We start from the raw sequence: 44,970 nt of genomic DNA, 5'->3' as shown, positions 1-44,970 counted from the left end.
CTGCCCGTGCTGCCGGCCCGTCCCAGCCCGCCCGGACGCCCACCCCGCACCGGAGCCGGCTGCCGACCGGCTGACGGCTCGCACCGGAGTCGGCTGCGGGCGGCCAACGGTCGCGCTGGAGTCGGTCAAGTGAAGGCCCGCAGTCGTACCGAAATCGGAAGGTGGACGATGGCAAGTGCCGGAGGCCATCCGTACCGGCGAAATCCAGCCGCCCTTCCGGCGGGAACCGATCGTCCCTCGGGTGCTGGTCGAGTGGTCGAAGCCCTGCCCAATCGGGGCGAAAGCCACGGTGAACCGGAGTCCTGCTCTGATTCACCACCCCTGGGTCATCACATGGCGCGATCCGCATTCCTATGATGGGCCCACGACACCGCGGGCCGCTGCGACCAGGCAGTCCGACGCGGTGCAGACGCGGCGTGATGGTGGAGGGGTCGATGACTCAGGGGGCCGGTCAGGGACCCGAGGTGGAGCGGGCGGCGACGTTGCGCGACTTCCGGGTACCGGCATACGTCCACGAGACCGGTCCGTACGCCGACAGCGCGCAGCCCGGCGGCACCGTACGACCTGATGAGGAGGCCTTCGACGAGGCCTTCGACGAGGCCTATCCGGAGGGCTACACGCCCACTCAGCGCGATCTGCCGGTCATCAATCGGGGTGACACGGTTCAGGTCGCCGTGGACCCGGCGTCAGTGGGCATCCCGCGGCAGACGGAGGGCCCCGGTCCGCTCTTCGTCGTAGGGGATGTGCACGGCTACCTCGACGAACTGGTGGCCGCACTGCGGGAGAAGGGCCTGATCGACGCCGCCGGCAGCTGGTGCGCGGGCACGGCCCGGCTCTGGTTCCTCGGCGACTTCACCGACCGCGGGCCCGACGGCATCGGCGTCATCGACCTGGTGATGCGCCTGTCCGCCGAGGCCGCCGCGGCCGGCGGCTACTGCAAGGCGCTCATGGGCAACCACGAGCTGCTCCTGCTCGGCGCCAAGCGGTTCGGCGACACCCCCGTCAACTCCGGCGCGGGTACCGCCACCTTCCAGGCGGCCTGGCTGCTCAACGGCGGCCAGAAGACCGACATGGACCGCCTCCAGGACGTCCACCTGCAGTGGATGTCCCGCCTGGACGCCATGGAGCAGGTCGACGGCCACCTCCTCGTCCACTCCGACACCACCGCCTACCTCGACTACGGCGACTCGATCGAGGCGGTCAACGACAACGTCCGCGAGACCCTCACGCGCAACGACGCGGACGAGGTGTGGGACGTGTTCCGCAAGTTCACCAAGCGCTTCTCCTTCCGCGACGAGGGTGGCGCCGAACATGTCCGCTCATTGCTCGACATGTACGGCGGAAGCCGGATCGTGCACGGCCACAGCCCGATTCCCTATCTCCTGGGCGACGTCGGCTCCGAGGACGGCGAGGACACCCCCACGCCCGTGGTCGAGGGACCGCACGTCTACGCCGAGGGACTCGCCATCGCGATGGACGGCGGAGTGACCATGGCCGGAAAACTGCTGGTCCAGCAACTGCCGCTGGATATCTGAGCGTTTAACGGGCAGACGTCCCCCTCGGAGGACCGGCGGACGACTGCGCTGGCCAGGGCCAATTTCTGGAAACCCCCTGTCACCGTGTGCCGTCGCCGCTCTACCATCGGCTTATCCGTAGCAGGCTCCCCTCCGTTTCTGCCCGACGGCTCGTTGGCATGCGAGCCCCAAGCCCTACGGAGCATCGGGGGATGCACATGAACAGCGTTCCGCAGCACCTGCACAGCGAGGACCGCCAGGAGTACGAGCGGATCCTCGACGAGGCGCTGCGCTCCGCCCCTACCCGCCCGGAACTGGCCGCTGTCGGTAAGCGGCTCAACCCCGAACAGCTGCGCACCATGGCGCTGAACGCCACCGCACTCATCACGGCGGCCGCGGCGACCGAGTACCAGCACTACGTGAAGGTCCGCGAGGAACTGCGCCAGCCGGCGTCGTCCACCCCGTCGTCCGTCCGCGAGACCGGCTCCGCTGAGCCGGACGGCGTGGGCGCGATGGGGCTCGCCACCACCCTGGGGGAGGCTGCCGAGGGTGCCGGTGCCGTCGCCGTCGCCGCCGTCCTCACCCCCGTCCTCGCCGGCACTGCCGCGGCGATATTCCTGCTCGTGGGCTACATCCTCAAGATGCTCACCCCCGAGCCCACGTTCGCGCAGACCATGCTCACCGCCGGCTGGGTGTTCGGCGCGATGACCGCCGCGGCGATCCTCGTCGCCGCCATCGGCCTGCTGCTCACGGCCCTGCGCAACAGGCCGACGTTCGACACCGGCCCCTACGGCGAGTCGGGCGGTGAAGTGGCCCGGGCCAGGGAAGCCTGGCACGACGCCCTTCTGGAACGCGGCATCCTGCCGTTCCTCCAGGAGGCGCTCGCGGCTCCGGGCACGACGGCACGACGCCGTACGACGCCCCCGGCACCGAGTCGCATGCCGCACCTCGGCTACGACCGCCCGGGCTTCTCCAGCCCCGACGACGGCCCGGAACCGGGTCACCGCCCGAGCTTCAGCAGCCCGGACTTCAGCAGCCCGGACTTCGGGGGGCCCGAGCACGCGCCGGAGTAGCCCCTCGGCTTGCGCCCCCACCCAGGGGAGCGCAAGCCGAATTCCTACTGTCGAATTCACTGCATTCGGCGAATTATCTGCGCCGCAGCCCTTTCCACCGGGGTGCGGCTGTGGACGTGTACCAGTGCGAGATGGAAGAGCGCCGGTGCGACAGGTGCCCACCGGTGAATGCGATCGGCGCGCAGCATGTATTTGATCACCGCCGAAGGGCGGAAGGGAACGAAATCGATGGTCTGGTGTTCCCATCTGTCCGCCACCCCTCTGCTCATACGCACCTGGAGATCGGCGCAACTCACGTCCTTGAGCCGGGCGTAGAAGTGAGCACTCCATTGTCGCTTCTCGATGTCCAGCACGAAGGCGAGCATTTCGAGTGCGTACTCGTGCGGTTCTATGGCCAGTTCCTCCCGCATGCCGCGCCGCGCGACCGCGTACAGATCCGGGGCGCTCCTGCCGGACGAGTCGATGTGCCGTGACATGCCCTCGTTGACGGACGAGTTCCACACACCTGGGGCCATGCGGACCCGGTCACTGCGCTGGCTGACGACCAGCATGTCGTCGGCCGTCACCACCGCGATATTCACGGCGAAACTGCATTGCAGAAAAGCAGGTGCCGACAGCGGGTCCTCGGGATCGAGATAGCGCGAACGAGGGGTGGTCCCGTCGGACAGCCGACGGTCCAACTGCTGGGTCGCGAGAAAAGTGTAATAGTCCGTCGGACGTAAACGCAGGTGGATTTCCGGCTGTTCTTCGAGCGCGGTCCGGGAGATACCGACCGTCTCGACCGCGTATCGAGGTCCGTTCCACAACGGTGTTCGGCCCTCTGCCTGCAGGCGCGCGCTTTCTTCCTCGATCTCGGCCCGCCATTCGACCATGTCCGGGGGCAGCTCGATTTCCTGGTCCAATACCTGGATGTAGACCGCTTGCGCCGGTATGGATGCCTCCCCGTCGCCTTCGACGATCAGGGCGGAGGTATGAAGCGGACCGAGGGAGAACGTTCTCCACGCCGGGCTGGACTCCTCCCGCCGGCGCAGACCGCGGACCGCGCTCTTCGAGCGGGCGCGCAGCCTGTACCAGCTGTTCTGTATCGGATCCTGGAACAGCACCGCGACCAGCATGCCCAGCACGGCGCCGACAACCCCGTTGGCCAGATCGATCCCACCCATGTCAGGCAGGGTAGAGACCTTGATCGCGGCACGCGTGATCTTGTCTCTTCCGTTACGACGTCCGACGGGGTTCGCCACGATGTGCTCGTACGGGGGCTACCTCGACCTCTCATTCGGAGGCCAGTCCCATCCTCCGCAGCGCCCTCATCCGGTTGGCTGGTGATCGTCACCGATCAGGACCAGGCACAACGGGGGATTCGGACAGGCAGATGCCGTCGTCGAGGAAGACCTGCGCCACCGTGCTGGCAGCAGCGTTGCTCGCACTGGCCTCACCCGTGGCCGCGACCGCCACCACCGGACACCCGGCCCCGAACCACCCCTCCCACGTGTACGACGAGGCCATGCTGCAGCGCGACCTGGCAGCCGTCCGGAAAGCCGGGGGCGACGATGTGAACGTGCTGGCCAGGGTCGACGGACCGAACGGCGCGCCACTCATGGCCCGCATCGGCACCCGCACGGCCGACTCCACGGCCCCGATCCCCTGGAACGCCCACTTCCGCGTGGCGAGCACGACGAAGACGTTCGTGGCGACCGTCGTCCTCCAACTCGTGGCGGAGAAGCGGCTGTCGCTCGACGACACCGTGGAGCACTGGCTGCCGGGAGTCGTCACGGGCAGCGGCAACGACGGCACCCGCATCACCGTCCGCGACCTGCTCCGCCAGACCAGCGGCCTCTACGACTACATCGACGACCCGGAGATCCAGGACCGCCTGATCAACCACTTCGACGAGAACCGCTATGACACCACCCCGGCGGCCGACCTGGTCGCGGTCGCGATGAAGCACCACCCGCTCTTCGTGCCGCAGCCGGGCGGGGCCACCCGATGGGCGTACTCCAACACCAACTACCTGCTGGCCGGGATGATCGCCGAGAAGGCCGGCGGGGCGAGCTGGCAGGACCTGGTCGCCCACCGGATCATCGCGAAGCTCGGACTGCGCAACACCTCCGTCCCCGGGCTCGACCCGTTCCTTCCCGACCCGCACGTGAACGCGTACCTGACGACCGCCGACGGCAAGCGTCTCGACGTCACCGATCACAGCTTTCAGCACACCGCGGACTCCGGCGTGGTGAGCACCACCGCCGACCTGAACACCTTCTTCCGGGCCCTGGCCGGCGGCAGACTGCTCCCCGCCGCACAGTGGCGCGAGATGCGGCAGACCGTCGTGCGGACCGACGACCCGGAGGACGTGGCCGAGATGCCCGAGGGCACCTACGGCCTCGGCCTGCGCAAGATCCCGCTCTCCTGCGGCGGTTTCTACTACACCCACGAGGGCGACGGAGCAGGCGTCAACACCCGCCCCGCGGTGAGCGCCGACGGCAGGCGCGCGGTGACCGTCTCCATCACGACCACCACCGCACCCCCGGACCTCACCGCCCTCAACCGCGCAACCGGCACCCTCGTCGACCACGCCCTGTGCGACAAGCCGACCAAGGGCCAACCGAGGAACTAACCGGTCGCCGTCAGTCGGCGATCGGCAGGTACACCCGGTTCCCCGCCGCCGCGAACTCCTTCGACTTCCGCGCCATGCCCTCTTCGACCTCCGCCTTGGTACCGCCGTGTTCGCGGCGGATGTCCTGGGAGATCTTCATCGAGCAGAACTTCGGCCCGCACATCGAGCAGAAGTGCGCCGTCTTGGCCGGCTCGGCCGGCAGTGTCTCGTCGTGGAACTCCCGTGCCGTGTCCGGGTCGAGGGCCAGGTTGAACTGGTCCTCCCAGCGGAACTCGAAGCGGGCGTCGGACAGCGCGTCATCCCACTCCTGTGCACCTGGGTGCCCCTTGGCGAGGTCGGCTGCGTGGGCGGCGATCTTGTAGGTGATGACGCCGGTCTTGACGTCGTCACGGTTGGGCAGGCCCAAGTGCTCCTTGGGCGTGACATAGCAGAGCATGGCCGTGCCCCACCAGGCGATCATCGCGGCACCGATGCCGGAGGTGATGTGGTCGTACGCCGGCGCGACGTCCGTCGTCAACGGGCCGAGCGTATAGAACGGAGCTTCATCACAGATCTCCTGCTGAAGGTCGATGTTCTCCTTGATCTTGTGCATCGGGACATGTCCCGGGCCCTCGATCATGGTCTGTACGTTGAAACGCTTCGCGATCGTGTTGAGTTCCCCGAGCGTGCGCAACTCCGCGAACTGCGCCTCGTCGTTGGCGTCCGCGATCGACCCCGGCCGCAGACCGTCGCCCAGCGAGTACGTGACGTCGTAGGCGGCGAGGATCTCGCACAGCTCCTCGAAGTTCTCGTAGAGGAACGATTCCTTGTGGTGGGCCAGGCACCAGGCCGCCATGATCGAGCCGCCGCGCGAGACGATGCCCGTCTTGCGGTTCGCCGTCAGCGGTACGAACGGCAGCCGCACGCCCGCGTGGACCGTCATGTAGTCCACGCCCTGTTCGGCCTGTTCGACGACCGTGTCCTTGTAGATCTCCCAGGTCAGCTCCTCGGCACGGCCGTCGACCTTTTCGAGCGCCTGGTAGAGCGGCACCGTGCCGATGGGGACGGGGGAGTTGCGCAGCACCCACTCACGGGTGGTGTGGATGTTGCGTCCGGTGGACAGGTCCATGACCGTGTCGGCACCCCAGCGGGTCGCCCAGGTCATCTTCTCGACCTCCTCCTCGATGGAGGAAGTGACCGCGGAATTACCGATGTTGGCGTTGACCTTCACCAGGAACCGCTTGCCGATGATCATCGGCTCGATCTCGGGGTGGTTGACGTTGGCCGGCAGCACCGCACGCCCCGCCGCGATCTCCTCCCTGACCACCTCGGGCGAAACCTTCTCCCGTACGGCCACGAACTCCATCTCTGGCGTGATCTCGCCCCGTCGCGCGTAGGCGAGTTGAGTCACCGCCGTACCCGCACGCCCTCGGCGCGGCTGCCGCGGGCGGCCCGGGAACACCGCGTCGAGGTTGCGCAGGCCACCGCGCGGTGACGTGTGCTTGATTCCGTCGTCCTCGGGGCGGACGGGACGGCCCGCGTACTCCTCGGTGTCGCCCCGGGCGATGATCCAGTTCTCCCGCAGCGGCGCCAGCCCCCTGCGGACGTCGGTGTCGACGAGCGGATCGGTGTACGGGCCGGAGGTGTCGTACAGCGTCACGGACTGCCCGTTGGTGAGGTGAACCTGACGGACCGGCACCCGCAGATCGGGGCGCGAGCCCTCGACATACCCCTTGTGCCAGCCGATGGACTTCCCGGCCTCCGTGGACTTCCCGGCCTCCACGGGCTGCTCGGCCCGCGTGAACTCCTCGCCCGGAATGGGCTGTTCGTCCTGGCTGAAGGCAGGCGTGCGTGCGTCCTTGTTGGTCATGAGACCTACTCCCTACGCCGGCATTACCCGGTAACAGGTTCGGCGGTCGACGCAGCGGCTTCCGTCAGCCGATGTTTCATGTGAAACATCACTCGATACAGGTGACGTTTCCCGTGAAACATCGCAGAGACGAAGGTCAGCGCCCTCTCAGCCCGGTGCTCCGAGCTCCCGCGTGTGCAAAGGTGCCTCCACGCTAGCGTCATATGTGGCGCGGTGAACAGTGGGCCTCCGGCGTTCTTGCGATGATCGGGCGGTGACCACGACGCACCAGCCCCCGTACCCGCCGACCGGGCCGCCCCATGGCCACGACCATGGATCGGGCGAGGGCCACGGACCCGGTTCGGGCTCGGGTTCCGGCGACGACCACGGCTCCGGTGGGGACGGCGGGCACGATTCCGGTGCGGGTGGTGGGCACGGTCACTCGCACAGTCACGGTCCGGCCGCCCCCGTCTCCCGTCACCTGCGGAAGGTGATCGCGGCGATCCTGATCCCGTTCACAGTGGCGGTCGTGGTCGGGATGGTGGTGCTGTGGCCCGGCGGCGCTCCGTCGCACAAGCGCACCGGGGTCGGCTTCGACCGGCAGACACAGCAGGCGACAGTCACCAAGGTCATCAGCGTGAGCTGCGCCTCGGTGAACGCCTCGGGCGGAGGCTCGACCGGGGACACCTCCACCGCCGAGGGCTCCTCGGCGGCGCAGGAGGCCGGCGGCACCTGCAAGAAGGCCACGGTCACGGTCGGCACCGGCAAGGACAAGGGCCGTACGTTCACGGAGATCGTGCAGCCGGACCAGTCACGGCAGTTGCACCAGGGCGAGAAGGTCGTGGTCGCCTACGAGCCCTCCGCGCCCAGGGATCTGCAGTACTCGGTCACCGACGTGAACCGTAAGTTCCCGATGACGCTGCTCGCCGGCATCTTCGCGCTGGCCGTCGTGGTGGTGGGCCGGCTGCGCGGCGTCATGGCACTGATCGCGCTGGCCATCAGCTTCATGATCCTCAACTTCTTCATCCTGCCCGCGATCCTGCACGGCTCGAACCCGCTGATCGTGGCGGTGGTCGGATCGAGCGCCATCATGCTGATCGCCCTCTACATGTGCCACGGTCTGTCGGCCCGTACGTCCGTGGCAGTGCTCGGCACTCTGATGTCGCTGGTGCTGATCGGCGTCCTGGGTTCGGTGTTCATCGGCTGGGCCGCGCTGACCGGCAACACGGACGACAACACGGGCCTGATCCACGGGCTGTACCCGTCGATCGACATGAGCGGTCTGCTGCTCGCCGGCGTCATCATCGGTTCGCTCGGTGTGCTCGACGATGTGACGGTCACACAGACATCGGCGGTCTGGGAGCTGCACGAGGCCAACCCGTCGATGGGTTGGCGCGGGCTGTACCGCGCCGGAATCCGGATCGGCCGCGACCACATCGCGTCCGTCGTCAACACGCTCGTCCTCGCCTACGCGGGCGCCGCCCTGCCGTTGCTGCTGCTCTTCTCCATCGCGCAGAGCAGCGTGGGGTCGGTCGCCAACAGCGAGTTGGTCGCCGAGGAGATCGTGCGCACGCTGGTGGGCTCGATCGGCCTGGTCGCTTCGGTACCGGTCACCACGGCGCTGGCGGCCCTGGTGGTCTCGGCGGACCGCCCCAGCACCGACCCGGCTCCGGCGATGGCTGCGGCGGCCACGGCGGGTGCCAAGCCCGCAGCGGCGCCCGGTGCCAAGCCTGCGCCGGCGCGCGGCGGCAAGGGCCGACGCCGCAAGCACTGAGGACTCCGAGAACCGCCGCACAAGGCCGCGCAGAAGCGTTACTGCGACCCAGGGCTCCTTCCGGGCCGCTCCCCGACCCTCTCGGCCCCGCAGACCTTTCAGGGCTCCACAGGTGCCTCCAGGGGCTTCAGGACCCTTGGTGAAGCGTTACGCCAACTCCCCCCGCCGCCATGACAACGCCTCAGCCGGCGCTCTGCTCCTCGGCCAGGATGCGGTCCAGTGCCTCGTCGAGGTGGGCGTCGAAATCCGCGAGCGCACCCTCCTGACCGAGCGGAACCAGCCGGTCGGTACGGTCGAGGAACGCCACCAGCGGAGCCGCGCCGGTGCGGAACAGCGCCTGGTCGCTGCCCACCTGAAGCCTGATCAGCACTCCGCCCAGCGTCTCGGGATCGACGGGCTCGATCCGGACATCACCGTCCCCGGACGCCCGGCCCACCCCGTCGATCAGCAGCTCCCGGCCGAAAGCCCAGGTCACCGGGGCATCCCCCGGCAAGTGGAAGGTCAGCCGTACGGCGTACGGATCGCACGTCTCGTAGCCCAGTTCGACCGGGATACGGAAGGAGAGCTCCTCGGAGACGAGGAAGCTCATCATGACCTCTGCCTGTACGGACTCGCGCATCGCCTATCCCGTCAATTGCCGCCGACTGGCTGGGAATGATCCCCGTGACACTGAAGGAATATTGCTGAACGTACACAACAGATCACAAGGAGTAAGTTTTCAGATACTGATAGAGAGCGCGAGCGACCCCAGCAGCCTGCCGGCCTCGGTCTGCAACTGCCGGGCAGCGGCCAGCAGACGGTCGGACTGATGCGAGGGGAGAGAAATGGCGATCGTGGCGGCAGTACTGCCGAACGTGATCGGAATCGCCGCGCAGACCGTGCCCAGCGCGTACTCCTGACGCTCCACCACCAGTTCCATCCGCCGCATCCGGTCCAGGCGCCGCAGCAGGGAGTGACCGTCCCGAACGGTGTACGGCGTGAGGGACCTCGCCGGGTAGCGGTCGAGGTGGTCGCGCCGGGCGTCCTCGTCCAACTGGGCCAGCAGACACTGGCCGATCGCGTGCGCGTGCCCCGTCTCACGGAAGTCGGCCCACTCCTCGACCGCCGGGTTGCCCGGGGTGTCGGCGACGCACATGACCTCGATCTCACCGTCGCGGTACATCGCGTAGTAGACCGGAACACCGATCGAATCCCGCCAGGCCGCCAGCGCGTCCACGAGCGTACTGCGACGTTTCTCCTGCGCTCCGCTGCTGCTCAGCCTCTCGGCCGCTTCGCCGAGGAAGAACAGCCCCTTGTCACGGCGGAGATAGCCCTCGTACACAAGGGTGCGCAGCAGGTGGTACGCCGTGGGCAGCGCGAGGCCGGTCTCGCGGGCCAACTGCTTTGCGGGGGCTCCGTGTTCGTGCGCGGCAACGGACTCCAGCAGCCGCATCGCCCGCTGGACGGAGCCGATGAGGGTGGCCGCGGGCTGGGGCTGCTGCTCGGGGGCTGTCGCGGAGCGCTGCCGCGGCGGGGCCGCCACGGGGCGCAGCTGTGCGGGGATCGCCACTGAGCTCGGCCATGTCGGCGGTACGAGCTGGGTGGGAGGTGCGTGCGGTTCTACGGATGCGGTGTCAACCGTGGCCAAGGGTCACTTCCGGAGCGCGAGGGGGCAGCCCGTGCGGGGAACACGGGGAGGGGGGTGCGCCGCCCGCGGGGTTCGTCCCCGCGTCGAATTCCGGACTGTAACCGCCCACCACCGCCCGCAGACGGCCCGTCCGGGAAACTTCCCTCGCCCGAGGGAACCGGTGATTCCTGTTACCGATCACCGGTTTCCCAGCAGGGCCTCACCAGTCGCTGCGTGAGGAGGAACCCGCCGTGAACTTCCGCACGACGTAGATCACTCCGCCGACCAGCGCCACGAAGACCAGCACCTTGAAGAGCAGGCTGACAATGATGCTCACGACGGTCGCTATCAGCCCGCCGAACACGACCAGGGCGATGACCGGCACCGCGACCCACTTCACCCACCACGGCAGTCCGCCGAAGATCTCTCGCATCGCCCTCGTCCTTTACCTCTCCGCCCGTCGCTCGTACCGGGTTCTGTCGGTGTCCGGTACTGCTGTACCGGATCTCTGATGTCCTGCACTCGATGCTAGGGCGACCGAAGGCAGAACGGGGGCCCCGCATCCCTTGTCCTCCCCTGACCGTTCCCCTAGGGAACCCTGAGACACGGGTCAGGCTTCGGGTGGAGAGCCGGGCTTGCGGAGGGTTCAGGCCTCCGGCGGCGAGAACACCACCAGCACCCGCAGGTCCTCGCTGATGTGGTGGAACTTGTGGGCCACCCCGGCCGGCACATAGACCACACTGCCCCGCGCCACCTGCGTGGTCTCCATGCCGACGGTGATCGCGGCGCGCCCGCTCACGACGAAGTACACCTCGTCCTGGTTGTGCGGCTGCTGGCGGTCGTGCTCGCCCGCGTCGAGCGCGTAGAGGCCGACCGACATGTTCTTCTCACGCAGGAACTGCAGGTATGCGCCGTCGTTGGCGGCACGCTCCGCCTCCAGTTCATCCAACCGGAATGCCTTCATCGCCCTCGTCCACGCTCGGAGTCGATCTCTTCTGTCACGATCAGACACATGAAGAATTTTCTAGTCAAGACGATCGCCAACGCGGGCGCCCTGGCGGTCGCCGTATGGCTGCTCGACAAGATCACCCTGACCGGTGACAGCACCTTCAAGAAGGTCTGGACCCTGATCCTCGTCGCCGTGGTCTTCGGCCTGGTGAACTTCCTCGTGAAGCCGATCGTCAAGGTGCTGACCTTCCCGCTGTTCATCCTGACGCTCGGTCTGATCACCCTGGTGGTCAACGCGCTGATGCTGATGCTGACCTCGTGGCTGGCCGACAAGTTCGACCTGAGTTTCCACGTGGACGGCTTCTGGACCGCCGTCCTGGGCGGCCTGATCATCTCGGTCGTCTCCTGGGCGCTCAACCTCGCCCTCCCCGACGGGGACTGAGCGCGCGATGACCTACCGCGTCAGCTTCGTCTGCACCGGCAACATCTGCCGCTCCCCGATCGCCGAATCGGTCTTCCGCGCGCGGGTGGAGGAGGCCGGGCTCGGCGATCGGGTCGAGGTCGAGAGCGCGGGCACCGGCGGCTGGCACGAGGGCGACGGCGCGGACCCGCGCGCCGTCGCCGTCCTGGAGGAGCACGGCTACGGGACCGATCATGTCGCACGCCAGTTCCAGGCCTCCCGGTTCGCCCGCCTGGACCTCGTCATCGCCCTCGACTCCGGCCACCGCAAGACCCTGCGCCACCTCGCCCCGACCGAGCAGGACGCCCAGAAGGTCCACCTGCTCCGCTCCTACGACCCTGCCGCCGGCGACGACCGAGATGTACCGGACCCGTACTACGGGGGTCTGGACGGCTTCGAGGAGTGTCTTGAGATGGTGGAGGCGGCGAGCGAGGGCCTGCTCGCCGCGGTACGCGAGGAAGTGGAAGGACGAGCGATATGAGTGATTCCGCCGCAGACGGGGGCGTCCGACGCGGCGCCGGGGACGGCACGCGCGCGGTGCGGGCCGGTCTGCCCGAGCCGGTCAGGCACGAACCGACCCTGCCCGGACCGGTGTTCGCCGCGCACTTCCATCTCCCGGGCGAGGTGACGGGCCCGTACAGCTACGGCCGTGACCACAACCCGACCTGGACCCACCTGGAGCGCGCCATCGGCGAGCTGGAGGCACCCGGGCGGGACGGCGTCGAGACGCTCGTGTTCGCCTCCGGCATGGCCGCCATCTCGTCGGTGCTCTTCTCCCAGCTGCGCGCCGGCGACACGGTCGTACTGCCGAACGACGGCTACCAGGTACTGCCCCTGGTGCGCGCCCAATTGGAGGCGTACGGCATCGTGGTGCGCACCGGGCCGACCGGCGGGGACGCCCAGCTCGACCTTCTCGACGGCGCGAAACTGCTGTGGATCGAGACCCCCTCGAATCCCGGACTCGACGTGTGCGACATCCGTCGGCTCGTCGAGGCGGCACACGCGCGTGGCGCCCTCGTGGCCGTCGACAACACCCTCGCCACGCCTCTGGGACAGCGCCCGCTGGAACTCGGCGCCGACTTCACCGTGGCGAGCGGCACCAAGCAGCTCAGCGGGCACGGGGACCTCCTTCTCGGATACGTCGCCGGAACCGACGCCTCCGCGATGACCGCCGTACGCCGTTGGCGCAAGATCGTCGGCGCGATCCCCGGGCCCATGGAGGCCTGGCTCGCGCACCGCTCGATCGCCACGCTCCAGCTGCGCGTGGACCGGCAGGACGCCACCGCGCTGATCCTCGCCGAGGCCCTGCGGGGGCGGGACGAGGTGACGGAGCTGCGTTATCCGGGACTGCCCGACGATCCCTCCCACAAGATCGCCTCACGGCAGATGCAGCGCTACGGGTGTGTGGTTTCGTTCACGTTGCCCACGCGCGCGCGTGCCGAGCGTTTTCTCGACGCGCTGCGGCTCGTGGACGACGCGACGAGTTTCGGCGGCGTGCGGTCCACCGCCGAGCGCCGGGGACGCTGGGGAGGGGACGCGGTACCGGAGGGCTTCGTTCGCTTCTCGGTGGGTGTCGAGGACCCCGAAGACCTGGTGGCCGATGTGCTGCGTGCGCTGGACGAGTCGGCGCGGTGACCGCTTTACGTACCACCGGTCGGTGTCCGGCTACGCACAACGGACGGTCCGAGCCTCCCCCCTCGTGGCTCGGACCGCCCTCGGTTCTGCGCGCGAAGAACCGCGCGCACAAGGCTAGTTGACTCTGTGTCAGTGTCCAATCACAGTAGCGACAGAGACCTATCGACTTATTTATAGTTGGGCCCTGCCCGGGGCCGGAAGAAGGGCGGGGAAAGGAGAGTGTGTGCCATGGATCTGGCCTTGTTGCGCACCTTCGTGACCGTGCACCGGGCCGGCTCCTTCACCCGCGCCGCAGCCCTGCTCGGTCTCTCCCAGCCCGCGGTGACGTCCCAGATCCGCACCCTGGAACGGCAGTTGGGCCGCCCCTTGTTCCTGCGCCAGGCCCGTGGAGTCACCCCCACGACCATGGGCGACGAACTCGCGCACAAGGCCGCGCCGCATCTCGACGCCCTCGTGGAGATAGCCGAGACCGGTCCCGACAACGACTCGTCCTTGCGCACGCTGCATCTCGCCGGGCCCCCCGAGTTCACCGCCGAGCGGGCGCTGCCCGCGCTCACAGAGCTGACCGGCGACGACGGCCAGTCCTTCGCACTGCGCGCGTCCTTCGGGAACGCCGAGGAAACCCTGGAGGGACTGGCCGCGGGACATCACGATCTGGCCATCAGCACGGCCCGTCCGCGAGGTGCTCTGCTCACGGCGACAACGCTCTGCGACGAGGAGCATGTCCTCGTCGCCGCTCCGCACCAGGCCGAGCAGATCCGCTCCGGCTCCGGCGTCGGCTCCGCGGAGCTCGATCGCATGGACGCGCCTGCCCTGGACGACCTTCCCGTGGTCGAGGTCCACGAGTCGCTGCCCTTCGTCTCCCGGTACTGGGCGTCCGTCTTCGACTCCCGCCCGGCCGCCTCGGGCTCCGTCATCGTGCCGGACCTGCGTGCGGTGCTCGCCTGCGCGACCGCGGGCGCCGGACTCGCGGTGCTGCCCCGCTATCTGTGTGCCGCCGCGCTGGAGCGCGGTGACGTCGTCCCGCTCCACGAACCGGCGGTACCACCACTGCGGACGTATTTCCTGGTCGTGCGGACCGGAACTCTCGCGATGCCGCACATCGCCCGGGCCCACGAGTGGCTGCACCGCGCGGCCACCGGATGGAGCTGACCAGGCACTTTGCCGTCGCTCCACATCGACGCCGCCAAATGTCACGCTCTGAACCGTCAAGGTGACGTTTCGCGATGTTTCACGTGGAACCAGCCGGGCCACATTTCTCCCATGACCGTCCGACCCGTGGTCAAGCGCACCGCACGTGCCGTTCTCCTCGACGGCGACGACCTGATCCTGATCAAGCGCACCAAGCCCGGTGTGGATCCCTACTGGGTCACGCCCGGTGGCGGGGTCGAGCCCGAGGACACAACCGTCGTCGATGCTCTGCACCGCGAGGTGCACGAGGAGCTCGGCGCCAAGATCACTGACGTGGTTCCCTGCTTCGTGGACACCGTCGAGCACATCGGCGCGGATGCCACGGCGACCGGCGTGAAGGTCCAGCACTTCTTCGTCTGCCACCTGGAGTCCATGGACCCGGCGCTGCGCCACGGCCCCGAAGTGGACGATCCCCTCGGCGAGTACGAGATCGTCAGAGTCCCGTTCACCCGGGTCGGCATCGCGTCCGTCCACCTCGTGCCCCTGTCCCTGCGGCACTATCTGGACGGCAACATCGAAGGGGTCCGCGCGATGCACGCTCACGACCTCGGCTGACCTCTCCGGCGCCGGATCAGTCCCCGGCGGCCACCAGTTCCTCGACCGAGTCGTGCCGTATGCGCTCCGCCGGGATGCCGACGTCCTTCAGAGCATCGACACCGCTGCGGATCATTCCGGGCGGGCCCGAGACATAGGCGTCGAACCCACCCCACGGCCCGTACGTCCGTATCGCGTCCGGGAGTTGGAGACGCGCCTCCTGGTCGACGACCGTCCGGACCGTGAGCCACGGATACGACTGCTGGAGCCGGAGCATCGTGTCGATGTCATAGAGGTCGTGGTCGGTACGGGCCCCGTAGAACACCTCCACCGGCCGCCGCTCGCCGTGCTCGGCGACATCCTCGACCAGTGCCCTGATCGGCGCTATGCCGGTGCCACCGCCCAGGCAGAGCAGTCCGCTGTCGGTGGTGTGGTCCACGGTCATCGAGCCGGCCGGCGGACCGAGCCGGATGATGTCGCCGGGCCGGGCCCGGTGCACCAGCGCGTTCGAGACCCAGCCCGCCGGGACGGCCTTCACGTGGAAGGTCAGCAGCCCGTCCGAGCGGGGCGCGGAGGCGAAGGAGTAGTGCCGCCAGATCCGCGGCCACCAGGGCGTCTCCAGGCTCGTGTACTGCCCGGCGAGGAAGGGGTAGGGCTGGTCGGGGCGGACGGTGACGACCGCGATGTCACGGGTCCTGAGATCGTGGGTGACGACCTCCGCGTGCCACCAGGCAGGGGCGCGCAGTTCGTCCGCGGCTGCCGCGTCGATCATGACCTGCGAGATCGTCGTGTACGTCCGGACCCAGGCCGCCTCCGTCTCGGCGTCCCAGACGCCGGTGGCGTACTTGTTCAGCGCACCGATGAGGCATTCGCCCACGGCCGGGTAGTGCTCGGGCCGGGTGCCGTACTTGCGGTGCCCACGGCCGAGGTTCTGCAGATACGCGACGAGGACCTCGGTGTTGTCGATGTGCTCGGCCGCGGTGAGCAGCGCCTTGAGCAACCGGTCTCGTTGGGTGTTCATCGCCGCCGGGAACAACGACCGCAGCTCGGGATGGCGTACGAAGAGCAGCGCATAGAAGTACGAGGTGACCTTGTCGGCCACCGGAGCGACTTCGGCCATGGTCCGGCGGATGAGTACGGCGTCCGGGGAGGCGTTCTCGGTGACAGTGCCGGAAGACCGCTGGGCGGGCACCCGCACGACGGCCGAATCCGTCGCGGCGACGAACGGCACGGGTGCGGCCGACGACTGCGCGGGAGGCAGGGCCTGAGCGGACGTGGCGGGTGCCGGGGGCGCAAGAGACGGCGCCTGGGCAGACATGGCCGGTGCCGGGGGTGTGGAGGGTGTGGCCTGGGCAGGCATCGCCGGTGCCGAGGGTGTGGGAGGCGGGCCTTGAGCGGAGGCAAAGCGCTGCGGAGGTGTCGAAGGCGGGCCTTGAGCGGGAACAAAAGGCTGCGGAGGTGCGGGAGACAGAGGCTGGGCCGGGGTGAAGGGCTGTGGGGCGGTCGCGGTCGGCGGTATTCGCTCCTGGCCGGGCGGGACGCCCTGCTGCGCACCGTGGCCGTCCGGCTCCGGCGTGGCGCCGCCAGAGCTCGGAGCGGACCGCTCCGAACTCGCTGCGGGCGGACGCTCGTTGGCACCCGACGCGGACCTGCGGACCGGTCGCATCACGGCCGGACGCCGTCCCCCGGTCGTCTCCCGCTCTTCACCCGGAGGCACCTCCGGGTGCTTGCGTGGCGTGAACCAGCCGCCTCCGCCTCCGCCGCTTCCGCCGCCGGACGTGCCGTTGTCGGCCGACGTGGTGGTCGGAGCGTCCATGGTGTGCCTCGCCTCGAACATCTTTCGGTCGGTCGGCATGCTTCCCCCATCGGAAGCTGCCTGCTTTCCGCGCGGACTGCTTGCTTTTCCCCGTTCGCTCAAGCGGCCGATACAGCCATATCCAACCCACATTCCCACTGCGTACGGACAAGTAAGGCGAGAGTGTGATATTGCCCGCAGTACTCTCCTGCGGCACCCTGCTGCGGCCAAGAACCGGAGTCGACCATACCGGCCCGCGATGCGCGCACAAGTGCGGCCTTGCTCCCCCACGAACAGGGGGAGGTACGAAACATCGATTCCCTCAACTACCGGGCGCCGCGCACCAATTCGTAGGCATCCCACAGATCCCGCCCCGCATAGGAGTGGGTGGCAAGACCGGCCAGATGTCGATCAGCGTTCACCGCGACCGAGACGGGCACGGCGCCGAACAGATCCTTGTCCGACATCGAGTCGCCATAGGCGACACAGTCCGCCCTCGTCACCCCGAACTCCTCACACAGCCGATCCGCGATCACCACCTTGGCGGCGGCACTGAGGACTCCGGCCAGGTCCATCGAAGGCTCGGTGAAGGGCACGGCGGGGAAAAGCGATCCGTGTGCCGCGTGCGCGCCCCAGCCCGTGAGCCGCTCCACAAAGAAGGACGGCGAGAGCGATACGACGGCGCAGTATTCACCGGCGCTCCTGATCTCGGCCCAGACCTCACGGATCCGCGCCAACCAAGGGGCCCCTTCAAAGGCAGCCGCCACATGCGCCTCAGTGAGATCCGCCCATAGCGCGTACACACGGGTCGCATACTCCGGCGGACCGATCAGCCCGGCCGAGATCTCCTGTTCAAGCTCCACCGTCTCGGTTTCCAGGCCGAGTTGACGTGAGATCTCCAGGGGCGCGCTGGTCCCGTGCAGCAAAGTACCGTCGAGGTCGAAGAGATGAAGTCTCGCCATGGGCCACGAGGTTAGTGGGCGGGACTGTGGCACCATCCGCGAGCCTGCCGGATGCTCGCCGTTCGCCGGTGTTTCACGTGAAACATCCGGCTTCGGCCGAGGTGTCGTGCAGTCGGCCATGACATGGCCAAAAGCAAGTACGTCTCCCCGGAAACGGGTGGACGCCGACAACGCAGTCAGAGAGCCTGACCTGCGTGCCGACTCATTCCCTCGCCGCTCTGCCCATCCGCCGGCTGACGCTCCGCGATCGCATCGCCTGCGCCGATCTGTCCGAGGACCGGGGGTGGCCACGCGAGGAACACAAGTGGGGCCTTCTCCTCAGCGCGGGCACGGGGTACGGCATCGACAGCCCGGAGGGCGGCCTCGTCGCCGCGTGTGTCGTCACGGAGTACGGCCCGCAGGACCGCCCGGATCTGGGCGCCATCGGCATGGTCCTGGTCGCCGAACGCCATGCCCGCCAGGGCGTGGGACGCCGACTGATGCGCCACCTGCTGTCTGTACTGGCCCCCACGCCACTGACCCTGCACGCGACCCCGAACGGCCGCCCGCTCTACGAAGAACTCGGCTTCAAGGTGACCGGCCGAGCCGAGATGCTGCGCGGCCGTTTCACGCCTGATGGACCTGGCGGACCCGAGTCCCGGATCGCCACCCGTGCGGCCACGGCAGACGACCTCACCGGCATCCTCCGGCTCGACGAGGAGGTGTTCGGCACCGATCGCACGCCCCTCATCGCACGCCTGCCCGCTTTCGCCGACCAGTTGCGGGTGGCGCAGGACAACGGCCGGATCATCGGGTACGCGGCGGCCTGGCCCAACATGGACACACATGTCGTGGGCCCTCTGATCGCACAGGACTCGGAGACGGCGAAGGCTCTCCTCGCCTCACTCGCCGCCCGCACCGACCGTCCCCTGCGCACCGACATCGACGTACGCCACGAAGACCTGCTGTCCTGGGCGAAGGAACGTGGCCTGGTGTATGTCGCCTCCAACTCCGTCATGACGTACGGGATCGCGGAGCTGCCCGGCGACTGGGCACGGCGGTTCGCGCCTCTGACGGTCGCGGCCGGCTGACGCCTTCGGGGCATGGAAAACGCCGGCTCCCGACATGGTCGAGAACCGGCGTATCAGCCGCCTTGAGACGTCAGACGAGTGACTCCACGGCCGCCTGGGCGAAACCGTGGTCCTGCGACGGCGCGCCGCCACCGACCCCGATCGCTCCGATCAGTCGACCGTCGCGGTGCACCGGGATACCGCCGGCGATGAACAGCAGCGGTCGGTCGAGCGCGGTCGGCAGGGTGTGGAAAAGGCCTCCGGGCTGGACGGCCTCGACGAGATCGGCGGTGGCCGCGTTCAGCTGAAGGGCGGTGTACGCCTTGCGGGTGCTGGTCTCCCCGGAGATCAGCACGGCCCGGTCGTCGCGCCGGAAGGCGAGCAGATGACCGCCGGCGTCCAGCACGGTGACGCTGACCGTGACCCCGGCGGCCTCTGCGGCACGGCGGGCCTGGTCGACGAGCGCTTCGGCGTCCTGGATGGTCAGCGGGGCTACGGCGGTGGTGGTGCTCATCAGGGTTTCTCCTTGCGGGTGTTGCTGTCGGTGGTGTCGGTCGGACGGACAGGTGCGGTCGGGAGCCACAGGGACGGCCCTGGCCCCGTGTCTCCCTGCCGCTGCCCGGCGGGGTCAGTGGTGGAGGACGGTCCGCTGCTCGCTCGGCATACCGCCCACCACGACCGTGCCGTGGGCGGCGGTACGGCGCTCCAGGGCGGCCGAGAGAATCGCGAGGACCAGGGCGGCTGCGGCGAGGACGGCGCCGACCCAGTTGGGGGCGGTGTAGCCGAGGCCGGCCGCGATGACGATGCCGCCCAGCCAGGCGGACAGCGCGTTGCCGAGGTTGAAGGCGCCGATGTTCACCGCGGAGGCCAGCGTCGGGGCGCCGTGCGCCTGGTCGAGGACCCGCTTCTGCAGCGGCGGCACGGTGGCGAAGCCCAGGGCGCCGATGAGGGCGATGGTGACGGCTGCCGCGATCTTGTTGTGCGCGGTGACCGTGAAGAGCCCGAGCACTACGGCCAGGGCGCCGAGCGAGACGTACAGCATGGGCATCAGGGCGCGGTCGGCGTACTTGCCGCCGATGAGGTTGCCGCCGACCATGCCGAGGCCGAAGAGGACGAGCAGCCAGGTGACGGAGCCGTCGGCGAAGCCTGCGACGTGGGTCATCATCGGCGCGATGTAGGTGATGGCCGCGAAGACACCGCCGAAGCCGAGGACAGTCATCGCCATGGCGAGCAGGACCTGGGTGTTCTTGAAGGCTGCGAGTTCGTGGCGCAGTTGCACGCCCTCGGGCTTGGGCAGGTCGGGCACGAGCTTGGCGATGCCGGCCAGACCGATCACACCGAGGCCCGCGACGATGGCGAAGGTGACGCGCCAGCCGACGGACTGCCCGACGAGGGTGCCCAGCGGGACGCCGACGACATTGGCGACGGTCAGCCCGGTGAACATCATCGCGATGGCTCCGGCCTTCTTGTCCGGGGCGACGAGCTCGGCCGCGACGACCGAGCCGATGCCGAAGAAAGCGCCGTGGGCAAGCGAGGCGACCACGCGGCCGATCAGCATCACCGAGAAGCTGGGAGCGACGGCGGAGAGCAGGTTGCCGACGATGAACAGGCCCATCAGCAGCATCAGCATCCGCTTGCGGGGGATCTTGGTGCCGAGCACGGTCATCAGCGGGGCTCCGATCACCACGCCCAGCGCGTAGCCGGTGACCAGCAGGCCGGCGGTGGGGATGGAGACCCCGAAGTCGCCCGCGACCTGGGGCAGCAAGCCCATGATCACGAACTCGGTCGTTCCGATTCCGAAGGCCCCGATCGCGAGGGCCAGAAGCGCGAGAGGCATGGGGATGTACCCTTCCCAGAAGATTGCAGGAGCGCTTTGCGTGCGCTCACAATAGTTGCAGACGCGGGCTATATGCAAGCGCGGACTATTTCACCTGTGCTCTATCCTGGGTTCAGCCGCTCCGGGACGGAGGAAACGCCAATGACAGCGACGGACCCCGCGCTCACCGCCCTTGCCCAGGGCTGGTGCGCCCTCTCCCTGCTACACGGGAGGATCGAGGCGCACATCGAGCGCGCCCTGCAGGCCAAGCACGACCTGAGCATGCGCGAGTACTCGCTGCTCGACGTCCTCAGCCGACAGCACGACGGTGACGGGGGCCATCTGCAGATGCGGCAGGTCGCCGACGCGGTCGTCCTCAGCCAGAGCGCCACCACCCGGCTGGTCACCCGACTTGAGGACCGCGGCCTGCTCGCCCGGTATTTGTGCCCGACCGACCGACGGGGCATCTACACCAACGTCTCCGAAGCCGGCCTCGCCCTGCTCGAAGAGGCCCGACCCACCAACGACACCGCCCTGCGTGAAGCGCTCGACGCGGCGGCCGGAAACCCCGAGCTGGCGCCACTGGTCCGCGTCGTGGAGTCGATGCACACGCCCGCGTAGCCCGTCCCCCACCGCACACCGCTGCCTAAGGTGTGACCATGGGAGATCTTGAAATACGAGCCGCGGTCACCGAAGACGTCCCCGCCATCGTCGGCATGCTCGCCGACGACCCCCTGGGCTCCCAGCGCGAGTCACCCGACGACCTGGTGCCCTACCTGGCGGCGCTGGAACGCCTGACCGCCGACCCCAACCAGCACCTGGTCGTCGCCGTGCGCGAGGGACGTGTCGTCGGCACCCTCCAGCTCACGGTCATTCCCGGTCTGTCCCGCAGAGGCGCCACCCGCTCGGTCATCGAGGCCGTCCGCATCCACGCGGACGAGCGGGGCAGCGGCCTCGGCACCCAACTCATCGAGTGGGCGATCGCCGAATCACGCCGCCAGGGCTGCCAGTTGGTCCAGCTGACCTCTGATGCCACCCGCACCGAAACCCACCGGTTCTACGAACGGCTCGGCTTCACGGCCTCACATGTGGGCTTCAAGCTCCCCCTCTGAAGAGAACTCTTCCCTGACGAGAACTCTCCTCCGAAGCGAGAGCCAAGCTCCCTGCCGGCATCGAGAGGCGTCGTGTTTCACGTGAAACACGACGCCTCTCCGGCCACGACGGCTAGCGGATCCCCCGCCACCCCTCCGGGTCCACCCCACCCGGCACAGAAGCGCTCTCGTCGTACGGCTGACGCGCGAAGACGAACGATCCGAGGTCCAGGTGGCTCACGGACCCGTCCGGGCGCTGTACGGGCCGCAGGAGCTCTCCGGCGTAGTACCCCTCCAGGCCGGTCCACGTGCCGTCACCGTTGGCCCGGAAACGTGAACGACGGCCTCTGCCGGCCAATGGCTCCAGCGAGGCCCTTCCATCCGCCGTCAGCCGCAGGGCGAAACCGTGCGTACCCCAGTACCACTGCCCGGCCAACTCCAGTACGGCGGCGTCGACTTCGGGCATCGGGCGCCATGGCTCGGGAATCCTCGGTTCGGCCTCGGCGACGATGCGGACGAGGTCGGCGCCCACCGATGACAGCGGCGGTCCGGAGGTGCAGTTGGCCAGCACCACCGCCGAGACGTCGTCCTCCAGGCTGATGGTGAGGTTCGCCAGGAAGCCGGGCAGCGATCCGGAGTGGCCGATGAGCAGTCGGCCGTCGCGGTGCTGGACCTGCATGCCGAGACCGTAGGCGGCGCCGTCCACGACATCGGCCGCCTCGGCCGGTGCCGCGGGGGTTCGCATCTCCAGCACGGACTCCGCACTCAGGACCCGGTCGTCGCCGTTGGCCAGGAAGACGGCGAACCGCGCCAGGTCGCCAGTGGTGGACCAGAGTTGACCGGCCGGCGCCATAAGACCGAGGTCCACAGCGGGTTCCGGCAGCAGCGCGTCGGCCCACGGATGTACCGCCCAGCCGCCCGCGTGGGGCGCCTGGGGCTGACCACTCGTGCGATGGAGGCCCAGGGGTTCGAGCACTTCCCGCCGGAGTACGTCCTCCCAGGGAGCACCGCGCAACTCCTCGACGAGCGCGCCCAACACCGTGTATCCGGGGTTCGAATAATGGAACCGGCGGCCGACCGGATGCAGCAGGGGCTGCTCGCCCAGCACATCGCGGAGTTCGGGGCGCAGGGAACCGGGCGTCCGCTCCCACCAGGGCGCAGGTGACTCGGCCGCCAACCCGCTTGCGTGCGCGAGCAGTTGGGCGATGGTGGCCTCCCCCGCGCCGGTGCCCGGCAGATGCTTCTCCAGGGGGTCACCGAGATCGAGTACGCCTTCGTCACGCAGTCGCAGCACCAGGACGGCGGTGAACGTCTTGGTGATCGAGCCGATCCGGTACTGCACGTTCTCGTCCGGCCCGTGCCCGTCCACCGAGGTCCGCGCACCGTGCCACACCGCCCGCCCGTCCCGCACCACCGCCGCGACCAGCGACGGTGCCCGCCCGTCGGCCTGAGCCACGGCGATCCGGTGGAGCAACGCCCGGCGGGTACCGGGAAGCAAGTCGTCCTGAGATGTCGTCATACCCCCAGTCCATCCGGCGGGACGGGCGTACGTCGAGCACATTTCTCGGGACACGACACCGGGTCGGCCGCCTACGGTCGCCCGGTCACGTCTGTGCCATGTCGACGAAGCGTGAGTAGTGGCCCTGGAAGGCGACGGTGATCGTCGCCGTCGGGCCGTTACGGTGCTTGCCCACGATGATGTCCGCCTCGCCCGCGCGCGGTGACTCCTTCTCATAGGCGTCCTCGCGGTGCAGCAGGATCACCATGTCGGCGTCCTGCTCGATGGAGCCGGACTCACGCAGGTCGGACACCATCGGCTTCTTGTCCGTGCGCTGTTCGGGACCACGGTTCAGCTGCGAGAGCGCGATCACCGGGACCTCCAGCTCCTTGGCCAGGAGCTTGAGGTTTCGGGACATGTCCGAGACCTCCTGCTGACGGCTCTCTTGGCGCTTGGAGCCGCCGGCCTGCATCAGCTGCAGATAGTCGATGATCACCAGCTTGATGTCGCTGCGCTGCTTGAGCCGACGGCACTTCGCGCGGATCTCCATCATCGACAGGTTCGGGGAGTCGTCGATGTAGAGCGGCGCGGACGACACCTCGGGCATCCGGCGTGCCAGCCGCGTCCAGTCCTCGTCAGTCATGGTGCCGGAGCGCATGTGGTGCAGGGCGACTCGGGCCTCGGCGGACAGCAGACGCATCGCGATCTCGTTGCGCCCCATTTCGAGGGAGAAGATAACGCTCGGGAGGTTGTTCTTGATCGACGCCGCCCGAGCGAAGTCGAGCGCGAGTGTGGACTTACCCATGGCGGGACGGGCCGCGATGACGATCATCTGGCCCGGGTGCAGACCGTTGGTGAGCGAGTCGAGGTCGGTGAACCCGGTGGGCACACCTGTCATCTCGCCGCTGCGTGAGCCGATCGCCTCGATCTCGTCGAGCGCGCCCTCCATAATGTCGCCGAGCGGGAGGTAGTCCTCGCTGGTCCGCTGCTCGGTGACCGCGTAGATCTCGGCCTGGGCCCGGTTGACGATCTCGTCGACGTCGTCATCGGCCGCGTATCCCATCTGCGTGATGCGCGTACCGGCCTCGACCAGGCGGCGCAGGACGGCCCGCTCGTGGACGATCTCCGCGTAGTACTCCGCGTTCGCCGCCGTCGGCACGGTCTGGACGAGGGTGTGCAGATACGATGCGCCGCCGACCTTGTTGATCTCACCGCGCTTGGTGAGTTCGGCGGCGATGGTGATCGGGTCGGCCGGCTCGCCCTTGGCGTAGACGTCGAGGATCGCCTGGTAGATCGTCTCGTGCGCGGGCTTGTAGAAGTCGTGGCCCTTGAGGACCTCGACGACGTCGGCGATGGCGTCCTTGGACAGGAGCATGCCGCCGAGTACGGACTGTTCCGCATCGAGGTCCTGCGGCGGTACGCGTTCGAAGGCCGAGCCCGCGCCCTCCCACTCGCCGCCTTCCCGGCCGCGGTCGTGCTGTTCGTCGCGACCCCTGCCTCCGTCGCCGCGCCGTCGGGAAGCAGGCAGACGATCACTTGGACCGCTCTCGGCCCACGGGTCGTCCAAGGGCTCGGAAATACTCAACCGAGCCACCTCCTCCCGTCCGCCGAGCGGACCTCGCCGTGCCCCTCATTTCTACGGCACGGCACTGACAAATGAGTCGCCCAACTCCGGTACGGGCGCGTCGGTTTTGTGTTGGTTCTCAGGCCGACTGACGGGGCGGGTGCCGGTCCACCGTAGGCCCGCGGGCACCGTCAGCCAATCTGGTTATCCACAGGCCATGTGGACGACGGCCCGGATGCTGTGGAGAACCCGCCAAAACCTGTGCACGACCCGGTGGACAGCCCTGTGAACAAGACCTCGCCACTTTGATCACGACCTATCTGACCTGCCCATTTCCCATCCACCGGCTGTGCAGAAGAAAAACTTCTCCAGTCGGACCAAGATCGCTTCGAACAGTGCGCGAGAGGACACGAGGCGAGATCAGAGGTAAGGGTCACATAGCAATTGCATCTCTTACCTGTGGACGATTAGATTAGTGCTCATGACACAGGCTCCCGCGGCCACCAGGGCCACCCGACGCCGGCACGACCGAGAGATCGTCATGCTGGCCGTCCCGGCCTTCGGCGCACTCGTCGCCGAGCCCCTCTTCGTCATGGCCGACAGCGCGATCGTGGGCCATCTCGGCACAGCGCAACTCGCCGGACTCGGCGTGGCTTCCGCCCTCCTGACGACAGCTGTGAGCGTCTTCGTCTTCCTCGCCTACGCCACCACGGCGGCCGTCGCCCGACGGGTCGGCGCGGGCGATCTCCAGGCGGCCATCCGCCAAGGCATGGACGGCATATGGCTCGCCCTGCTGATAGGTGCCACCGTCATCGCCGTCGTCCTCCCCTCCGCACCCGCCCTCGTCGACCTCTTCGGCGCCTCGCACACGGCAGCCCCCTACGCGACGACCTATCTGCGGATCTCCTCCATCGGCATCCCGGCCATGCTGGTCCTACTCGCCGCCACCGGAGTCCTGCGCGGACTGCAGAACACGAAGACACCGCTGTACGTCGCCATCACGGGCTTCGTCGCCAACGGCGTCCTCAACCTGGGGCTCGTCTACGGCGCCGACCTCGGCATCGCCGGCTCCGCCTGGGGCACCGTCATCGCCCAATGGGGGATGGCTGCCGTGTATCTCGTCGTGGTCGTCCGTGGAGCTCGCCGGCATGGCGCCTCGCTCCGCCCCGACGCGGCAGGGATCAGAGCCTCGGCTCAGGCGGGTGCACCTCTCCTGGTGCGCACGCTCTCCCTGAGAGCGATCCTCCTGATCGCGACGGCGGTCGCCGCCCGCCTCGGGGATGCTGACATCGCCGCCCACCAGATCATTCTGTCCCTGTGGTCCCTGCTGGCCTTCGCACTCGATGCCATCGCCATCGCGGGCCAGGCCATCATCGGACGCTACCTCGGTGCGGACGATCCACAAGGTGCCCGAGCCGCCTGCCGCCGCATGGTGCAGTGGGGCATCGCCGTCGGAGTGGTGCTCGGCCTTCTGGTGATCGTGTCCCGCCCGCTGTTCCTCCCCTTGTTCACCAGCGACTCCATCGTCAAGGACACTGCCCTGCCCGCCCTGATCATGGTGGCGCTCTCGCAGCCGATCTGCGGTGTCGTCTTCGTCCTGGACGGGGTACTGATGGGCGCGGGAGACGGTCCCTATCTCGCAGGAGCCATGTTGGTGACCCTGGCGGTCTTCGCCCCGGTGGCTCTGCTCGTGCCGGCCTTCGGCGCCGGACTGACCGCTCTCTGGGGAGCGATGACCCTGATGATGACGGTGCGCATGCTGACGCTCCTGCTGCGCACCCGCTCGGGCCGCTGGGTCGTCACGGGCGCGACCCGCTGACCGTTTCACGTGAAACACCGCGCGCTGCCACGTTTCACGTGAAACATGAGCGCCGTAGCACCGCCCGAACCAGCACACGCGCTGTGCCCTGCACACCCTGGACCCGATACGCGCGCCATTGCCTGCCCGTCCTGAGCACGGCAGGGGGGCCGCACCCCAACGGGTGCGGCCCCCCTCTCAGCTATGCCGAGCGCAGCGGTCAGGCCGCGATGACCTCGATGTTGACCTTGGCGGCAACCTCGGGGTGCAGACGCACGGACGTCTCGTGGGCGCCCAAGGTCTTGATCGGGGCAGACAGCTCGATACGGCGCTTGTCGACCTCGGGGCCACCGGAAGCCTTGATCGCCGAAGCGATGTCGGCCGGGGTGACGGAACCGAAGAGACGACCGGCGTCGCCGGAGCGGACGGCCAGACGAACCTTGACGCCTTCGAGCTGGGCCTTCACGGAGTTGGCCTGCTCGATGGTCTGGATCTCGTGGATCTTGCGAGCACGACGGATCTGCTCGACGTCCTTCTCGCCACCCTTGGTCCAGCGGATAGCGAACTTCCGCGGGATCAGGTAGTTGCGAGCGTAACCGTCCTTGACGTCGACAACGTCGCCCGCGGCACCGAGGCCGGAGACCTCGTGGGTCAGGATGATCTTCATTAGTCGGTCACCCTTCCCTTATCGCGCGGTGGAGGTGTAGGGCAGCAGCGCCATCTCACGGCTGTTCTTCACAGCCGTGGCGACGTCACGCTGGTGCTGCGTGCAGTTGCCGGTAACGCGGCGGGCACGGATCTTGCCGCGGTCGGAAATGAACTTCCGCAGCATGTTCGTGTCCTTGTAGTCCACGTACTGGACCTTGTCCTTGCAGAATGCGCAGACCTTCTTCTTCGGCTTGCGCACAGGCGGCTTCGCCATGGTGTATCTCCTGTGTGATCAAGAAGTGTGGATACGACCCACCCTCGGCCCGAAGGCCTAGAAGGGGGGTTCGTCCGAGTAGCCGCCGCCACCGCCGCCACCGCTGGCGCCGCCGGAGTTTCCACCCCAGCCGCCGCCACCCTGGCCGCCACCACCACTGCCGCCGAAACCACCGCCCTGGCCACCGCGAGCGCCACCGGCGGTCTTGGTGACCTTGGCCGTGGCACTGCGCAGGCTGGCGCCGACTTCTTCGACGTCCAGTTCGTAGACCGTGCGCTTGACGCCCTCACGGTCCTCGTAGGACCGCTGCTTCAGCCGGCCCTGCACGATGACGCGCATGCCTCGCTGGAGCGATTCGGCAACGTTCTCCGCCGCCTGACGCCAGACCGAGCAGGTGAGGAAGAGGCTTTCGCCGTCCTTCCACTCGTTCGTCTGGCGGTCGAAGGTGCGGGGAGTGGACGCGACACGGAACTTCGCGACCGCCGCACCGGAAGGGGTGAAGCGCAGCTCGGGGTCGTCGACAAGATTGCCGACGACCGTGATGACGGTCTCGCCTGCCATGGGGGAACCTCTCGGCGGGTTTGCTGCTGGCTGCTTGGTGCTGCTACTCGAATCCCGAGATCAGCTGAGCAGGATGCTCAGTGGGTCTCGGGGCGGAGGACCTTGGTCCGGAGGACCGACTCGTTCAGGTTCATCTGGCGGTCGAGCTCCTTGACGACCGCAGGCTCGGCCTGCAGGTCGATGACCGAGTAGATGCCCTCGGGCTTCTTCTTGATCTCGTACGAGAGACGACGACGGCCCCAGGTGTCGACCTTCTCGACCTTTCCGTTGCCCTCACGGACGACGGAGAGGAAGTTCTCGATCAGGGGGGAGACAGCGCGCTCCTCCAGATCGGGGTCGAGGATGACCATCACCTCGTAGTGACGCATGTGGAACCCACCTCCTTTGGACTCAGCGGCCACGGTCGTTCCGTGGCAGGAGGGTTGTGATGCGTAAGCAACAGTGTGTGCCAGTAAAACAGTCGCCACTGACATCGGGTGCCCCTCGCGGGGATTCCGAGCCGTGGCATGGGCAGACACCAGTGCAGAGGGTACAGACTACCCGCACACCGGCTTCCGGTTGAAATCCGGTGGCGGAGAGCGTCAATCTGTACACATCGGGTGTGTCCGGCGCGACGACGCGCCGCCTTCCGCAGGAGGTGCCACATGGCACAGGCATTGCGACCCAACACCGCCGGTTCTCTCTTCGCCACAGACGGCAAGCCCCATCCGCTCCAGGACACACTGCTCGCGGTGACCCTGGTGCTCGGGCTGACCGCGTTCGTCACAGGGTTCTTCCACAACCTGCATCTGCTCAGCTCCTGGACTGGCCTGCTGGGCATCCTCACCGGCGCGTACGGGCAGTGGATCTCCGAGACGACGAGGGAACGCTTCGGCCTGATCCTGGGTCTCGGTGCCGCGGGTGTCGGATTCTTCCTAGGCATGGCGCACGGCGGACTGTTCGGCGGCGTCATCAGCTGACGACCCGTACACCGCAGTCCGAACACCGCGTAAAACACCACGGAACGCCTCGGCGACCCACAGGCCGAGGCGAAGGTTGCATACGCCCAGTCGGGGCGCTCGCAAGGCGCAGTAGGCTTCGGCGCGAGAGCCGGAGCCCCTGTACCCATGGGGACACACCAGCCCGAGGAGCGCCCCGAATGAGCCTGACCCTGAGGACCATCAGCCGAGAGCAGCATCTGGCATTCATCCAGAGCCTGCCGTCGGCTAGCCACATGCAGGTCCCGGCATGGGCTGATGTGAAGGCGGAGTGGCGCTCCGAGAGCCTCGGCTGGTTCGACGAGAAGACCAGCGAGCTGGTCGGTGTGGGCCTGGTCCTCTACCGGCAACTCCCCAAGATCAAGCGCTACTTGGCCTATCTGCCCGAGGGCCCGGTCATCAACTGGTTCGCGCCGAATCTGGACGACTGGCTTCAGCCGATGCTGGCCCATCTCAAGCAGCAGGGAGCCTTCTCGGTGAAGATGGGCCCGCCGGTCATCATCCGGCGCTGGGAGGCCATCTCCATCAAGGCGGGCATCCAGAACCCGGACGTGAAGCGGCTGCGCGACATCGAGGCCGACTACATCGAACCGCGCGCCTTCGAGGTGGCCGACAAGCTGCGCCGTATGGGCTGGCAGCAGGGCGAGGACGGCGGCGCCGGCTTCGGCGACGTCCAGCCGCGCTACGTCTACCAGGTGCCGTTGGCGAACCGCTCGCTCGAAGAGGTCCACAAGAACTTCAACCAGCTGTGGCGCCGCAACATCAAGAAGGCCGAGAAGGCCGGTGTCGAGGTCGTCCAGGGCGGTTACCACGACCTTGAGGAATGGCAGCGGCTGTACGAGATCACGGCCGTGCGCGACCACTTCCGGCCCCGCCCGCTGTCGTACTTCCAGCGCATGTGGACGGCCCTCAACACCGAGGACCCCAACCGGATGCGGCTGTACTTCGCCCGGCACAACGGGGTGAACCTGTCGGCGGCGACGATGCTCGTGGTCGGCGGACACGTCTGGTACTCCTACGGCGCCTCCGACAACATCGGGCGTGAGGTCCGGCCCTCGAACGCGATGCAGTGGCGGATGCTGCGCGACGCCTACGCGCTCGGCGCCACCGTCTACGACCTGCGCGGCATCTCCGACTCGCTGGACGAGACCGACCACCTCTTCGGTCTGATCCAGTTCAAGGTGGGCACCGGCGGGCAGGCCGCCGAATACCTCGGCGAGTGGGACTTCCCGCTGAACAAGCTGCTCCACAAGGCGCTCGACATCTACATGTCGCGCCGCTGACCTCACGGTCCTCGCTTCGATAACGTCGATAGCTCCCATACCTCTGATACACCGCAGCCACCCGAAAGGTTCCAGGTCCGGCCATGGCGCTCACGCTCTACGTCGACACTGCGCGCTGGCGGGCGCATCACAAGCACGTGGCCGAGCAGTTCCCGGGGCTCGTCCCGGTCTGCAAGGGCAACGGCTACGGCTTCGGGCACGAGCGGCTGGCGGAGGAGGCGACGCGTCTCGGCGCGGACGTCCTCGCCGTCGGCACGACGTACGAGGCCGCCCGGATAAAGGACTGGTTCGGGGGCGACCTACTGGTGCTGACGCCGTACCGCCGCGGTGAGGAGCCCGTTCCGCTGCCGGACCGGGTGATCCGCTCGGTGTCGTCCATCGACGGTGTGTACGGCCTCGTGGGCGCCCGTGTGGTCATCGAGGTGATGTCCTCAATGAAGCGGCACGGTGTCAGCGAGCAGGAACTGCCGCAGCTGCACTCAGCCATAGAGAACGTCCGCCTGGAGGGCTTCGCCATCCATCTCCCGCTGGACCGCACCGACGGCTCGGACGCCGTCGAGGAGGTCATCGGCTGGATGGACCGGCTGCGGGCCGCGCGGCTGCCGCTGCACACGATGTTCGTCAGCCACCTGAAGGCCGAGGAACTCGCCCGGCTGCAGCAGCAGTTCCCGCAGACCCGCTTCCGCGCCCGCATCGGCACCCGACTGTGGCTGGGGGACCACGAGGCCACCGAGTACCGCGGGGCGGTCCTGGACGTCACCCGGGTCTCCAAGGGCGACCGCTTCGGCTACCGGCAGCAGAAGGCGGCCTCGGACGGCTATCTGGTGGTCGTGGCGGGCGGTACGTCGCACGGCGTGGGCCTGGAGGCCCCCAAGGCGCTGCACGGCGTCATGCCGCGCGCCAAGGGCGTTGCCCGCGCCGGCCTGGCCACGGTGAACCGGAACCTTTCCCCGTTCGTCTGGGACGGCAAGCAGCGCTGGTTCGCCGAGCCTCCGCACATGCAGGTCTCGATCCTGTTCGTCCCGTCGGAAGCGGCCGAGCCGAAGGTCGGCGAGGAGCTGGTGGCCCATCTGCGGCACACCACCACGCAGTTCGACCGCATCGTGGATCGCTGAGCACCTCCGGAACCACGCGAAAGGCCGTACACGGAACCTCCCGTGTACGGCCTTTCGCGTGGTCTCGCCAGGCCCTGTTCGCTCAGAGCGAACGGCCGGCCGGTCCTTCGCTGCCCCACTCCACCTGCGGTACGTCAAAGGGTGCCGCGTGCCGTCCGGGACGGGCCGCGGCCCCGAACACGAACACGTCCTCCGCCCGGTCTAGCACCCCACCCGAGGGGTCGTCGTCGCCCGCCAGGCGCACCACGTCCCGCTCCGGCATGAGGATGTCGCGGACGATCACGGCGCACAGGTAGAGCGTGCCCAGGATGTGCAGCCCGATGGCCAAGTGGTAGCCGTCAGTCGGCAGGCCCTTGTGGGCGTCTCCGCTGGTCGTGTACGCGAGGTACATCCAGATCCCCAGGAAGTACGCCACCTCGCACGCCTGCCAGATCAGGAAGTCCCGCCACTTCGGCCGGGCCAGCACGGCGAGAGGGACCAGCCACAGCACGTACTGCGGCGAGTAGACCTTGTTGGTCACGATGAACGCCGCGACGATCAGGAAGGCCAGTTGGGCGAAGCGCGGCCGGCGAGGAGCGGTCATCGTGAGCGCCGCGATGCCTCCGCAGCACAGCAGCATCAGCAGCGTGGCGAACGTGTTGACGGTGTCGGTGCTGAGCGGGTCGGTGGATTTCTGAGCCAAGATCAGCCAGAAGGACCCGAAGTCGACGCCCCGTTCCTGGCTGAACGTGTAGAACTTCGACCAGCCGTCGAAAGCGAAGAGCATCACCGGCAGGTTCACCGCCAGCCAGGCGACAACGGTTCCTCCGAACGCCTTCCCGAAGTCCCGCCACTTGCCCGCGCGCCAGCACAGCAGGAACAGCGGGCCGAGGAGGAAGACGGGATACAGCTTGGCGGCCGTGGCAAGGCCCAACAGGACGCCGAACGCGAGGGAACGGCCCCGAGACCACATCAGCATCGCCGCGGCCGTCAGAGCGACCGCCAGCAGGTCCCAGTTGATGGTTGCGGTGAGCGCGAAGGCGGGCGCCAGGGCGACCAGCAGTCCGTCCCAGGGGCGCCGGGCGTGCGTGCGGCTGACGCATACGACGATGACGGCGGCGCACACCATCAGCATTCCGGCGTTGACCATCCAGTACCACTGTTCCTGGTGCTGGATGCTGCCGCTTCCCGGTGTGAGCCAGGCGGCCACCTCCATGAACACGCCGGTCAGCACCGGGTATTCGAGGTACTGCATGTCGCCGGGAAGCTTGTCGAAGTACGGGACGAGCCCGTCGGCGAAGCCGCGCCCCTGGTAGAGGTGCGGAATGTCCGAGTAGCACGCGTGGGTGTACTGCGAACTCGCGCCGAAGAACCAACCGCTGTTGTAGCAGGGCGCCTTCTGGACCAGGCCGAGGGCGAACATACCGATCGCCACCAGCGCGATGACCCTTACGGGAGTCCACCAGGACGTCCCGAGGAGGGCACGCCGGCCGATGGGGCCACCGATCAGTTCGCTACCGGCGGCGGCGACCTGGTCAACCTTGGTCGGCCTTACCGGATCCGGCTCGTGCACGCTCGTGGGCGTCAGTTCTGCACTGGGCATGGGGCACATCCTGCCGTACGGACCTAGGAGTACGCCGAGGGCCGCCGCACCTCGTGGGTGCGGCGGCCCTCGTTTCACGTGAAACATCCAGTGAAGGGTGTTTCACGTGAAACACCCTTCACGAGCGATATGACGGCTAACCGGTTGAGCCTCCGAAGATGCCCCCATTGCCATTGCCGTTACTGGTGCCGCTGGACTCCGTGGCGGTAGCCGTGTCCGTCGGTGTGGATGTCGTGCCTCCGTCGGTGCCGCCATCGTCACTGCACTGCCAGCTGAACCGGCAGGACTCGGTTGCCGACGGCGTCGAACTCGGCGTCTCACTGGGCGTCTCGCTCGGCGTCTCACTGGGCGTCTCGCTCGGCGTCACCACAGGCGTCGGAGAGGGAGACGGTGCGCCGTCCTCGTTCTGGACCTTGTCGATCTTGGTGGCGTCAGGGAAGCCCGGGTCGGAGGCCCCCTTGAGTGCGGCCTCCATGTACTCGGTCCAGATCGACGTAGGAATGTCACCACCGTGAATGGACGCCACACCTGCCGTGCCGTTCATCGAGAGCAGCTCGGCGTCCTTGGGGTTCTCCCTGAACATCGCGATCGACGTCGAGAGCTGCTGGGTGTAGCCGACGAACCAGGCCGACTTGTTGCTGTCGGTGGTACCGGTCTTGCCGGCCGCCGAACGGCCCAGAGCCTTCGCGCTCTTCGCCGTACCGTTCTGGATGACGTTCTCCAGGGTGTCCGTGACGTTGTTCGCTACGTTCTCCGGCATCGCCTGCTTCACAGCGGGCTTGCTGAAGCCGGCCACCGGCTGTCCGCCTTGCTTGACGGACGTCACCGAGTACGGGTCCGCCTGCTTGCCCGAGGCTGCGAACGTCGCGTAGGCGTCGGCCATCCGGATCGCGCTGGGTGTCGACGTACCGATGGCGAAGGACGCGTTGAGATCCTTCGTCATACTGGCATCCAGGATGCCCGCCGACTGGGCGACGGCCTTCACCTTCGTCATCCCGACGTCCATACCGAGCTGGACGTACGGCGTGTTGATGGACTGCTCCATCGCCTTGCGGAGCGTGATGTAGCCCCAGGGATATTTACTCTCGTTGTTCTGGTAGAAGATCGAGTTGTCCTTGTTCAGGACATATGTGCCGTCCTGGTTTCTGACCTTGAGATGGTCGTCGCCGTTGTACTTGCTGAGCGGCGAGATACCGACGCCATCGGTCTTGTACGTGCCGTACTCCATGGCCGCGGCGAGCACGAACGGCTTCCAGGTCGAACCCACGGGGACACCCGAGGTGTCGGCGTTGTTGGTGAAGTGGCCGTTCTCGTAGCCGTCACCTCCGTAGAGGGCGACGATCGCTCCGTCCTTGGGCCTCACCGAAGCCGCGCCGAACTGGACGTACTTGTCCAGACTGCGCTTCTTCGGATCAATGCGGTCCTTCTGGACCTTCTTCACGGCCGCGCTCAGTTCGTTGACCTTGCTCTTCTCGAAGGTCGTGTAGATCTGGAAGCCGCCCTTGTCGAACTCGGTCTGCGAGATGTTCGAGTGGTTCAGGACGTACTTCTTGGCCGTGTCGACCAGGTAGCTGATCTGGCCGGTCATGCCCTTGGTCGCCTTCAGGCCCTGGGGCGTGGGGTACTTCTTGATGGCCGTCTGGTACTCGGCGTCCGTGATGTGCTTGTCGTCGTGCATCTGCTCGAGGATCCAGCTCCAACGGGCCTCGGAGCGTTTGCGGTTGGCGTCGGCGGTCGCCGCGGGGTCGATGTTCGTGGCGCCGATCGGGTCGTAGTACGTCGGACCCTTCAACAGTGCCGCGAGGAAGGCGCACTGACTCGGCGTCAGATGGACCGCGTCCACGCCGTAGTAGGTCTGCGCGGCGGCCTGTATGCCGTAGGCGCCGCGGCCGTAGTACGAGGTGTTCAGGTAGCCCTGGAGGACCTGCTCCTTGCTGAGCGACGTCCCCACCTTGATGGAGATGAACATCTCCTTGAACTTACGGCTGACCGTCTGTTCCTGGCTCAGGTAGGTGTTCTTTACGAACTGCTGGGTGATCGTAGAACCACCCTGCGTCTCACCGCCCCGGGCCATGTTGACCAGGGCCCGGGCGATACCCATGGGGTCGACGCCCGAGTCCGTGTAGAAGCTCTTGTTCTCGGCCGAGATCACCGACCACTGCATGGCCTTCGGGATGTCGGCGATGGTGATGTTCTGACGGTTGGCGCCGGTGCCCGTGGCGACCATCTGATCGCCGTTGGACCAGTAGTAGACGTTGTTCTGCGACTTGGCCGCAGTGTTCTCGCTGGGGATGCTGACCATCGCGTAGCCGACACCGACCGCGGCCACGATGCTGCCGAAGAACAGCAGGCACAGGCTGGAGACCAGCCGCCAGGAGGGCACCCAGCGGCGCCATCCGTACTTGTCGAAGCGCGGATAGTCGATGAACCTCTTCTTGCCGGGCGCGGGACCGCGTCCTCTGCCCCGACCGGGCCCGTTCGGGCCACCGGGACCGCGGCCTGCCGGCTCGGCCCCTCTACGACGCCCGCCACCTCTCTGTGCGGCTCGACGGGCTTCGGCACGGCTGCCGTACTGGCGGTCGTCGCCCCCCGAATCGGCGGGGTTCGACCCATAGGAATCGGATGGAGACCCGGTGGTGGCGCCTCGCGGTGCCGCGCGGTGGCCGGAGGTCGGTCCGGACTGGCCGCGTCGGTCCGCGGCACGTCCGCCTCCCTGCGGCTGCGGCGGTTTGCGACGGTGCTCGCTCATCGAACGATTACTCCTCGGGCAGGCGCACCCGTGCGCGCCTGGAAACGGCGGCTGGTTTCCGGTCCCCCCGAAGTACGGATGTGGTCGGTTCTGCATTCATCCGTACCGCACCGGGGACGTTGACGCCCCCACGCGTCACTTGGTTCCCGGTGGTGTGCATGCCGGACAGACTACGCACCGTCAAAACCTGCTTAGCCCCGAAGTTCACCCCAAATCAGGCAACTTGCTTCCAACGAATCAGTGATGTGACGCCGCTCACCATCTCCCCACTTGTCGCATCCGGAAGGCCGTTCTATCGTCTGGATGTATCGAGTCGATACATCAGCTCGGCATAAAGACCGTCACAGTCGAACCGCGGACAGGGAGGAGACGACGATGAGCCGACGCTCAGGCATCCTTGAGTTCGCCATCCTCGGCCTGCTCCGCGAATCCCCGATGCACGGCTATGAGCTGCGGAAACGACTCAATACCTCACTGGGTGTGTTCCGTGCGTTCAGCTACGGGACGCTCTACCCCTGCCTCAAGACGCTGGTCGCCAACGGCTGGTTGATCGAGGAGACGGGGAACACTCCTGAGGACGCCCTTACCGCCACCCTCGCGGGGCGTCGCGCCAAAATCGTCTACCGGTTGACGGCGGAAGGTAAGGAGCACTTCGAGGAGCTGCTCTCGCAGACGGGGCCCGACGCGTACGAGGACGAACATTTCGCCGCTCGTTTCGCCTTCTTCGGGCAGACGTCACGCGACGTACGCATGCGCGTACTGGAAGGTCGACGCAGCCGGCTGGAGGAGCGTCTCGACAAGATGCGCACCTCCCTGGCGCGGACCCGGGAGCGCCTCGACGACTACACGCTTGAGCTGCAGCGCCACGGAATGGAGTCCGTGGAGCGCGAAGTGCGCTGGCTGAACGAGCTCATCGAGAGCGAGCGAGCCGGACGGGACCTGAAGGGTCCCGCCTCCGGAGGCTCCGCTCAGCAGGACAGCACATCTGGGGAGTCGGGCGGCCTGCCCCGGCTCGGGGGCGCCACCCCCGGGCCGGATCCGTCCGACGAAACCACCACATGAGGTCCAGTCAGGGCCTCACCTCGCACACACAGGGAGCAACCGGAATGGGTTCGGTTCGCGTAGCCATCGTCGGCGTGGGCAACTGCGCCGCCTCACTGGTACAGGGCGTCGAGTACTACAAGGACGCCGACCCGGCGGCCAAGGTGCCCGGCCTGATGCACGTCCAGTTCGGCGAGTACCACGTCGGTGACGTCGAGTTCGTCGCCGCGTTCGACGTCGACGCGAAGAAGGTCGGCCTCGACCTCTCCGACGCCATCGGTGCCAGTGAGAACAACACCATCAAGATCTGCGACGTCCCGAACAAGGGCGTCACGGTCCAGCGTGGTCACACCCTCGACGGCCTGGGCAAGTACTACCGCATGACGATCGAGGAGTCCGACGAGACCCCGGTCGACGTGGTCCAGGTCCTCAAGGACAAGCAGGTCGACGTCCTGATCTGCTACCTGCCCGTCGGCTCCGAGGACGCGGCGAAGTTCTACGCCCAGTGCGCCATCGACGCCAAGGTCGCCTTCGTCAACGCCCTCCCGGTCTTCATCGCCGGCACCAAGGAGTGGGCGGACAAGTTCACCGAGGCCGGTGTCCCGATCGTCGGCGACGACATCAAGTCGCAGGTCGGCGCCACCATCACGCACCGCGTGATGGCGAAGCTGTTCGAGGACCGCGGTGTCCGCCTTGAGCGCACGATGCAGCTCAACGTCGGCGGCAACATGGACTTCAAGAACATGCTGGAGCGCGACCGCCTGGAGTCCAAGAAGATCTCGAAGACGCAGGCCGTCACCTCGCAGATCCCGGACCGCGACCTGGGCGAGAAGAACGTCCACATCGGCCCGTCGGACTACGTCCAGTGGCTCGACGACCGCAAGTGGGCCTACGTCCGCCTCGAAGGCCGTGCCTTCGGTGACGTCCCGCTGAACCTGGAGTACAAGCTGGAGGTCTGGGACTCCCCGAACTCCGCGGGTGTCATCATCGACGCCCTGCGCGCCGCGAAGATCGCCAAGGACCGCGGCATCGGCGGCCCGATCCTCTCCGCGTCGAGCTACTTCATGAAGTCCCCGCCGGTCCAGTACTTCGACGACGAGGCCTACGCCAACGTCGAGAAGTTCATCAAGGGCGAGGTCGAGCGCTAGGACCCGCCACCGGTTCGGTCGTCGAGGGTCCCCAGGGCATTCCGCCCGGGGACCCTCCTCGTATGTGAGGCTGTGCCCATGGCCGTCGTCCGTGACCTGCGCATCCTTCTGCGCTTCCAGGGCTTCCGGCGCCTGCTCGCCGTACGACTGCTCTCCCAGGGCGCGGACGGCGTCTACCAGGTCGCACTCGCCGCCTACGTCGTCTTCTCCCCGGAGAAACAGACCTCAGCCACCGCGATCGCCTCCGCCATGGCGGTCCTGCTCCTCCCGTACTCCCTCATCGGCCCCTTCGCCGGCGTCCTCCTGGACCGCTGGCGCCGCCGCCAGGTCTTCCTCTACGGCAACCTGCTGCGCGCCCTGCTGGCCGCACTGACTGCCGTCCTGATGGTGAGCCACGTCCCGGACTGGCTCTTCTACGTCTCCGCGCTCTGCGTCACCGCGGTCAACCGCTTCGTCCTCGCCGGCCTGTCCGCCGCGCTCCCACGCGTGGTCGACGACGAACGCCTGGTCGTGGCCAACTCCCTTTCCCCCACGGCCGGAACACTGGCGGCGACCGCGGGCGGAGGCCTCGCCTTCGTCGTCCGGCTACTGGTCGCGGACACGGATGCCACGGTGGTTCTGCTGGGCGCCGCCCTGTATCTGTGCGCCGCCCTCGCGTCATTGCGCATGCCCCCCGAACTCCTCGGCCCCGACCTCGCGTTGACCCGACCCCGACTGGCGACAGCCCTCGCCGGCACCGCCCGGGACCTGACAGCGGCGCTACGGCATCTCGCCGCGCCGCAGCGCCGGGAGGCGGTCCGGGCTCTCCTCGCGATGACACTGATGCGCTTCTGCTACGGCGCCCTGATGGTCCTGCTCCTGATGCTCTGCCGGTACGCCCTGTCGTCGACCTCGGACGACGGACTGCGCCTGCTGGGGCTGGCGTTGGGGGTTTCCGGCGCCGGCTTCTTCGTGGCGGCCGTGGTGACACCCTGGGCCGCCGAACAACTGGGCCCCGGGCGCTGGATCGCCGTGTGCGCCGCGGGCGCCGCGGTCCTGGAACCGGCCCTCGGCCTCCCGTTCACCACCGCCCCAATGCTGGCGGCAGCCTTCGTCCTGGGCTTGACCACACAGGGCGCGAAGATCGCCACGGACACGATCGTGCAGTTCTCGGTCGACGACGGCTTCCGCGGCCGGATCTTCTCCGTCTACGACGTGCTGTTCAACGTCGCGTTCGTCGGCGCGGCGGCAATGGCCGCTCTGGTACTGCCGCCGGACGGCCGCTCGGTGACGCTGGTGGTCACGGTCGCCGTTATCTACTCGGCAGTTGCAGCGGCTATGGCCCACTTTGAGTGCCGGAAAGTGTCACATCACTGACACGGAGTCGATCCGGGCCACAGCGGTGTCAGTGGGTGCCGGTAACTTACGTGCGTCTTACTTCGCACCATGCCGCGTGCCATGCCGCGCCATGCGCCCACGTTCCAGGGGGGACCCCAAATGACAACTCCGCCGCCTCAGAGCCCGAACCCATACGCCCAGGGCCAGCAGCCCTACGGCGAGCCTCAGGCGCAGGCTCCGTACCCGCCCCAGGCTCAGGCCCCCTACCCGCCCCAGGGCGGCTACCCGCAGCAGCCGGGCCAGCCCGGGTTCCCGCCCCAGGGCGCGGCCCCGTACGCTCCGGTCCCGCCGCAGCCGCGGCGCCGGTTCAGCCCCAAGCTGATCCGGATCGCCATCATCATCGTGATAGCCATCGGTGCGGCGGTCTACAGCTTCATATCGAGCCAGAACGACGCCGACACGGCGAAGGTCGGCGACTGCATGCACCGCGGCAGTACCAGCGACACCAACCCGAACCTTGAGGTCGTGAAGTGCAGCGACGCGAAGGCCGAGTACACGGTGCTGGCCAAGATCAGCGGTAAGTACTCCGAGTCCGAGGCGAACGCCAAGTGCTCGGCGGCCGCGAAGGACTTCCAGTACTCGTACACCGAGAGCGGTGACGGCAGCAACTTCCTGCTCTGCCTGAAGGACTACAAGAAGTAAGGCAGTTGTAGCGCGGGGCGGTGTCTCATGTTTCACGTGAAACACCGCCCCTGATGCTGTCCGGGGTCATGTTTCACGTGAAACATGACCCCGTTCCATGACCTCAGCTCTCCGAGGCCCACCACTCCTTGAGTGCGGCCACCGCCGCCTCATGGTCCATCGGCCCGTTCTCCAGCCGCAGTTCCAGCAGGAACTTGTAGGCACGACCGATGACCGGCCCCGGTGTGATGCCCAGGATCTCCATGATCTGGTTGCCATCGAGGTCAGGTCGGATCGAGTCCAGCTCCTCCTGCCCCTGAAGCTGGACGATGCGTTCTTCCAGCCCGTCATACGCACGGGACAGTGCGGCAGCCCTGCGCTTGTTCCGTGTGGTGCAGTCCGAGCGGGTCAGCTTGTGGAGCCGGTCGAGGAGCGGGCCGGCGTCACGGACGTAGCGCCGGACAGCCGAGTCGGTCCACTCGCCGGTGCCGTAGCCGTGGAACCGCAGGTGGAGTTCGACAAGACGCGAGACGTCCTTCACCAGCTCGTTGGAGTACTTGAGCGCCAGCATGCGCTTCTTGGTCATCTTCGCGCCGACCACCTCGTGGTGGTGGAACGAGACCCGGCCGTCGTTCTCGAAACGGCGAGTGCGCGGCTTGCCGATGTCATGGAGTAGTGCGGCCAGCCGGAGAGTCAGGTCGGGACCGTTCTCCTCCAGTTCGATCGCCTGCTCCAGCACGATCAGCGTGTGTTCGTAGACGTCCTTGTGCCGGTGGTGCTCGTCGCTCTCCAGACGCAGGGCGGGCAGCTCGGGCAGTACATGGTCGGCGAGACCGGTATCGACAAGCAGCGTCAGACCCTTGCGGGGGTGTGCGGAGAGGATCAGCTTGTTCAGCTCGTCCCGCACCCGCTCGGCCGAGACGATCTCGATCCGCCCGGACATCTCCTTCATCGCCGCAACGACCTCGGGAGCGACCTCGAAGTCGAGCTGCGCGGCGAAGCGGGCCGCTCGCATCATCCGCAGGGGATCGTCCGAGAAGGACGCCTCGGGAGTACCCGGGGTACGCAGCACGCGGGCCGCGAGGTCGCCGAGACCTCCGTGCGGGTCGATGAACTCCTTCTCCGGGAGTGCGACAGCCATCGCGTTCACCGTGAAGTCGCGCCGGACGAGGTCCTCCTCGATGGAGTCGCCGTACGACACCTCGGGCTTGCGCGAGGTCCGGTCGTACGCCTCCGACCGATAGGTGGTCACCTCGATCTGAAAGCGGCGGTCGACGTCTCCGACGCGGGCGTCCTTCTGTACCCCCACCGTGCCGAAGGCGATCCCGACCTCCCACACGGCGTCCGCCCACGGACGGACGATCTTCAGTACGTCCTCGGGCCGCGCGTCCGTCGTGAAGTCCAGGTCATTGCCGAGCCGGCCGAGCAGCGCGTCGCGCACCGAGCCGCCGACCAGGGCGAGGGAGAACCCTGCCTCCTGGAAGCGGCGGGCAAGGTCGTCGGCGACGGGAGCCACCCGCAGCAGTTCGCTCACCGCGCGATGCTGCACCTGGCTCAGGGCACTGAGGTTGTCTTCGTTGGCGTTCGGCACAACAGAAAAGGGTACGTGGCCGGGGCGACCCCGAGCGCCTTCATTAAATGTTCACGGACACACCTTCCGATACCACCGCAATCATGGCCCTTGCGACGTGCCGCAGTGTCCCTCTTCATACACGCTCATATTGGACACTCGGAACCGGTTCCCTGATCTTGTGGAGCAGTCCGCGGCACTTCCCCTCAGCGCGCATCGTTACCATGCGTGGACGCACATTGCGACGACCACTGACGATGACGAGGGACGGGCGAGCGCGTGGCCGAGGCGGCAGACTTCCAGGGGACGTGTCCCTCACCTGCCCGCCGGTGGCTGCGGCGCACCGGCGTACTGCTCGCCGGGGCGCCTCTGCTGGCCGGCCTCCTTCAGATGTCCGTCGCCGCGCCCGCCGGTGCGGCCGAGCAGACCTCCGCGAAGGCCGCCTCCGGCTCGCAGACTGTGTCGGTCTCCGTGGACACACTCACTCCTGGCATCCCCACGGACGGGGACACGCTGACCGTCTCCGGGACGGTGACGAACAACGGCAAGCAGGCAGTCACCGACGCCCACGTGGGCCTGCGCCTGGGACAGGCGCTGAGCACCCGTTCGGCGATCGACAGCGTCGCCAAGCGCACCGACTTCGTCCAGGGTGTCGACGGCTCGGAGATCGACGACAAGTACACACAGAAGTTCTCCAAGCTCACTCCAGGCGTCGCCGAGCCCTTCACCCTCTCCGTGCCGGTCGACAAGCTGGGCCTCGGTAACGACGGCGTCTACCCGCTCGGTGTCTCGCTCTCCGGCCAGACCTCTGCCCAGCCGTGGGACCAGGTACTGGGGATCCAGCGGACGTTCCTGCCGTGGCAGCCCGACGACGCGGACACGAAGACGAAGACGACGTATCTGTGGCCGCTCGTCTCGACCGTCCACATGACGGTACAGACAGGTTCCAACGAACAGCAGACTCCGGTCTTCCTCAACGACGACCTCGCCAAGGAGATCGCCCCGGGCGGCCGGCTCGACCAGATGCTCTCCCTGGGCAAAGATCTCGACGTCACCTGGGTGATCGACCCGGACCTGCTGGCCTCGGTGGACGCGATGACCCGCAGCTACAAGATCCAGGGAGACGGCGACACCACGACGACGGGGACCCATCAGGCGGTCGCCAAGGCGTGGCTGGCCGAGCTGCAGTCGGCGGTGGCGGACAAGGAAGTCGTCGCCCTCCCCTTCGCCGACCCCGACCTGGCGTCTCTCGCCCACAACGGCACCAGCGTCACCGGCTCCCTGAGCCACCTCAAGGACGCCACGGACGTCGCCGCGACCACCGTGGAGACTGTGCTCCACGTGACGCCGACCACTGACTTCGCGTGGCCGGTGAGCGGCGCCGTGGACCCGTCGATCATCAAGGTCGCCACCTCGGCCGGTGCCGACAAGGTGATCGCCCGCAGCGACAGCCTCCAGGAGACCGGCGGCCTGCCGTACACGCCTTCCGCGGCCCGCCCCATCGGTGGCGGTACGACGGCGGTGGTCGCCGACGCGCGGCTCTCGACGGCGTTCGAGGGCGATCTGACGAAGGCCGGGGCGGCCACGCTCGCCGAGCAGCAGTTCCTGGCCCAGAGTCTGGCGCTCGACCTGCAGTCGGACAAGCAGCGCAGCATCGTCGTCGCCCCGCAGCGCATGCCGACCGCCGGCCAGGCCCAGGCGATGGCCGAGGCACTGACGGCCCTTCAGGGCAGCACCTGGACCGAGCCTCAGGATCTCGCCGCGACGGCCAAGGCCAAGCCGGACCCGGGTGCCACGACGAAGATCCCGTCGTCCTCCAGGTACCCCTCCTCGCTGCGCAAGCAGGAGCTGCCGAGGTCGGCCTTCGAGGAGATCGCGACCACTCAGGACAAGCTCGAAAACTTCCAGGTGATCCTCAGCAACGAGGCCCGCGTGGTGACCCCCTTCGGACGGGCCATGAACCGCGAGATGTCCACGTCATGGCGCGGCCGGGCGGGAGAGGCGGAGAACTTCCGCCAGGGTGTGCTGGGTTATCTCGACGACCTCATCGACCAGGTCAAACTGATCGACAAGTCCGAGACAAAGCTCTCGGGCCGCAGCGCCACGATCCCCGTGACCGTGCAGAACAACCTGGTGCAGGGCGTCGACCACCTGATCCTGCGCCTCACCTCGACGAACCCTACGCGCCTCAAGATCGGCGGCAAGGCCTACACGGAGCAGCGGGTCACGGTCAACGGCGGGCACAGCCAGTCGGTGAAGTTCACCACGACGGCCAACGCCAACGGCAAGGTGGGCGTGGTCGCCCAGCTGTACACGGAGGACGGCCAGGAGTACGGGCAGGCCGTCAACTTCGACGTCAAGGTCACCGAGGTCACCGCCACGGTGATGCTGGTCATCGGCGGCGGTGTCCTGCTGCTCGTCCTCGCCGGCTTCCGGATGTACACGCACCGCAAGCGCGCCGTCGCCCGCCAGGCCGAGGAAGAGGGTCCCGACGGGCCCGACGACGCGGAGGGCGAAGCACCCGAGGGCCTGGAGAACCCCGAGGACCCTCAGGACCGTCTCCAGGAGGAGTCCGGCACTCCGTCCCGGGCAGACGACCCGGAGCACCCGAGTGACCCGACACCGGACACCGCACCGGAAAGCGCCGACCCGTCCGGCACGGGTGAGAGAGTGGACCGTTGAGCGATGTCGTGGCCGGTGGGCCCGGGGACGATGAGGTGGGGTAACCATGAACGCGCCGTACGACGGTGACCGCGGTCAGGGCGCGGGCAGCTCGGGCTACCCCGAGGGTCCGCCGCCCGAACACGGCCAGGTGCCGCCGCAGCCCCCCGCGGACATGTACCTCCAGGACGCCTACGACCAGGATCCCTACCGGGCGCAGGACCTCTCCGCCCAGGACCCGGTCGCCGAGGCGCTCTACGACCGCGCCGCACACCCCCCGCCGCCTCCGGGCACGTACCAGCCACAGCCCCCGCTCTACGCCCAGCCACCGCAGTCCCCATACGCCCCCGACCCCCGCGTGTGGGCGCAGACCCCGGCGCCCGAGCCCGAAGGTCCGACCCAGTACCTGCCCTACGGCGACGACGCCCGCACGACGCAGTTCGTGGGCGTCGACGACCTGGTGACCGGGGCCGGCGAGGACTATCAGGAGCCGGACGCCTTCGCTCATCTCTTCCGGGACCAGGGTCAGGGTGGCGGACGCCCGTCGATGGACCCCCCCGCGGTCCCCGGCCCGTCCCCGGCGCCGCCCTCGGGCCAGGCCCCAGATCGGAAG

At 67.8% G+C, this 44,970-nt stretch carries 40 protein-coding genes and 1 pseudogene; 22 read left to right on the top strand and 19 right to left on the bottom strand.

Annotation, left to right across the window (positions count from 1 at the left end):
- Positions 1-434 precede the first annotated feature (434 nt).
- Together R6V09_RS03580 and R6V09_RS03575 are read left to right on the top strand one after the other, a co-directional pair.
- Positions 435-1,535, top strand: a complete 1,101-nt coding sequence (locus R6V09_RS03580; protein WP_317879853.1) for a metallophosphoesterase — start codon at positions 435-437, stop codon at positions 1,533-1,535.
- Positions 1,536-1,726: 191 nt separating this feature from the next.
- Positions 1,727-2,587, top strand: coding sequence for a hypothetical protein (locus tag R6V09_RS03575; protein WP_317879852.1), 861 nt, complete (start codon positions 1,727-1,729; stop codon positions 2,585-2,587).
- A gap of 56 nt (positions 2,588-2,643) precedes the next feature.
- Here R6V09_RS03575 and R6V09_RS03570 read toward each other — a convergent pair whose 3' ends face one another.
- Positions 2,644-3,828, bottom strand: a complete 1,185-nt coding sequence (locus R6V09_RS03570) for a hypothetical protein (RefSeq protein WP_317879851.1) — start codon at positions 3,826-3,828, stop codon at positions 2,644-2,646.
- 131 nt (positions 3,829-3,959) lie between these two features.
- Between R6V09_RS03570 and R6V09_RS03565 the strand changes: the two genes are divergently transcribed.
- The gene (locus tag R6V09_RS03565; protein ID WP_317879850.1) at positions 3,960-5,201 is read left to right on the top strand and encodes a serine hydrolase domain-containing protein; all 1,242 of its coding nucleotides are present in this window, start codon (positions 3,960-3,962) and stop codon (positions 5,199-5,201) included.
- Positions 5,202-5,211: 10 nt separating this feature from the next.
- Here R6V09_RS03565 and thiC read toward each other — a convergent pair whose 3' ends face one another.
- Positions 5,212-7,050: a phosphomethylpyrimidine synthase ThiC gene (gene thiC / locus R6V09_RS03560; protein WP_317879849.1), complete on the bottom strand. Its 1,839-nt coding sequence runs from the start codon at positions 7,048-7,050 to the stop codon at positions 5,212-5,214.
- A gap of 253 nt (positions 7,051-7,303) precedes the next feature.
- Here thiC and R6V09_RS03555 point away from each other — a divergent pair, with 253 nt between their 5' ends.
- On the top strand, positions 7,304-8,803 hold the full coding sequence (locus R6V09_RS03555; RefSeq protein ID WP_317879848.1) for a YibE/F family protein: 1,500 nt from the start codon (positions 7,304-7,306) through the stop codon (positions 8,801-8,803).
- A 181-nt stretch (positions 8,804-8,984) separates the two neighbouring features.
- Here R6V09_RS03555 and R6V09_RS03550 read toward each other — a convergent pair whose 3' ends face one another.
- From R6V09_RS03550 to R6V09_RS03535, 4 genes are all read right to left on the bottom strand, one after another.
- Positions 8,985-9,422, bottom strand: a complete 438-nt coding sequence (locus R6V09_RS03550) for an SsgA family sporulation/cell division regulator (protein ID WP_317879847.1) — start codon at positions 9,420-9,422, stop codon at positions 8,985-8,987.
- Between the two features lie 99 nt (positions 9,423-9,521).
- A complete protein-coding gene (locus R6V09_RS03545) occupies positions 9,522-10,430 on the bottom strand; it encodes an IclR family transcriptional regulator (protein ID WP_442809961.1) in 909 nt (302 codons plus the stop codon).
- Between the two features lie 199 nt (positions 10,431-10,629).
- Positions 10,630-10,842 carry a DUF5326 family protein gene (locus R6V09_RS03540; protein ID WP_317879846.1) on the bottom strand — a complete coding sequence of 71 codons (213 nt, stop codon included), beginning with the start codon at positions 10,840-10,842 and terminating at the stop codon, positions 10,630-10,632.
- A 213-nt stretch (positions 10,843-11,055) separates the two neighbouring features.
- A complete protein-coding gene (locus tag R6V09_RS03535) occupies positions 11,056-11,373 on the bottom strand; it encodes a cupin domain-containing protein (protein WP_200691123.1) in 318 nt (105 codons plus the stop codon).
- Positions 11,374-11,421: 48 nt separating this feature from the next.
- Between R6V09_RS03535 and R6V09_RS03530 the strand changes: the two genes are divergently transcribed.
- The 5 genes from R6V09_RS03530 to R6V09_RS03510 all read left to right on the top strand — a co-directional run bounded on the left by R6V09_RS03530 (position 11,422) and on the right by R6V09_RS03510 (position 15,198).
- Entirely contained in the window at positions 11,422-11,799 is a 378-nt protein-coding gene (locus tag R6V09_RS03530) for a phage holin family protein (RefSeq protein ID WP_317879845.1), read from the top strand.
- Between the two features lie 7 nt (positions 11,800-11,806).
- Positions 11,807-12,298 carry a low molecular weight protein-tyrosine-phosphatase gene (locus tag R6V09_RS03525; RefSeq protein ID WP_317879844.1) on the top strand — a complete coding sequence of 164 codons (492 nt, stop codon included), beginning with the start codon at positions 11,807-11,809 and terminating at the stop codon, positions 12,296-12,298.
- Positions 12,295-13,452 (top strand): cystathionine gamma-lyase, encoded by a 1,158-nt coding sequence (locus R6V09_RS03520; protein ID WP_317879843.1) that lies wholly within the window; start codon positions 12,295-12,297, stop codon positions 13,450-13,452. Before R6V09_RS03525 ends, R6V09_RS03520 begins: the two co-directional genes overlap by 4 nt.
- Positions 13,453-13,680: 228 nt before the next feature.
- Entirely contained in the window at positions 13,681-14,604 is a 924-nt protein-coding gene (locus R6V09_RS03515) for a LysR family transcriptional regulator (protein WP_317879842.1), read from the top strand.
- 111 nt (positions 14,605-14,715) lie between these two features.
- Entirely contained in the window at positions 14,716-15,198 is a 483-nt protein-coding gene (locus R6V09_RS03510) for an NUDIX hydrolase (RefSeq protein WP_317879841.1), read from the top strand.
- Positions 15,199-15,214: 16 nt separating this feature from the next.
- Here the strand turns inward: R6V09_RS03510 and R6V09_RS03505 are convergent, their stop codons facing one another.
- Both R6V09_RS03505 and R6V09_RS03500 read right to left on the bottom strand, forming a co-directional pair.
- Positions 15,215-17,014, bottom strand: coding sequence for a globin domain-containing protein (locus R6V09_RS03505; RefSeq protein WP_442809962.1), 1,800 nt, complete (start codon positions 17,012-17,014; stop codon positions 15,215-15,217).
- A gap of 284 nt (positions 17,015-17,298) precedes the next feature.
- Complete coding sequence (locus tag R6V09_RS03500; RefSeq protein WP_317879840.1) at positions 17,299-17,934, bottom strand: HAD family hydrolase; 636 nt, start codon at positions 17,932-17,934, stop codon at positions 17,299-17,301.
- A gap of 194 nt (positions 17,935-18,128) precedes the next feature.
- Between R6V09_RS03500 and R6V09_RS03495 the strand changes: the two genes are divergently transcribed.
- Positions 18,129-19,004: a GNAT family N-acetyltransferase gene (locus tag R6V09_RS03495; protein WP_317879839.1), complete on the top strand. Its 876-nt coding sequence runs from the start codon at positions 18,129-18,131 to the stop codon at positions 19,002-19,004.
- Positions 19,005-19,074: 70 nt separating this feature from the next.
- Here the strand turns inward: R6V09_RS03495 and R6V09_RS03490 are convergent, their stop codons facing one another.
- Together R6V09_RS03490 and R6V09_RS03485 are read right to left on the bottom strand one after the other, a co-directional pair.
- Positions 19,075-19,497, bottom strand: a complete 423-nt coding sequence (locus tag R6V09_RS03490) for a GlcG/HbpS family heme-binding protein (RefSeq protein WP_317879838.1) — start codon at positions 19,495-19,497, stop codon at positions 19,075-19,077.
- Between the two features lie 114 nt (positions 19,498-19,611).
- Positions 19,612-20,820: an MFS transporter gene (locus tag R6V09_RS03485; protein WP_317879837.1), complete on the bottom strand. Its 1,209-nt coding sequence runs from the start codon at positions 20,818-20,820 to the stop codon at positions 19,612-19,614.
- A gap of 141 nt (positions 20,821-20,961) precedes the next feature.
- Between R6V09_RS03485 and R6V09_RS03480 the strand changes: the two genes are divergently transcribed.
- Together R6V09_RS03480 and R6V09_RS03475 are read left to right on the top strand one after the other, a co-directional pair.
- The gene (locus R6V09_RS03480) at positions 20,962-21,420 is read left to right on the top strand and encodes a MarR family winged helix-turn-helix transcriptional regulator (RefSeq protein ID WP_317879836.1); all 459 of its coding nucleotides are present in this window, start codon (positions 20,962-20,964) and stop codon (positions 21,418-21,420) included.
- 38 nt (positions 21,421-21,458) lie between these two features.
- Positions 21,459-21,911, top strand: coding sequence for a GNAT family N-acetyltransferase (locus R6V09_RS03475; RefSeq protein ID WP_317879835.1), 453 nt, complete (start codon positions 21,459-21,461; stop codon positions 21,909-21,911).
- A 112-nt stretch (positions 21,912-22,023) separates the two neighbouring features.
- Here the strand turns inward: R6V09_RS03475 and R6V09_RS03470 are convergent, their stop codons facing one another.
- Positions 22,024-23,409: a serine hydrolase domain-containing protein gene (locus R6V09_RS03470; RefSeq protein WP_317879834.1), complete on the bottom strand. Its 1,386-nt coding sequence runs from the start codon at positions 23,407-23,409 to the stop codon at positions 22,024-22,026.
- An 85-nt stretch (positions 23,410-23,494) separates the two neighbouring features.
- Complete coding sequence (gene dnaB, locus R6V09_RS03465; RefSeq protein ID WP_026150108.1) at positions 23,495-24,973, bottom strand: replicative DNA helicase; 1,479 nt, start codon at positions 24,971-24,973, stop codon at positions 23,495-23,497.
- 460 nt (positions 24,974-25,433) lie between these two features.
- Between dnaB and R6V09_RS03460 the strand changes: the two genes are divergently transcribed.
- Positions 25,434-26,771 (top strand): MATE family efflux transporter, encoded by a 1,338-nt coding sequence (locus tag R6V09_RS03460; RefSeq protein WP_317879833.1) that lies wholly within the window; start codon positions 25,434-25,436, stop codon positions 26,769-26,771.
- A 199-nt stretch (positions 26,772-26,970) separates the two neighbouring features.
- On the opposite strand, the gene rplI is transcribed toward R6V09_RS03460, so the two are convergent.
- The 4 genes from rplI to rpsF form a co-directional block, all read right to left on the bottom strand.
- A complete protein-coding gene (gene rplI / locus R6V09_RS03455; protein ID WP_019073380.1) occupies positions 26,971-27,417 on the bottom strand; it encodes a 50S ribosomal protein L9 in 447 nt (148 codons plus the stop codon).
- 18 nt (positions 27,418-27,435) lie between these two features.
- The gene (gene rpsR, locus R6V09_RS03450; protein WP_006381652.1) at positions 27,436-27,672 is read right to left on the bottom strand and encodes a 30S ribosomal protein S18; all 237 of its coding nucleotides are present in this window, start codon (positions 27,670-27,672) and stop codon (positions 27,436-27,438) included.
- Between the two features lie 57 nt (positions 27,673-27,729).
- A complete protein-coding gene (locus R6V09_RS03445) occupies positions 27,730-28,233 on the bottom strand; it encodes a single-stranded DNA-binding protein (RefSeq protein WP_317879832.1) in 504 nt (167 codons plus the stop codon).
- Between the two features lie 77 nt (positions 28,234-28,310).
- Positions 28,311-28,601 carry a 30S ribosomal protein S6 gene (gene rpsF / locus R6V09_RS03440; RefSeq protein ID WP_006604399.1) on the bottom strand — a complete coding sequence of 97 codons (291 nt, stop codon included), beginning with the start codon at positions 28,599-28,601 and terminating at the stop codon, positions 28,311-28,313.
- Between the two features lie 276 nt (positions 28,602-28,877).
- Between rpsF and R6V09_RS03435 the strand changes: the two genes are divergently transcribed.
- From R6V09_RS03435 to R6V09_RS03425, 3 genes are all read left to right on the top strand, one after another.
- Positions 28,878-29,192, top strand: a complete 315-nt coding sequence (locus R6V09_RS03435) for a hypothetical protein (protein WP_317879831.1) — start codon at positions 28,878-28,880, stop codon at positions 29,190-29,192.
- Between the two features lie 179 nt (positions 29,193-29,371).
- Positions 29,372-30,493 carry a peptidoglycan bridge formation glycyltransferase FemX gene (femX, locus tag R6V09_RS03430; protein WP_317879830.1) on the top strand — a complete coding sequence of 374 codons (1,122 nt, stop codon included), beginning with the start codon at positions 29,372-29,374 and terminating at the stop codon, positions 30,491-30,493.
- Positions 30,494-30,576: 83 nt separating this feature from the next.
- Complete coding sequence (locus R6V09_RS03425; RefSeq protein WP_019073376.1) at positions 30,577-31,608, top strand: alanine racemase; 1,032 nt, start codon at positions 30,577-30,579, stop codon at positions 31,606-31,608.
- Between the two features lie 82 nt (positions 31,609-31,690).
- On the opposite strand, the gene R6V09_RS03420 is transcribed toward R6V09_RS03425, so the two are convergent.
- Positions 31,691-33,190: a glycosyltransferase family 87 protein gene (locus R6V09_RS03420; protein WP_317879829.1), complete on the bottom strand. Its 1,500-nt coding sequence runs from the start codon at positions 33,188-33,190 to the stop codon at positions 31,691-31,693.
- A gap of 136 nt (positions 33,191-33,326) precedes the next feature.
- The gene (locus R6V09_RS03415; protein ID WP_317879828.1) at positions 33,327-35,573 is read right to left on the bottom strand and encodes a transglycosylase domain-containing protein; all 2,247 of its coding nucleotides are present in this window, start codon (positions 35,571-35,573) and stop codon (positions 33,327-33,329) included.
- A 741-nt stretch (positions 35,574-36,314) separates the two neighbouring features.
- Here R6V09_RS03415 and R6V09_RS03410 point away from each other — a divergent pair.
- From R6V09_RS03410 to R6V09_RS03395, 4 genes are all read left to right on the top strand, one after another.
- A complete protein-coding gene (locus tag R6V09_RS03410; RefSeq protein ID WP_033285749.1) occupies positions 36,315-37,001 on the top strand; it encodes a PadR family transcriptional regulator in 687 nt (228 codons plus the stop codon).
- A gap of 44 nt (positions 37,002-37,045) precedes the next feature.
- On the top strand, positions 37,046-38,128 hold the full coding sequence (locus tag R6V09_RS03405; RefSeq protein WP_317879827.1) for an inositol-3-phosphate synthase: 1,083 nt from the start codon (positions 37,046-37,048) through the stop codon (positions 38,126-38,128).
- Between the two features lie 78 nt (positions 38,129-38,206).
- Positions 38,207-39,484: an MFS transporter gene (locus R6V09_RS03400; protein ID WP_317879826.1), complete on the top strand. Its 1,278-nt coding sequence runs from the start codon at positions 38,207-38,209 to the stop codon at positions 39,482-39,484.
- 120 nt (positions 39,485-39,604) lie between these two features.
- Positions 39,605-40,147 (top strand): LppU/SCO3897 family protein, encoded by a 543-nt coding sequence (locus R6V09_RS03395; protein ID WP_317879825.1) that lies wholly within the window; start codon positions 39,605-39,607, stop codon positions 40,145-40,147.
- 103 nt (positions 40,148-40,250) lie between these two features.
- Here the strand turns inward: R6V09_RS03395 and R6V09_RS03390 are convergent, their stop codons facing one another.
- The gene (locus R6V09_RS03390) at positions 40,251-41,717 is read right to left on the bottom strand and encodes a CCA tRNA nucleotidyltransferase (protein ID WP_317879824.1); all 1,467 of its coding nucleotides are present in this window, start codon (positions 41,715-41,717) and stop codon (positions 40,251-40,253) included.
- 258 nt (positions 41,718-41,975) lie between these two features.
- Between R6V09_RS03390 and R6V09_RS03385 the strand changes: the two genes are divergently transcribed.
- Together R6V09_RS03385 and R6V09_RS03380 are read left to right on the top strand one after the other, a co-directional pair.
- Complete coding sequence (locus R6V09_RS03385; protein WP_317879823.1) at positions 41,976-44,378, top strand: DUF6049 family protein; 2,403 nt, start codon at positions 41,976-41,978, stop codon at positions 44,376-44,378.
- Between the two features lie 46 nt (positions 44,379-44,424).
- Positions 44,425-44,970, top strand: a pseudogene (locus R6V09_RS03380) (murein biosynthesis integral membrane protein MurJ); the annotation flags it as partial.

This window comes from Streptomyces sp. W16, from assembly GCF_033194735.1.
GTDB lineage: Bacteria > Actinomycetota > Actinomycetes > Streptomycetales > Streptomycetaceae > Streptomyces.
This window is presented reverse-complemented; position numbering and strand designations above follow the sequence as displayed.

Coding starts and splice junctions, on each gene's coding strand:
- R6V09_RS03580 (WP_317879853.1), top strand. CDS start 435: ATGACTCAGGGGGCCGGTCAGGGACCCGAGGTGGAGCGGGCGGCGACG.
- R6V09_RS03575 (WP_317879852.1), top strand. CDS start 1,727: ATGCACATGAACAGCGTTCCGCAGCACCTGCACAGCGAGGACCGCCAG.
- R6V09_RS03565 (WP_317879850.1), top strand. CDS start 3,960: ATGCCGTCGTCGAGGAAGACCTGCGCCACCGTGCTGGCAGCAGCGTTG.
- thiC (WP_317879849.1), bottom strand. CDS start 7,050: ATGACCAACAAGGACGCACGCACGCCTGCCTTCAGCCAGGACGAACAG.
- R6V09_RS03550 (WP_317879847.1), bottom strand. CDS start 9,422: ATGCGCGAGTCCGTACAGGCAGAGGTCATGATGAGCTTCCTCGTCTCC.
- R6V09_RS03540 (WP_317879846.1), bottom strand. CDS start 10,842: ATGCGAGAGATCTTCGGCGGACTGCCGTGGTGGGTGAAGTGGGTCGCG.
- R6V09_RS03535 (WP_200691123.1), bottom strand. CDS start 11,373: ATGAAGGCATTCCGGTTGGATGAACTGGAGGCGGAGCGTGCCGCCAAC.
- R6V09_RS03530 (WP_317879845.1), top strand. CDS start 11,422: ATGAAGAATTTTCTAGTCAAGACGATCGCCAACGCGGGCGCCCTGGCG.
- R6V09_RS03525 (WP_317879844.1), top strand. CDS start 11,807: ATGACCTACCGCGTCAGCTTCGTCTGCACCGGCAACATCTGCCGCTCC.
- R6V09_RS03520 (WP_317879843.1), top strand. CDS start 12,295: ATGAGTGATTCCGCCGCAGACGGGGGCGTCCGACGCGGCGCCGGGGAC.
- R6V09_RS03515 (WP_317879842.1), top strand. CDS start 13,681: ATGGATCTGGCCTTGTTGCGCACCTTCGTGACCGTGCACCGGGCCGGC.
- R6V09_RS03510 (WP_317879841.1), top strand. CDS start 14,716: ATGACCGTCCGACCCGTGGTCAAGCGCACCGCACGTGCCGTTCTCCTC.
- R6V09_RS03505 (WP_442809962.1), bottom strand. CDS start 17,014: ATGTTCGAGGCGAGGCACACCATGGACGCTCCGACCACCACGTCGGCC.
- R6V09_RS03500 (WP_317879840.1), bottom strand. CDS start 17,934: ATGGCGAGACTTCATCTCTTCGACCTCGACGGTACTTTGCTGCACGGG.
- R6V09_RS03490 (WP_317879838.1), bottom strand. CDS start 19,497: ATGAGCACCACCACCGCCGTAGCCCCGCTGACCATCCAGGACGCCGAA.
- R6V09_RS03485 (WP_317879837.1), bottom strand. CDS start 20,820: ATGCCTCTCGCGCTTCTGGCCCTCGCGATCGGGGCCTTCGGAATCGGA.
- R6V09_RS03480 (WP_317879836.1), top strand. CDS start 20,962: ATGACAGCGACGGACCCCGCGCTCACCGCCCTTGCCCAGGGCTGGTGC.
- R6V09_RS03475 (WP_317879835.1), top strand. CDS start 21,459: ATGGGAGATCTTGAAATACGAGCCGCGGTCACCGAAGACGTCCCCGCC.
- R6V09_RS03470 (WP_317879834.1), bottom strand. CDS start 23,409: ATGACGACATCTCAGGACGACTTGCTTCCCGGTACCCGCCGGGCGTTG.
- R6V09_RS03460 (WP_317879833.1), top strand. CDS start 25,434: ATGACACAGGCTCCCGCGGCCACCAGGGCCACCCGACGCCGGCACGAC.
- rplI (WP_019073380.1), bottom strand. CDS start 27,417: ATGAAGATCATCCTGACCCACGAGGTCTCCGGCCTCGGTGCCGCGGGC.
- rpsR (WP_006381652.1), bottom strand. CDS start 27,672: ATGGCGAAGCCGCCTGTGCGCAAGCCGAAGAAGAAGGTCTGCGCATTC.
- R6V09_RS03445 (WP_317879832.1), bottom strand. CDS start 28,233: ATGGCAGGCGAGACCGTCATCACGGTCGTCGGCAATCTTGTCGACGAC.
- rpsF (WP_006604399.1), bottom strand. CDS start 28,601: ATGCGTCACTACGAGGTGATGGTCATCCTCGACCCCGATCTGGAGGAG.
- R6V09_RS03435 (WP_317879831.1), top strand. CDS start 28,878: ATGGCACAGGCATTGCGACCCAACACCGCCGGTTCTCTCTTCGCCACA.
- femX (WP_317879830.1), top strand. CDS start 29,372: ATGAGCCTGACCCTGAGGACCATCAGCCGAGAGCAGCATCTGGCATTC.
- R6V09_RS03425 (WP_019073376.1), top strand. CDS start 30,577: ATGGCGCTCACGCTCTACGTCGACACTGCGCGCTGGCGGGCGCATCAC.
- R6V09_RS03420 (WP_317879829.1), bottom strand. CDS start 33,190: ATGCCCAGTGCAGAACTGACGCCCACGAGCGTGCACGAGCCGGATCCG.
- R6V09_RS03410 (WP_033285749.1), top strand. CDS start 36,315: ATGAGCCGACGCTCAGGCATCCTTGAGTTCGCCATCCTCGGCCTGCTC.
- R6V09_RS03405 (WP_317879827.1), top strand. CDS start 37,046: ATGGGTTCGGTTCGCGTAGCCATCGTCGGCGTGGGCAACTGCGCCGCC.
- R6V09_RS03400 (WP_317879826.1), top strand. CDS start 38,207: ATGGCCGTCGTCCGTGACCTGCGCATCCTTCTGCGCTTCCAGGGCTTC.
- R6V09_RS03395 (WP_317879825.1), top strand. CDS start 39,605: ATGACAACTCCGCCGCCTCAGAGCCCGAACCCATACGCCCAGGGCCAG.